The organism is Ruegeria sp. HKCCA4812 (assembly GCF_013034245.1).
Lineage (GTDB): Bacteria > Pseudomonadota > Alphaproteobacteria > Rhodobacterales > Rhodobacteraceae > Ruegeria.
The window spans coordinates 337,338-392,074 of sequence record NZ_WQFQ01000003.1; the positions used below are offsets into that span (position 1 = coordinate 337,338).

The 54,737-nt window shown below is 58.9% G+C and carries 65 protein-coding genes and 1 pseudogene (2 of these 66 cut by a window edge); 29 read left to right on the forward strand and 37 right to left on the reverse strand.

From position 1 onward, the window contains the following. A protein-coding gene (locus GOW04_RS12000) for an alpha/beta hydrolase (RefSeq protein WP_171232687.1) crosses the window boundary here: on the forward strand, positions 1–577 show its 3' portion. The gene continues 26 nt to the left of window position 1, outside the view; only the last 577 of its 603 coding nucleotides appear in the window; the start codon falls outside the window, past its left edge; it ends in the stop codon at positions 575–577. A 1-nt stretch (position 578) separates the two neighbouring features. On the opposite strand, the gene speB is transcribed toward GOW04_RS12000, so the two are convergent. From speB to def (GOW04_RS12030), 6 genes are read right to left on the reverse strand one after another with little or no spacing between them, the layout of a single operon-like run. Continuing rightward, on the reverse strand, positions 579–1,400 hold the full coding sequence (gene speB, locus GOW04_RS12005) for an agmatinase (protein WP_171232688.1): 822 nt from the start codon (positions 1,398–1,400) through the stop codon (positions 579–581). A gap of 59 nt (positions 1,401–1,459) precedes the next feature. Continuing rightward, on the reverse strand, positions 1,460–1,696 hold the full coding sequence (locus GOW04_RS12010) for a GlsB/YeaQ/YmgE family stress response membrane protein (protein ID WP_171120279.1): 237 nt from the start codon (positions 1,694–1,696) through the stop codon (positions 1,460–1,462). 1 nt (position 1,697) lies between these two features. Next, entirely contained in the window at positions 1,698–1,934 is a 237-nt protein-coding gene (locus GOW04_RS12015; RefSeq protein WP_170344822.1) for a hypothetical protein, read from the reverse strand. 6 nt (positions 1,935–1,940) lie between these two features. Beyond that, on the reverse strand, positions 1,941–2,855 hold the full coding sequence (gene fmt / locus GOW04_RS12020; protein WP_171232689.1) for a methionyl-tRNA formyltransferase: 915 nt from the start codon (positions 2,853–2,855) through the stop codon (positions 1,941–1,943). A gap of 2 nt (positions 2,856–2,857) precedes the next feature. Next, complete coding sequence (gene def, locus GOW04_RS12025) at positions 2,858–3,352, reverse strand: peptide deformylase (protein WP_171232690.1); 495 nt, start codon at positions 3,350–3,352, stop codon at positions 2,858–2,860. Next, a complete protein-coding gene (def, locus tag GOW04_RS12030; RefSeq protein ID WP_171232691.1) occupies positions 3,349–3,867 on the reverse strand; it encodes a peptide deformylase in 519 nt (172 codons plus the stop codon). Before def (GOW04_RS12030) ends, def (GOW04_RS12025) begins: the two co-directional genes overlap by 4 nt. 94 nt (positions 3,868–3,961) lie before the next feature. Here def (GOW04_RS12030) and GOW04_RS12035 point away from each other — a divergent pair, with 94 nt between their 5' ends. After that, a complete protein-coding gene (locus GOW04_RS12035) occupies positions 3,962–5,134 on the forward strand; it encodes a MalY/PatB family protein (protein WP_171169189.1) in 1,173 nt (390 codons plus the stop codon). A gap of 165 nt (positions 5,135–5,299) precedes the next feature. Here the strand turns inward: GOW04_RS12035 and GOW04_RS12040 are convergent, their stop codons facing one another. Further along, the gene (locus GOW04_RS12040; RefSeq protein ID WP_171232692.1) at positions 5,300–5,653 is read right to left on the reverse strand and encodes a hypothetical protein; all 354 of its coding nucleotides are present in this window, start codon (positions 5,651–5,653) and stop codon (positions 5,300–5,302) included. A gap of 213 nt (positions 5,654–5,866) precedes the next feature. On the opposite strand from GOW04_RS12040, the gene GOW04_RS12045 reads away from it, so the two are divergent. Continuing rightward, positions 5,867–6,856, forward strand: coding sequence for a glutathione S-transferase family protein (locus tag GOW04_RS12045; RefSeq protein ID WP_171232693.1), 990 nt, complete (start codon positions 5,867–5,869; stop codon positions 6,854–6,856). On the opposite strand, the gene GOW04_RS12050 is transcribed toward GOW04_RS12045, so the two are convergent. Then, positions 6,838–7,200, reverse strand: a complete 363-nt coding sequence (locus tag GOW04_RS12050; RefSeq protein ID WP_117869888.1) for a response regulator transcription factor — start codon at positions 7,198–7,200, stop codon at positions 6,838–6,840. The genes GOW04_RS12045 and GOW04_RS12050 overlap by 19 nt on opposite strands. A 185-nt stretch (positions 7,201–7,385) precedes the next feature. Between GOW04_RS12050 and GOW04_RS12055 the strand changes: the two genes are divergently transcribed. The 4 genes from GOW04_RS12055 to GOW04_RS12070 are packed head-to-tail and all read left to right on the forward strand — an operon-like array spanning position 7,386 to position 11,180. Then, positions 7,386–8,351 (forward strand): threonine-phosphate decarboxylase, encoded by a 966-nt coding sequence (locus tag GOW04_RS12055; protein WP_171232694.1) that lies wholly within the window; start codon positions 7,386–7,388, stop codon positions 8,349–8,351. Then, positions 8,348–9,268, forward strand: coding sequence for an adenosylcobinamide-phosphate synthase CbiB (gene cbiB / locus GOW04_RS12060; protein ID WP_171232695.1), 921 nt, complete (start codon positions 8,348–8,350; stop codon positions 9,266–9,268). Before GOW04_RS12055 ends, cbiB begins: the two co-directional genes overlap by 4 nt. Positions 9,269–9,280: 12 nt before the next feature. Beyond that, positions 9,281–10,444: a lytic murein transglycosylase gene (locus tag GOW04_RS12065; RefSeq protein ID WP_171232696.1), complete on the forward strand. Its 1,164-nt coding sequence runs from the start codon at positions 9,281–9,283 to the stop codon at positions 10,442–10,444. 49 nt (positions 10,445–10,493) lie between these two features. Then, positions 10,494–11,180, forward strand: coding sequence for a hypothetical protein (locus GOW04_RS12070; RefSeq protein WP_171120294.1), 687 nt, complete (start codon positions 10,494–10,496; stop codon positions 11,178–11,180). A 12-nt stretch (positions 11,181–11,192) separates the two neighbouring features. Here the strand turns inward: GOW04_RS12070 and GOW04_RS12075 are convergent, their stop codons facing one another. From GOW04_RS12075 to GOW04_RS12090, 4 genes are all read right to left on the reverse strand, one after another. Further along, positions 11,193–11,543: a hypothetical protein gene (locus GOW04_RS12075; protein WP_171232697.1), complete on the reverse strand. Its 351-nt coding sequence runs from the start codon at positions 11,541–11,543 to the stop codon at positions 11,193–11,195. Between the two features lie 53 nt (positions 11,544–11,596). After that, positions 11,597–15,052 carry an AAA family ATPase gene (locus GOW04_RS12080; protein ID WP_171232698.1) on the reverse strand — a complete coding sequence of 1,152 codons (3,456 nt, stop codon included), beginning with the start codon at positions 15,050–15,052 and terminating at the stop codon, positions 11,597–11,599. A 140-nt stretch (positions 15,053–15,192) separates the two neighbouring features. Then, entirely contained in the window at positions 15,193–15,600 is a 408-nt protein-coding gene (locus GOW04_RS12085) for a hypothetical protein (protein WP_171232699.1), read from the reverse strand. Between the two features lie 44 nt (positions 15,601–15,644). Next, positions 15,645–16,838, reverse strand: coding sequence for a PLP-dependent aminotransferase family protein (locus tag GOW04_RS12090; RefSeq protein WP_171232700.1), 1,194 nt, complete (start codon positions 16,836–16,838; stop codon positions 15,645–15,647). A 150-nt stretch (positions 16,839–16,988) separates the two neighbouring features. Here GOW04_RS12090 and GOW04_RS12095 point away from each other — a divergent pair, with 150 nt between their 5' ends. Further along, positions 16,989–17,759 (forward strand): FCD domain-containing protein, encoded by a 771-nt coding sequence (locus tag GOW04_RS12095; RefSeq protein WP_171232701.1) that lies wholly within the window; start codon positions 16,989–16,991, stop codon positions 17,757–17,759. A gap of 42 nt (positions 17,760–17,801) precedes the next feature. On the opposite strand, the gene GOW04_RS12100 is transcribed toward GOW04_RS12095, so the two are convergent. The 6 genes from GOW04_RS12100 to GOW04_RS12125 all read right to left on the reverse strand — a co-directional run bounded on the left by GOW04_RS12100 (position 17,802) and on the right by GOW04_RS12125 (position 21,407). Beyond that, the gene (locus tag GOW04_RS12100) at positions 17,802–18,635 is read right to left on the reverse strand and encodes a hypothetical protein (protein WP_171232702.1); all 834 of its coding nucleotides are present in this window, start codon (positions 18,633–18,635) and stop codon (positions 17,802–17,804) included. Between the two features lie 201 nt (positions 18,636–18,836). Then, positions 18,837–19,397, reverse strand: coding sequence for a F0F1 ATP synthase subunit B (locus tag GOW04_RS12105; RefSeq protein ID WP_170344804.1), 561 nt, complete (start codon positions 19,395–19,397; stop codon positions 18,837–18,839). Between the two features lie 5 nt (positions 19,398–19,402). Beyond that, complete coding sequence (locus GOW04_RS12110; RefSeq protein WP_171169212.1) at positions 19,403–19,954, reverse strand: F0F1 ATP synthase subunit B'; 552 nt, start codon at positions 19,952–19,954, stop codon at positions 19,403–19,405. Between the two features lie 86 nt (positions 19,955–20,040). Then, positions 20,041–20,265 carry a F0F1 ATP synthase subunit C gene (locus tag GOW04_RS12115; protein WP_005981269.1) on the reverse strand — a complete coding sequence of 75 codons (225 nt, stop codon included), beginning with the start codon at positions 20,263–20,265 and terminating at the stop codon, positions 20,041–20,043. 48 nt (positions 20,266–20,313) lie between these two features. Then, positions 20,314–21,072, reverse strand: coding sequence for a F0F1 ATP synthase subunit A (locus GOW04_RS12120; RefSeq protein WP_152457047.1), 759 nt, complete (start codon positions 21,070–21,072; stop codon positions 20,314–20,316). A gap of 2 nt (positions 21,073–21,074) precedes the next feature. Continuing rightward, a complete protein-coding gene (locus tag GOW04_RS12125; protein ID WP_152457046.1) occupies positions 21,075–21,407 on the reverse strand; it encodes an AtpZ/AtpI family protein in 333 nt (110 codons plus the stop codon). 231 nt (positions 21,408–21,638) lie between these two features. Here GOW04_RS12125 and GOW04_RS12130 point away from each other — a divergent pair, with 231 nt between their 5' ends. Beyond that, positions 21,639–21,974, forward strand: coding sequence for a helix-turn-helix transcriptional regulator (locus tag GOW04_RS12130; protein ID WP_171232765.1), 336 nt, complete (start codon positions 21,639–21,641; stop codon positions 21,972–21,974). Here the strand turns inward: GOW04_RS12130 and GOW04_RS12135 are convergent. From GOW04_RS12135 to GOW04_RS12145, 3 genes are all read right to left on the reverse strand, one after another. After that, positions 21,971–22,384, reverse strand: coding sequence for a universal stress protein (locus GOW04_RS12135; RefSeq protein ID WP_171232703.1), 414 nt, complete (start codon positions 22,382–22,384; stop codon positions 21,971–21,973). The two genes, GOW04_RS12130 and GOW04_RS12135, sit on opposite strands and share 4 nt — an antisense overlap. Before the next feature lie 126 nt (positions 22,385–22,510). Then, entirely contained in the window at positions 22,511–23,425 is a 915-nt protein-coding gene (locus tag GOW04_RS12140; protein WP_152457043.1) for a DMT family transporter, read from the reverse strand. Then, positions 23,422–24,300 carry a LysR family transcriptional regulator gene (locus GOW04_RS12145; protein WP_152457042.1) on the reverse strand — a complete coding sequence of 293 codons (879 nt, stop codon included), beginning with the start codon at positions 24,298–24,300 and terminating at the stop codon, positions 23,422–23,424. Before GOW04_RS12145 ends, GOW04_RS12140 begins: the two co-directional genes overlap by 4 nt. A 120-nt stretch (positions 24,301–24,420) precedes the next feature. Here GOW04_RS12145 and GOW04_RS12150 point away from each other — a divergent pair, with 120 nt between their 5' ends. Then, positions 24,421–25,002, forward strand: coding sequence for an FMN-dependent NADH-azoreductase (locus tag GOW04_RS12150; RefSeq protein ID WP_171232704.1), 582 nt, complete (start codon positions 24,421–24,423; stop codon positions 25,000–25,002). A 70-nt stretch (positions 25,003–25,072) separates the two neighbouring features. Continuing rightward, the gene (locus tag GOW04_RS12155) at positions 25,073–25,810 is read left to right on the forward strand and encodes an aspartate/glutamate racemase family protein (protein WP_171232705.1); all 738 of its coding nucleotides are present in this window, start codon (positions 25,073–25,075) and stop codon (positions 25,808–25,810) included. Here GOW04_RS12155 and GOW04_RS12160 read toward each other — a convergent pair whose 3' ends face one another. Then, positions 25,811–26,341, reverse strand: a complete 531-nt coding sequence (locus tag GOW04_RS12160; protein WP_171232706.1) for a prolyl-tRNA synthetase associated domain-containing protein — start codon at positions 26,339–26,341, stop codon at positions 25,811–25,813. It abuts the gene before it with no gap. A gap of 279 nt (positions 26,342–26,620) precedes the next feature. Here GOW04_RS12160 and GOW04_RS12165 point away from each other — a divergent pair, with 279 nt between their 5' ends. Beyond that, positions 26,621–27,145 (forward strand): hypothetical protein, encoded by a 525-nt coding sequence (locus GOW04_RS12165; RefSeq protein WP_171232707.1) that lies wholly within the window; start codon positions 26,621–26,623, stop codon positions 27,143–27,145. On the opposite strand, the gene GOW04_RS12170 is transcribed toward GOW04_RS12165, so the two are convergent. Then, complete coding sequence (locus GOW04_RS12170) at positions 27,142–28,029, reverse strand: sulfotransferase domain-containing protein (protein ID WP_171232708.1); 888 nt, start codon at positions 28,027–28,029, stop codon at positions 27,142–27,144. The two genes, GOW04_RS12165 and GOW04_RS12170, sit on opposite strands and share 4 nt — an antisense overlap. A gap of 251 nt (positions 28,030–28,280) precedes the next feature. On the opposite strand from GOW04_RS12170, the gene ffh reads away from it, so the two are divergent. From ffh to GOW04_RS12225, 11 genes are all read left to right on the forward strand, one after another. Next, positions 28,281–29,777: a signal recognition particle protein gene (gene ffh / locus GOW04_RS12175; protein ID WP_171120316.1), complete on the forward strand. Its 1,497-nt coding sequence runs from the start codon at positions 28,281–28,283 to the stop codon at positions 29,775–29,777. Then, complete coding sequence (locus tag GOW04_RS12180) at positions 29,774–30,331, forward strand: GNAT family N-acetyltransferase (RefSeq protein WP_171232709.1); 558 nt, start codon at positions 29,774–29,776, stop codon at positions 30,329–30,331. Before ffh ends, GOW04_RS12180 begins: the two co-directional genes overlap by 4 nt. Beyond that, positions 30,328–30,879 carry a GNAT family N-acetyltransferase gene (locus GOW04_RS12185; protein WP_171232710.1) on the forward strand — a complete coding sequence of 184 codons (552 nt, stop codon included), beginning with the start codon at positions 30,328–30,330 and terminating at the stop codon, positions 30,877–30,879. The genes GOW04_RS12180 and GOW04_RS12185 overlap by 4 nt, the downstream gene beginning before the upstream one ends. Further along, positions 30,876–31,415 (forward strand): GNAT family N-acetyltransferase, encoded by a 540-nt coding sequence (locus GOW04_RS12190; protein WP_171169232.1) that lies wholly within the window; start codon positions 30,876–30,878, stop codon positions 31,413–31,415. The genes GOW04_RS12185 and GOW04_RS12190 overlap by 4 nt, the downstream gene beginning before the upstream one ends. Then, positions 31,412–31,708, forward strand: coding sequence for a chorismate mutase (locus GOW04_RS12195; RefSeq protein WP_170344783.1), 297 nt, complete (start codon positions 31,412–31,414; stop codon positions 31,706–31,708). The genes GOW04_RS12190 and GOW04_RS12195 overlap by 4 nt, the downstream gene beginning before the upstream one ends. A 71-nt stretch (positions 31,709–31,779) precedes the next feature. Further along, positions 31,780–32,154: a 30S ribosomal protein S16 gene (gene rpsP / locus GOW04_RS12200; protein ID WP_171232711.1), complete on the forward strand. Its 375-nt coding sequence runs from the start codon at positions 31,780–31,782 to the stop codon at positions 32,152–32,154. A 12-nt stretch (positions 32,155–32,166) separates the two neighbouring features. Further along, entirely contained in the window at positions 32,167–32,802 is a 636-nt protein-coding gene (gene bluB, locus GOW04_RS12205; protein ID WP_171232712.1) for a 5,6-dimethylbenzimidazole synthase, read from the forward strand. 148 nt (positions 32,803–32,950) lie between these two features. Further along, positions 32,951–33,454, forward strand: coding sequence for a ribosome maturation factor RimM (gene rimM, locus GOW04_RS12210; protein ID WP_152457030.1), 504 nt, complete (start codon positions 32,951–32,953; stop codon positions 33,452–33,454). Further along, positions 33,454–34,269, forward strand: a complete 816-nt coding sequence (locus tag GOW04_RS12215) for a hypothetical protein (RefSeq protein WP_171232713.1) — start codon at positions 33,454–33,456, stop codon at positions 34,267–34,269. The genes rimM and GOW04_RS12215 overlap by 1 nt, the downstream gene beginning before the upstream one ends. Beyond that, positions 34,266–35,069, forward strand: coding sequence for a tRNA (guanosine(37)-N1)-methyltransferase TrmD (gene trmD, locus GOW04_RS12220; RefSeq protein ID WP_171232714.1), 804 nt, complete (start codon positions 34,266–34,268; stop codon positions 35,067–35,069). Before GOW04_RS12215 ends, trmD begins: the two co-directional genes overlap by 4 nt. Positions 35,070–35,208: 139 nt before the next feature. Beyond that, positions 35,209–35,634, forward strand: a complete 426-nt coding sequence (locus GOW04_RS12225) for a hypothetical protein (RefSeq protein ID WP_171232715.1) — start codon at positions 35,209–35,211, stop codon at positions 35,632–35,634. On the opposite strand, the gene GOW04_RS12230 is transcribed toward GOW04_RS12225, so the two are convergent. Next, complete coding sequence (locus GOW04_RS12230; protein WP_371814398.1) at positions 35,631–36,434, reverse strand: GH25 family lysozyme; 804 nt, start codon at positions 36,432–36,434, stop codon at positions 35,631–35,633. The two genes, GOW04_RS12225 and GOW04_RS12230, sit on opposite strands and share 4 nt — an antisense overlap. Positions 36,435–36,801: 367 nt before the next feature. Between GOW04_RS12230 and rplS the strand changes: the two genes are divergently transcribed. From rplS to GOW04_RS12245, 3 genes are all read left to right on the forward strand, one after another. After that, on the forward strand, positions 36,802–37,185 hold the full coding sequence (gene rplS / locus GOW04_RS12235; protein ID WP_152457026.1) for a 50S ribosomal protein L19: 384 nt from the start codon (positions 36,802–36,804) through the stop codon (positions 37,183–37,185). Positions 37,186–37,196: 11 nt separating this feature from the next. Then, entirely contained in the window at positions 37,197–37,418 is a 222-nt protein-coding gene (gene rpmE / locus GOW04_RS12240; protein ID WP_050605278.1) for a 50S ribosomal protein L31, read from the forward strand. A 165-nt stretch (positions 37,419–37,583) separates the two neighbouring features. Further along, on the forward strand, positions 37,584–37,811 hold the full coding sequence (locus GOW04_RS12245) for a hypothetical protein (RefSeq protein WP_171232716.1): 228 nt from the start codon (positions 37,584–37,586) through the stop codon (positions 37,809–37,811). Here GOW04_RS12245 and GOW04_RS12250 read toward each other — a convergent pair. Both GOW04_RS12250 and GOW04_RS12255 read right to left on the reverse strand, forming a co-directional pair. After that, positions 37,808–39,415, reverse strand: coding sequence for an MFS transporter (locus GOW04_RS12250; RefSeq protein ID WP_171232717.1), 1,608 nt, complete (start codon positions 39,413–39,415; stop codon positions 37,808–37,810). The two genes, GOW04_RS12245 and GOW04_RS12250, sit on opposite strands and share 4 nt — an antisense overlap. Before the next feature lie 77 nt (positions 39,416–39,492). Continuing rightward, on the reverse strand, positions 39,493–40,380 hold the full coding sequence (locus GOW04_RS12255; RefSeq protein WP_171232718.1) for an AEC family transporter: 888 nt from the start codon (positions 40,378–40,380) through the stop codon (positions 39,493–39,495). A gap of 217 nt (positions 40,381–40,597) precedes the next feature. On the opposite strand from GOW04_RS12255, the gene GOW04_RS12260 reads away from it, so the two are divergent. Continuing rightward, positions 40,598–41,407, forward strand: coding sequence for a division plane positioning ATPase MipZ (locus GOW04_RS12260; protein WP_152457022.1), 810 nt, complete (start codon positions 40,598–40,600; stop codon positions 41,405–41,407). A 33-nt stretch (positions 41,408–41,440) separates the two neighbouring features. Here the strand turns inward: GOW04_RS12260 and GOW04_RS22250 are convergent. The 11 genes and pseudogenes from GOW04_RS22250 to GOW04_RS12315 all read right to left on the reverse strand — a co-directional run. Continuing rightward, positions 41,441–41,677, reverse strand: a pseudogene (locus GOW04_RS22250) (XdhC family protein); the annotation flags it as partial. Positions 41,678–41,794: 117 nt separating this feature from the next. Next, complete coding sequence (locus tag GOW04_RS12270) at positions 41,795–42,247, reverse strand: carbon monoxide dehydrogenase subunit G (RefSeq protein ID WP_171120341.1); 453 nt, start codon at positions 42,245–42,247, stop codon at positions 41,795–41,797. Between the two features lie 103 nt (positions 42,248–42,350). Further along, complete coding sequence (locus tag GOW04_RS12275) at positions 42,351–43,136, reverse strand: XdhC family protein (protein ID WP_171232719.1); 786 nt, start codon at positions 43,134–43,136, stop codon at positions 42,351–42,353. Continuing rightward, a complete protein-coding gene (locus GOW04_RS12280; RefSeq protein WP_171232720.1) occupies positions 43,133–44,320 on the reverse strand; it encodes a VWA domain-containing protein in 1,188 nt (395 codons plus the stop codon). The genes GOW04_RS12275 and GOW04_RS12280 overlap by 4 nt, the downstream gene beginning before the upstream one ends. Beyond that, a complete protein-coding gene (locus tag GOW04_RS12285; protein WP_171232721.1) occupies positions 44,317–45,192 on the reverse strand; it encodes a MoxR family ATPase in 876 nt (291 codons plus the stop codon). Before GOW04_RS12285 ends, GOW04_RS12280 begins: the two co-directional genes overlap by 4 nt. Positions 45,193–45,251: 59 nt before the next feature. Continuing rightward, positions 45,252–47,678 carry an aerobic carbon-monoxide dehydrogenase large subunit gene (locus GOW04_RS12290; RefSeq protein ID WP_171232722.1) on the reverse strand — a complete coding sequence of 809 codons (2,427 nt, stop codon included), beginning with the start codon at positions 47,676–47,678 and terminating at the stop codon, positions 45,252–45,254. Further along, positions 47,675–48,169: a (2Fe-2S)-binding protein gene (locus tag GOW04_RS12295; protein ID WP_152457016.1), complete on the reverse strand. Its 495-nt coding sequence runs from the start codon at positions 48,167–48,169 to the stop codon at positions 47,675–47,677. The genes GOW04_RS12290 and GOW04_RS12295 overlap by 4 nt, the downstream gene beginning before the upstream one ends. 11 nt (positions 48,170–48,180) lie before the next feature. Beyond that, entirely contained in the window at positions 48,181–49,035 is an 855-nt protein-coding gene (locus GOW04_RS12300; protein WP_171232723.1) for a xanthine dehydrogenase family protein subunit M, read from the reverse strand. Positions 49,036–49,183: 148 nt separating this feature from the next. After that, entirely contained in the window at positions 49,184–50,287 is a 1,104-nt protein-coding gene (locus tag GOW04_RS12305) for an MHYT domain-containing protein (protein ID WP_171232724.1), read from the reverse strand. 308 nt (positions 50,288–50,595) lie between these two features. Then, positions 50,596–51,846, reverse strand: a complete 1,251-nt coding sequence (locus tag GOW04_RS12310; RefSeq protein WP_171232725.1) for an adenylate/guanylate cyclase domain-containing protein — start codon at positions 51,844–51,846, stop codon at positions 50,596–50,598. A 60-nt stretch (positions 51,847–51,906) separates the two neighbouring features. Continuing rightward, a complete protein-coding gene (locus GOW04_RS12315) occupies positions 51,907–52,359 on the reverse strand; it encodes a MarR family winged helix-turn-helix transcriptional regulator (protein WP_152457012.1) in 453 nt (150 codons plus the stop codon). Between the two features lie 57 nt (positions 52,360–52,416). Between GOW04_RS12315 and hmgA the strand changes: the two genes are divergently transcribed. Both hmgA and fahA read left to right on the forward strand, forming a co-directional pair. Beyond that, a complete protein-coding gene (gene hmgA / locus GOW04_RS12320) occupies positions 52,417–53,772 on the forward strand; it encodes a homogentisate 1,2-dioxygenase (protein ID WP_171232726.1) in 1,356 nt (451 codons plus the stop codon). 218 nt (positions 53,773–53,990) lie between these two features. After that, positions 53,991–54,737: the 5' portion of a fumarylacetoacetase gene (fahA, locus tag GOW04_RS12325; RefSeq protein ID WP_171232727.1), read on the forward strand. 510 nt of this gene lie beyond the right edge of the window; only the first 747 of its 1,257 coding nucleotides appear in the window; its start codon is at positions 53,991–53,993; its stop codon lies beyond the right edge, outside the window.

The window sequence follows — 54,737 nt, forward strand, 5'->3', positions numbered from 1 at the left end:
AGCCTGCCTGGCCCTGCTCGCCTCATGCGGCGCGTATTACACCCCTGTCAGTTTTGTTGCGCAGGGCGACCAGATCATCGCCTCGGGCACGATTGACGAGACAACGCTGTCTGCCTTTGAGGAAGTGACAGCCCAAAACCCCGAAGCCCGCACTCTGGTTCTGCAATACATTGAAGGATCGGTTGATGATGACGCCAATGTCATCTTCGCCCGCGAAGTGCACAGGGCCGGGTTCGATACCGTTGTTCCATCGAACGGGCTGGTGGCCAGCGGTGGCACCGACTTGTTCCTGGCCGGAAACCGCCGCGTGCTGCAACCGGGGGCCTGTGTCGGTGTCCACAGCTGGGCCGGGTCGGGTCTGGTGGCGACCGACTTGCCCGAGGACGATCCAGAACATGACCGATACCTGGACTATTTCAAGGATATCGGCGTGGACGAGGAGTTTTACTGGTACACCCTGTTCGCAGCCCCGGCCGACAGTATGCACTGGATGACCACTGCCGAGGCGAACCGGTTCGATTTGACCACCAGGGGTGCTCCGGCACTTGGGTCTGCTACGGTGTGCGACGAACGGTAAGTCAGCCGTTCAGCAAGCGCGCGCCGATTTCCTTGACGAATTTCGCGGCCACCATCGCCGTCATGCCATAGGGGTCGCGATGCGGGTTGAGCTCGACGATATCCGCTCCGACCAGCTGACCTTTGAACCGGTGGATCAGGTCGATAACCTCGCGCGTGCTCAGCCCACCGGGTTCATGGTGCGAGACGCCCGGCGCAAAGGCCGGGTCCAGCGCATCCAGATCAAGGGACAGGTAGACCGGGCCATCGAATGAAATTTGCAAGTCGGGGCGCCAGTTGCGCATGTCAATCACCTCGACGCCGAACTTATCGGCCTGTTCGCGCTGATGGGCGTTCATGGTGCGGATGCCAACCTGCACCAGACGCTTGACCGGGCAGGTCTCCATCACCCGGGCAAAGGGGCAGCCATGGCCGAGCGGTCCGATATCCTGCGTGTCGTACAGATCAGGGTGGCTGTCGATATGCAGGATGTTCAGCCCTTCGTACCGATCCGCATGGGCCTTGATCAGCGGATAGGCCACCGAATGGTCGCCGCCCAGAGACAACAGGCGCGCGCCGGTTGCGATCCGTTTCGCCGCTTCAGCCTCGATCTGGTCAATCGGTTCCTGCCCGCGCATTTCGAACACATCCAGATCGCCGGTATCCCTGAATTTGGCGCTTGCACCCAGATCGGTGCCATCCTCGGCCGTCAGGTTGGCGGCACCGGAATGCAGCGCCTCGCGGATGCGTCCGGGGGCGAAGGCCGGCCCTTGCAGGAACGAGGAATGCAGATCCAAAGGAACGCCCATCAGGGCAACATCACCCGGCTTCAAATCATGCGGCATCATCATTCCCCTTTTCGATGAAGGCGATCTGGACGGAGGAAAGACGCCGGGTCAAGGGGTTAACGGCGCAGGTAGGTCTGCCAGATCCAAATCACCAGCAACGCACCCAGAACCGCCCCGACAAAACCAGACAGCCACCCCATAACGGTTACAAGAAACCGCAGCAGCATCCCTCCGATCAGGGCGCCTGCGATACCGATCAGCATGGTCGTCGGGATATCCGCCTCGATCCGCATCAGGCGGGTGGCCAGAAACCCTGCCGCTGCACCGATGATGATCAGGGCGACGATTGGCATGTCACTTCCTCCAGTGGGTCGGCACGATGATCAAGGCACCAACGGAGGAAATCACCGCATCCAGCCCCGGAGGACCAAAGCTGATGCCGAACATGATGCGGACGAAATAGAACAGGAACGCCCCGCCCACACAGATGATGATGGATTGCAAATAGCCGTTATGGGTGAAACCGGTCTGTTCGGACAGATACCCGACGATCCCGGCAATCACGACAGTGCCCATCATCACCATGAACATATGGCTTTACTCCGAAGACATCCGGGTGCCGATCGGGATTGGCCAGCCCCGCAGGAACGTTTCCTTATCCTGCGCGCCTTTGCCCGCCCTTTGCAAGCGCAGCAGCTCTATGGCGCCCTGCCCGCAAGCTACATACAGATCGTCATTCAGAACTTCGCCCGGCGCGCCCTGCCCTTCGGCCAGACGCGAAGCGAGGAGTTTTACCCGGTTGCCGTCGATCTCGGTCCAGGCCCCGGGAAAGGGCGACAGGCCGCGGATCTGCCGATCGACCTCGACCGCGGGGAGCGACCAGTCCACGCGGGCCTCGGACTTGTCGATCTTGGCGGCATAGGTGACACCAATCTCGGGCTGCGGATCAGGGGTCAGGCCGGGCAGCTTTGCCAACGCCTCGACAATCAAAGCCGCGCCCATCGCCGAGAGCCGGTCATGCAGTTCCGCAGTGGTTTCCTCGGGCCCGATATCGGTGGCCTGTCGCAACAGAACGGGGCCGGTATCAAGGCCCGCCTCCATTTGCATGATACAGACGCCGGTTTGCGCATCGCCCGCCATGATCGCGCGGTGGATCGGAGCCGCCCCGCGCCAGCGCGGCAAGAGGCTGGCATGAATGTTCAGGCAGCCATGAGCCGGCGCACCGAGGATGGGCTGGGGCAGGATCAGCCCATAAGCCACAACCACCGCCACATCCGCATTCAGTGCCGCAAAACTGTCCTGCTCCTCGGCCGGTTTCAGCGAGGTTGGGTGACGCACGTCCAGACCCAGCGCCTGGGCACGCGCGTGAACCGGTGTCGGGCGATCCTTCTTGCCCCGCCCCGCCGGGCGCGGGGGCTGGCAATAGACGGCGGCGATCTCATGCCCGGCCTCGACCAGCGCATCCAGAACCGGCACCGAGAAGTCCGGGGTTCCCATGAAAACAACGCGCATCTTTACCCCTGTTTCTTGGCTTTGCGCAGCAGCATGTCGCGTTTGACCTTGCTGAGCCGGTCAAAATACATCCGGCCATTCAGATGGTCGATCTGATGCTGGACACTGGTGGCCTCGATGCCGACAAAATCGCGACGGTCCACCACGCCCTGCTCGTTCAGGAATTTGACAGTCACCGCGCGCGGGCGTTTTACCTTGGCCGACACGCCCGGCAGGTTCGGACTGGCCTCTTCATGTTCACGCAGTTCGATCGAGCTGTGCAGGATTTCCGGGTTCGCCAGACACACGGCCTTGCCCCGCTCGGCCGACCCATCGACCACGGCCAGACGCAACATCACTCCGATCTGCGGCGCGGCCAGACCGACACCGGGCATGGCCTCCATCGTGTCGATCATGTCCTGCCAAATCCGGCGAATGTCATCGGTGATTTCAGTCACCTCATCCGCCTTTGTGCGCAAGCGTTTGTCGGGCCAGGGCAGACAGGTGCGGACGGTCATGCGCGCGCCCGTTCACGTTTGAGCTTTTGCATCTTGCGGGTAATCATCTGCCGTTTCAGCGGTTTTAGGTAATCAATGAACAGCTTGCCGTTCAGATGGTCGATTTCATGCTGCACGCAAGTGGCCCAAAGCCCGTCGAACGTCTCCTGTCGCAGGTTTCCCTTCTCGTCCATCCAGGTGACATCGACCACCTTGGGGCGGGTCACTTCGGCATATTGCTCCGGGATCGACAGGCACCCTTCCTCGTAAACATTGATTTCCTCGGAAGAGGCGATGACCTCGGGGTTGAACATGATCAGCGGGCGCGGGGTCTCGCCTTCTTCCTTGATGCAATCCAGCACGATCAACCGTTCCAGCACACCGATCTGCGGCGCGGCAAGGCCAATCCCGGGCGCGTCATACATGGTTTCCAGCATGTCGTCAGCCAGCGTGCGCAGCTCGTCCGTCAGGTCGGATACGGGCGCGCAGACCTTTTTCAGGCGGGGATCGGGATGGATCAGGATAGTGCGTTTCATGAGGCTGATTTAGGCCATCCCGCCCCGCGCCGCAACGCCCCCCTTGCACCCGCCCGATTTGCGGTTAGCTTTCGGTCGAGAAAATGGAGCAGACATGACTTTCAACGACCTGATCGACCGCCGGGGCACCAACAGTTCAAAATGGGACAAGATGGAGATGCTGTATGGCGTCTCGCCCGAGGACGGCCTGGCCATGTGGACGGCCGATTCCGATTACCAGACGGCACCCTGCGTGATCGAGGCCGTGCGCAAGGCCGCAGATCACGGCGTGTTCGGCTATTCATGGATGCACCCGGACTATCTGGCCTCGGTTCAATGGTGGATGAAAACCCGCCATGATTGGGAAATCGACACGGATTGGATCTTGACGACCCAGGGCTTGGGCAATGCAATCGCCCTGTCGCTGGATGTCTGGACCGATCCCGGTGATGGCATCGTGATCTTCACCCCCGTTTACCATGAGTTTGCCCACAAGGTGAACAAATCGGGCCGCCGGGTCGTGGAGTGCCCTTTGGTGCGGGACGGGGAAAGTTACGGCCTTGATCTGGACGACGCCCAGTCCCGGTTGGACGGATCCGAGAAGATGCTCCTGTGGTGTTCGCCGCAAAACCCGTCGGGTCGTGTCTGGACGCCCGACGAGTTGCAGGCCGTGGCTGCGTTTGCCGAACGGAACGGTTTAATACTGGTGTCGGACGAGATTCACCACGATCTGGTCTATCCCGGCGCCAAATTTGTGCCGATGGACGTGGCAGCCCCGGATGCACGTCCGTGGACCGTGACGCTGACTGCGGCGTCGAAGACCTTCAACATCGCCGGGCAGCGGACCGGCAACATGATCATTCCCGATCCCAAACTGCGCGCGGCCATGAAGCAACGGCTGCAAACATTGGACTACGATCCCGGCGCGTTGGGCGTGGCGATGATCACCGCCGCGTACAGCCCCGAAGGGGCCGAATGGGTAGATGCCCAGATCGCGCATCTGGATGGAAACAGGCGTCTGTTCGATCAGACCATCACCGAGATTCCGGGGCTCTGGTCGATGCCCTTGCAGGCGACCTATCTGGCCTGGGTCGATTTCTCGGGCACCGGCATGGATCACGCTGAATTTGTCCGCCGGTTGCGCGAGGACGCGCGGATCGCGACATCGTCAGGTCCGGGTTTCGGCACTGGAGGAGAAACGTTTGAACGGTTCAACCTCGCCACGCAACGGGCGCGGGTCGAGGATGCTTGCCTGCGGCTGAAACGTGCTTTCGGGGATCTGCAATAAGTACGTGCCGGCCGGGGCTTGCAAACCCTGCCCTCTTTTCACAGGTGCCGGTTGCCTTGGTTGAGGCCGCTTTGGGCCGCGCGTGCCTGCCATTAGGCTGGCACCGCTGGCCTTTGGCATCGACCAAACCCTGGGCCAAATGGGAGTACCAGTTGAAATTCGCCCCTAGTCGTCACGCCCCAGCAGGGCGATCGGCGCATCGGGCGCGCGGTAAAAGTCAAGCGGCGCGCTGTCATGGGCGGCCGTGCTGCGTTTGAATTCATACCGCATCTCACCGCCTTCATCCTCATCCGCGACGATGAGGCATTGATAGAGGTGGTTGGCCCCGTCAAAGATATCAACAAGCCCGCGCAAGCGCGGCGTGGTTTCCGCTTCAACCGTAAAACCGTCTTTCCACAATTTGAGTATTTTGTAGGTATTGTCGCCCATCTCCACCCGTAAACGGCTGGTTTTTTTCAATGTGGCGATTCGGGCCGCGTCCAACTCGGCGCGTATTTCCTTTGAAACATAGGTACTCATTAATCCGTTCCCCCGTGAATGACTTCTATTGTGCGGGATAAGTTGTAAAAATCCAGTGAACCACGTCACAGAAACACGATCCGGCCGAGGTTTGTTGCACAGAAATCCCGAACTCGACTGTGCGCGGATGCAGAGCATTTGCGCGGGCGCTCGCATAGGAAGATGCAAGCCTTGGCCCTATGTTTTTCGAAACGCACATGCGGAGGAAAAGACATGGGCCTGCTGGTCGACGGAAAATGGCAAGATACCTGGTATGATACCAAATCCACGGGTGGTGCATTCAAGCGCAGCGCAGCGCAGTTTCGCAATTGGTTGACCGCTGACGGCAAGGCGGGGCCATCAGGCAAAGGCGGGTTCAAAGCAGAACCCGGGCGCTATCACCTGTACGTCAGCTATGCCTGCCCCTGGGCCCATCGCACGCTGATTTTTCGCGAGTTGAAAGGGCTGAGCGATCTGATCTCGGTGTCGGTCGTGCATCCGGACATGCTGGATCAGGGTTGGACCTTTGAAACAGACGCTCACGGCGCGACAGGAGACGACCTTTATGGGCTGGGTTTTGCGCACCAGATCTATACCAAAGCCGATCCAGCCTATTCGGGTCGCGTGACCGTGCCGATCCTGTGGGACAAGCGGCAGGAAACCATCGTGTCGAACGAAAGCTCGGAAATCATCCGCATGTTCAATTCGGCCTTCGACGGGGTCACCGGCAATACCGATGATCACTGGCCCGAAGCGATGCGCGCTGAAATCGAAGAGGTCAACGCGCGCATCTATTCAGACGTCAACAACGGCGTCTACAAGTCCGGCTTTGCCACCTCGCAAGCGGCCTATGACGCCGCCGTGGGCCCGTTGTTCGACACGCTGGACTGGCTAGAAGATCGTCTGGCCCGGAACCGTTACCTGATGGGGGATCGGATCACCGAGGCTGACTGGCGGCTGTTTACGACGCTGATCCGCTTTGATCCGGTCTATCATCTGCACTTCAAATGCAACAAGCGGCGCCTGATCGATTACCCGAACCTATGGGCCTATACGCGTGAACTGTACCAATGGCCCGGCGTGGCGCCCACCGTGAACATGAACCATATCGTGCGCCACTACCACTACAGCCATGACGGCATCAATCCGCACCGGATCATTCCGGTGAACCCGGTGCTGGATTACACAGAACCGCACCGCCGCGATCAGCGCCCTGCTGCGTAATGCTCGACCATCGCCGCCAGATCCTCTGGCGGTGTTTCGCTTTGCACATAAGCACAGGCGTTCGGGCTGTGGGCAAATATCGATCCATCCGAGAAGAAAGTGGTGTTGGTCACAAAGATCACCCGCGCCTGGGGGCGGCGATAGCTTGCAAAATCGGCCACGGCCAATGCACTTCCGGTTTCCAGGACCAGATCCAGCACGATGATTTCGAAATCCGTGCCGTACAGCGCCAGAATGGCGGCTTCCTGCGTCTCGACCAGCGTGACCTCGGCGCCCTGCCGTTCCAGATGCCTTTTCCAGACCCGACCAAGGTCGGGATTACTCTCAACAATCAGAACTTTCATTTGCAACAACCTCGGCACTTGGTATGGTGAGTGGTGCCGACCCCCGTGGTCCGTGATCTCGTTATTTCCTTAACAAAGTGTTAACAGCAGCCCCACAGGCCCGTGAACAGGCGGATTTGCTTGTGTAAGAGGCGAAAATCCGCTTGAAGCGGGCCAAAAGCGGTAATTTCTCGCAGAGAGAGCAGATGAACACTTTGGACGAAGATCTGGATCCACGCGCGGTTCGTGACCATGGCGGCGGGTTGGACAAGGCGATTGTCAAATATGGCGGGCAACGCACCGACTGGATCGATCTGTCCACTGGCATCAATCCTCATGCCTACCCCGTGTCCGGCCTGACGGCCGGGGATTGGGCCGAATTGCCGGATCACGGGGCGTTCGAACGGCTCAGCGATGCCGCGCGCCGGTTCTGGAACGTGCCGCAGCGTGCCGCGATCCTACCCGCGCCCGGAGCGTCGGCGATCATCGCGCGTCTGCCGGCGCTGACTGCAATGGGTACGGTACAGATCACGCCACCCACCTATAACGAACACGCCGCCGCCTTTTCGGCGCAGGGGTGGAAGATACGGCAAGACGCGCCCAGCGACGCCCGCGTGATCGTACATCCGAACAACCCGGACGGGCGTATCTGGCAGGAAAGCGACGTATCGGCACCACTTACCGTGATTGACGAAAGCTTTTGCGACGTCATGCCGGACAAGTCCTTGATCCATCTGGCAGACCGCCCCGGCGTGATCGTGCTGAAGAGTTTTGGCAAATTCTGGGGGCTGGCCGGGGTAAGGCTGGGGTTTGCCATCGGACGGCCGGATATGATCAGTCGGTTGAACGATCTGACCGGCCCTTGGTCGGTATCAGGCCCGGCCTTGCGGGTCGGCACACAGGCTTTGATGGACAACCGCTGGGCGGACGCCACGTGTGCGCGTTTGGCTGACGAGGCCTCCAGGCTGGATGCGCTGGTCACGAGAAAAGGGGCCAAGGTGATCGGCGGCACCAGCTTGTTCCGACTCTATCAGGTCGACAACGCCGCCCATTGGCAAGGTCGTCTGGCACGGTCCCACATCTGGAGCCGCATCTTCCCCTATTCTGAAACCTATCTGCGCCTTGGGCTCCCGCCCAAGGATGGATGGAACAGGTTGGAGGCCGCCCTGTGAGCCCTGGCCTGATGCTGGTCTGTGCCATGTGTCTGGACGCAGCACTGGGGGAACCCGACTGGCTCTGGTCGCGCGTCAGGCATCCGGCGGTGATCATCGGCAACCTGATCGGCTGGCTGGATACACGCCTGAACCACGGGGCCCAGCGCCGTTCAAAAGGGGTAGGTGTGCTTGTCCTGCTGGTTTGCGGCGCAGGGGCGCTTGGCTGGGGTTTGTCCCTGTTGGGGCCGGTGATTGAAATCCTAGTCTGCGCGATCCTGTTGGCGCAAAAATCGTTGGTCACCCATGTGCGCGCCGTGGGCGAAGGGCTGATGGCCTCGCTGTCAGAGGGGCGGGCACGGGTGGCCATGATCGTCTCGCGCGATACACGGGACATGACCGAGGCACAAGTGGCACGCTCGGCCATCGAAAGCGCCGCTGAGAACCTCAGCGACGGCGTCATCGCGCCTGCTTTCTGGTTTCTGATTGCCGGGTTGCCGGGGCTGCTGGTCTATAAGGCGGTGAACACGGCCGACAGCATGATCGGATATCGCAACGAAACGTACCGCGCGTTTGGCTGGGCTTCGGCACGGTTCGACGACCTGCTGAACCTGATCCCAGCCCGCCTGACCTGCGTGATGATCGTGGCGCTGTCGGGCCAGTGGTCGCGCTGGCGCGAAATCTTGGCAGATGCGCACCGTCACATCTCGCCCAATGCGGGCTGGCCCGAGGCCGCCATGGCCCGCGCGCTGAACGTCGCCCTAGCCGGGCCGCGCAGCTATGACGGCAAGGTGCGGGATCTGGCATGGGTCAATGGCAACGCTCAGCGCGAGATCGGAGCTTTGGACATTTTCCGCGCATGTCGCATGTTGTGGCGTGTTTGGGGGCTTGCGCTTGGGCTCGTGTCGGTGTCGGTTGGGATCGACCTGATTTACTGACGGACATTTGTCATGCGTTTTCTTTCCGGCCTGATCGCCGCCACCTTGTTTGCCCAACCTGCCCTGGCCCAATGTGGTGGTGGCTTCAATTCCTTTGTCAAAGGGCTAAAGGCCGAGGCCGTGCAGCAAGGCTTTGACAAATCCACCGTGAACGCATTTTTCAAAGGCGTGCAGCAGGACAGCGCCGTGCTGAAGGCCGATCGGGCGCAGGGGGTGTTTCAGAAACCCTTTATCGAGTTTTCCCAGCGGCTGATCTCGGCCAATCGGATCGAACGCGGGCAGGCGATGTCGCGCAAATATGACGCGGTGTTTGACCGGATCGAAAAGCAATACGGCATCTCACGCGGGGTGTTGCTGGCCTTCTGGGCGTTCGAGACCGACTACGGATCCTTTCAGGGCGACTTCAACACCCGCAATGCACTGGTGACTTTGGCCCATGACTGCCGTCGCCCCGACCTGTTCCGCCCTCAAATCTTCGCGGCCATCGAACTTTATCAGAATGGTGATTTCGACCCGGCCCGCACAACGGGCGCGTGGGCCGGGGAAATCGGTATGGTCCAGATGCTGCCGCGGGACATTCTGGAAAACGGTGTCGATGGTGACGGCGACGGGCATGTCCGCCTGAAAACCTCGGCCCCCGATGCGCTGATGTCCGGGGCCAAGATGCTGTCGCATCTGGGCTGGCGCGCAGGCGAACCGTGGCTGCAAGAGGTCGCGGTGCCCGCGCAGATGGACTGGTCTCTGTCCGGCCCCGGCAAGCCCCGGTCGGTGGCCGATTGGCAGGCCATGGGCGTTCAGGCACGCAGCGGGTCGCTGGCAAACCTGCCTGCCTCGCTGATCCTGCCCCAGGGGCACAAGGGCCCGGCCTTTCTGGCCTATCCGAATTTCGACGTCTATTTCGAATGGAACCAGAGCTTTGTCTATGTATTGACTGCCGCCTATTTCGGGACACGTCTGGAAGGGGCACAAATTTATGATGCTGGCAACCCCACGCCGGGCCTGAGCGGCGCGCAGATGAAGCAATTGCAAACCAAGCTGCAAGCCAAAGGATATGATGTGGGCAAGATCGACGGGATTCTGGGTGCCGGTACCCGCGCCGCAGTGCGGGCCGAACAGGTGAGATTGGGATTGCCTGCGGATGCATGGCCGACGGTGGAGTTGCTAGGACAATTATAGTGTCTTACTAAGTCTTGCATTTAGCAGAAGTCTTCAACTTGCGGTCATGATGCCAAAGCTCTCCAGCAATCGCTCAAAATTTCGACGCGCTACCGTGATTTCAATTGTATTGCTTCTTATTGTCCCTTTCATCTTGCCATTGCGCAAGATCGACAAACCAGAACAAGGCAACTCTGACAGGCCCTCAACTGAGACAGTTTGTGGAGAAGGCTATTTACCATTGATTTCAAGAGAGACAGCTGTGTGCTTTGTGGTCTCCCCCGCTTGGTCAGACGATAAGATTGCCTGGCTATCCGAGGATGCAACCTCAGTCTATTGGCGACACCAAGATCTAGAAGCACTAGAAATTCATGTGCCCGAAGGGACGCTTGGCATATCATTGCGAGCCATATTGAATCCAAACTACTCCCCACTCAAAAACCCGCAAACCGTGTCTCGTCTTTATTCACAAGTAGATTTTATCGGCCAAGAAGACGACGATAAAGCTTTGCTATGTCGTGAATCGCTGAACCCGCTGGCCGCTGAGTTAGGTGGAAAAGGCTGCGACTTACTTCTATACGTTTCTGACGATATATTCGCAGAGATCAGACTTGTAACCATCAATCATCATGGCTCAGTCTATGATTGGCCTGACGTTGATCCTAAGAATATTAAAGCTTGGCGGCGGAACATACTTATCGTTCAAAGTGCCGTTTCCGAACTTGTCCGTCCTCTCGCGGCGAAGAAAGAACACTAATCATGGTACGCACTACTCCGGCCGCACCGGATAGCGGTCGCCCTTCTCGTCTATCAGGATCAGTCGCCCCCCGCTACGCACGTACAGATCACAGCGGCTGAACCCATTGCGGTACGCGATGCACACGCTGCCATCATCGGCAATCGCGTAAGTTCCAAAGGCAGATTCTCCGCTTGCGTATGTGTAGGAATAGGCGCCCCCGGCCGAGAATTTGGCCTGTCCGTCGTCGTAAAAGGTCAGTGTCTGCCCCGCCAAAGCATCAAGCTCTGCGGCTGTAAGGGGCGTATCCCCGGTTTTGACGGGCCAGTCGGCTGCAAATACAGGGCCGGCGGCGATGAGGGCGGGGATCAGGAAGTGCGTCATGCGCTCACGTTAGCGCGATAAAGCCGCAACCGTCATAAACTTCCAGTGAGCGGTCAGGCGACCATCTGTTCGGCCTTCTTCAGATCGACCGAAACCAGTTGGCTGACTCCCTGTTCCTGCATTGTGACACCGAAAAGGCGATCCATGCGCGCCATCGTCACCGCATGGTGGGTGATGATCAGGAACCGCGTGTCAGTCTGGCGGCACATCTCGTCCAGCAGATCACAGAAACGCGTCACGTTTGCATCATCCAAAGGCGCATCAACCTCGTCCAGCACGCAGATCGGAGCTGGATTGGCAAGGAAGACGCCGAAAATCAGCGCGGTCGCCGTCAGGGTCTGTTCTCCGCCCGACAGCAGGCTGAGAGTCGACAGTTTCTTGCCAGGCGGCTGGCACATGATCTCAAGGCCCGCATCCAGCGGGTCGTCACTTTCGACCATCACAAGATTGGCCTCGCCGCCCCCAAAGAGATGCTTGAACAACATGGCAAAGTTCGAATTCACCTGTTCAAACGCGGTCAGCAACCGCTCGCGCCCTTCGCGGTTGAGGCTGGCGATCCCGCTGCGCAGCGCCTTGATTGCCTCTTCCAGATCGGCTTTTTCACCGCTGAGCGTGTCGAACTCTTCTTGAACCTCCTTGCTGTCCTCTTCGGCGCGCAGGTTCACCGCACCCATTGCGTCGCGTTGGCGTTTGTGGCGGTTCACTTCGGATTCCAGAACATCCGCAGCAGGCATCTGGTCGGGGTTTACATCCAACTGATTCAGTAACTGGTTCGGGGTCAGCTGCTGATCTTCGGCAATCCGTTCGGCCGCCGCGACAACACTTTCCTTGGCCGCGTCACAGCGCGCCTCGGCCGCGGCACGGCTTTCGCGCGCTTCTGATGCCAGACGCTCGGCTTCCCGTTCGGCCAGAACGATTTCACGGTGCATAGCCTCGGCTTCGGCCAATTTGTCGGCGGCTTCGGCGCGCCGTGCTTCGGCGGCTTCGATCTGTTCGTTCAGCTCCTCACGCGCCTCGGCGATTTCGCCGGGCACGGCCATGGCCTCGGTCAGCTCTTCTTCCGAGCTTTCCTTGCGCTCGGCAAGTTCGGAAATCCGCTTTTCAGCCGTTTCCAAACGGTGGCGCCACCCGCTGAGATCTTTCGCGACCTCCTGGCTGCGACGCGTTCGGGCGTCCCCCTCGCGGCGCAGCTCGTCATGGGTCGAACGGTGGGTCAGCATGGTGATCCGCGCCGCCTCGACCGTCTGCTTGATGTCTTCGACCTGTGCGCGAGCACTGTCGAGATCACCCAGACCCGCCAAAGCCGCTTCGGCCTCGCGCAGTTGCGCGCGGGCGGCCGTGGCGTCGTCCTTGTGGCGGTCAACGGCGAGGGTCAGAGTTTCCAGCTTGCCCTGGGCCAGATTGCGGTCGGCCTCGGCCCGCGACAGTCCGCGCGCGGTTTCGGCCATGCGCTGATCAGCAGCACGGCGGGCCTCACGCGCGCGCCGGTCGGCCTCGGTCACGTCCGCCAATTGCTGAGACAGCGCCTCATGCGCGGCACGGGCGCCGTCAGCCTGTGCTTCGGCACGGGCAAGGTCCTGTTTCAGTGCTTCCAGCCTGTTGAGCTGCTCCAACCGCAGAGCAGCAGCACTTGGCGCGTCTTCGGCCCAGGCACGGAACCCGTCCCAGCGCCAAAGGTCGCCCGAGCGGGACACCAGACGCTGGCCGGGTTTCAGCGATGCCTGCAACCGTGCGCCCTGATCCGCATCCACCAACCCGATTTGCGCAATGCGTCGGCTGAGACGATCGGGGCCCGATACATGAAGCGCCAGAGGCTCGGCCCCTTCAGGCAATGGCTGGTCGCTGTCATATCCAGCCATCTGCACCCAGCCGGATGGCCCGTCACCCTCGACCAGCGGCGCGCGAAGATCGTCGGCCAGAGCAGCGCCCAAAGCCTTTTCATAACCGGGTTCGACGCGCAGCAGGTCCAGCACCTGACCGCCTTCCGCCGTGTCGCGTTCCACCAGCTTGGCCAGCGCGGTGGTTTCGGCCCGGATCGCCCCCAGCTCGCCTTCCGCTTCGGAACGTCGCGCCCGGGCTTCGGCTTCGCGCCCTTGTGTTTCGTTGCGCAGTTCATCCGCCGCGGCAAGCGCCTCTTCGGCGGCTTCGACTGCTTCTCGGGCTTCTTCTTCGCCCGATTGGGCGTCTTCAAACGCCTCGCTGGCGCGGATCAGGGCGGTTTTCGCCTCGTCCACGGCCTGCCGGGCTTTTTCCTCTTCACCCTCGGATCGGGCCAGCGTCTTGCGGCTGTCTTCGACCAGACGCTGGGCGGACTGGTGCCGGGCGACAAGACGGGCCATATCTTCGGTTTGCTGCGACAGGTAGTCTTCGCGTTCCTGTAGGATCGAGGCTGCCTCGCGGGCGATTTCCGCCGCTTCGGCCACTTTCTCATCGTGACCTTCTGCCGCCTTGGCCAGTTCGCGCGCTTCCCATTCCAGCCGTTCAATCATTTGTCCCGCATCGCGGTTCAATCCGGCTTCGCGTTCGATATCGTTGGCCAGCTGCTGGATTCGGTTGGTCAGCGTCTCAATCGTTTGACGGGCGCGGGTTTCCTGATCGGACAATTGGTCGCGCTGCACCTGCTGGCGTTGCAGCACGGCGGCGGCAATGGCCTCCTCCTCGCGCAGCGGCGGCAGGGTTTCCTCGATCTCGGCACGTTTTGCGGCGGCAGCGCGGGCTTCAGCCTCGGCACGGGAGGCTTCGGTGATCCGCTCACGCAGTTTTTCTTCGGCCTGCTGGCGGGCCATGTCGGCCTCTTTCCAGCGTCGATACAGCAGCATCCCCTCGGCCTGACGCAGCTGTTCGCCAATTTCACGATAGCGGGCCGCCTGACGGGCCTGACGCGCAAGCTGGGCCAGTTGTCCGCCCAACTGCTCCAGCACGTCATCGACGCGGGTCAGGTTGGCTTCGGTGCCTTTCAGCTTGAGCTCGGCCTCATGGCGACGCTGATACAGGCCCGAGATCCCGGCGGCCTCTTCCAGAATGCGGCGCCGGGCGCGCGGCTTGGCGTTGATCAACTCGGCAATGCGGTTCTGTCCGACCAACGCGGGCGAATGCGCACCGGTCGAAGCATCGGCAAACAACATCTGCACATCACGCGCACGAACGTCTTTGCCGTTCGTCTTGTAGGCGCTGCCCACATCGCGGGTGATGCGGCGAACGATTTCCAGTTGATCGCTGTCGTTGAACCCCGACGGCGCCAGACGTTCCGAGTTGTCCATGGTCAGGACAACTTCGGCAAAGTTGCGCGCGGGCCGCGTGGCGGCCCCGGCAAAGATCACGTCTTCCATCGCGCCACCGCGCATGGATTTGGGGCGGTTTTCGCCCATCACCCAACGCAAAGCTTCCAGAAGGTTGGATTTGCCGCAACCATTCGGGCCCACCACACCGGTCAACCCGTCCGCGATGATCAAATCGGTCGGATCAACAAAGCTTTTGAAGCCGGTCAGTTTGAGCTTGCTGAAACGCAATGGCTGCGTGCCCCATGATTCCTGTGCATTGGAAGTCTGCGCAAGGGATGGGGTCTGAGTCAACGGAGTTGCGCAGGATATGGGATATCACCCCAAGTTATCCACAACATCTTGCCAAAATACGCAAGAACGCGCGCATCTCAATACGGCGTGCATTCAAAGACCTGATACCCGTTTTCCCCACCGACGTTTTCATAAAGACCAAAGTCGATGCATTCGTAATGGGGGGTCGAGACGGCCGTCAGCAAAAGCCGCTCACCCACATCACGGTCACACCCCAAAACCCCAACGGTCACGGCTGCGTCCCCCAGCACGTCCAGAATCGGACATCCCGAAACCTGCGCCATCGCCAAAGCGGCGCGATCCCGGACCGGGCCCAGCCGAGGGGCGTATTGCGCGTTGATCCGCACAGCCTCGGCCAGGTCGCCGCGCACACGTACATCGAAGACACTGCCATTCACAGCCACGCGCGTGGCGGGAACGTCACGGAAATGCGGAGTACCGGCGGCGCAGGCGGCCAGCAACAGAGGTGCGAGAAACCGGATCATGCCGCAGAGTTGCAGCATTTTGGTTAACAGAACCTTTCCGGACGTCAGGCCCGCAGCACCTCTCCCAGTCGGCGAATGCCTTCGCGTATTGTCGCCTCGTCAGAATTCGAAAAACTGAGACGGATCGTGTTTGCCCCGCTGCCATCCGGGAAAAACGCCTGCCCCGGAACAAAAGCTACTTTGACGGTGTCCAGCGCACGCGCCAGCAGGTCAGAGCCAACCGTCCCCTCGGGCAACGTGACCCAGATGAACATCCCCCCTTCGGGACGTGTCCAATCCACCCCGTCAGGCATATGCTGGTCCATGGCGTTCAGCATCACATCACGACGGGCGCGATAGACATTTCGTACTTTCGGAATATGGGTGTCGAAACAGGCCTGCGCCACCTGATGCACAGCCATCTGGTTGATGGTCGCGGAATGAAGGTCGGCTGCCTGTTTCAACAGCACCATCTGGGAAATGACTGGCTTGGACGCAACGACCCATCCCATACGCAAACCCGGCGACAGCGTTTTCGAGAAACTGCCGCAATAGATCGTCCGACAGTCCTCGATTGACCCTTTGCGGGCCTGCTCCAATGACAGTATGGGGGGGATCGGATCCCCGTCATAGCGCAGAGCCTGATAGGCTCCGTCCTCTATCAACGCGCAATCCAGTTCCTCGGCCAGATCCAGCAGAGCCTCTCTGCCCTGCAAGTCCACGGTTTCTCCTGTCGGGTTCGCAAAATCCGCCGACAGATAGGCAAATTTCACTGCGCCTGCGCCCGCTGCGGCCTTGTATTCCTTGGCCCCCTGATTGCCATTGGGCCGGTCAAAGCGTGGCTCGTAGGCGTTGAATGCAGCCAGCGCGCCCAGATAAGTGGGCCACCCGACCAGGGCCGTGTCACCGGGGGACAGGAACAGCTTGCCCAGATAGTCCAGCGCCTGCTGTGACCCCGAGGTGATCAGGATGTTGTCGATGTCACAGGCCACTCCGATTTCGCGCATGTGCTGCGCCAGCCACTGCCGCAATGGGACATAGCCTTCGCTGACCGAATATTGCAGCGCCTGCGCTTGCAAATCCGGCCCCAGGGCCTGCTGAAACGCCTGTGCAAACGCATCGGCGGGAAACAGTGCGGGATCAGGAATCCCACCGGCAAAGGAAATGATGCCGGGTTGGTCAAGCAGCTTCAGCAATTCGCGAATCTCTGACGCTTTCATTCGCGAGGCCCGGGTGGCAAACAAAGGGTGTTGGGACATGAGGCTCCTCCGATCTCAATTCGGTGCAGCCTAAGCTCTCCACTATTAAAGTCAATATTGCTGACCTAATTATTCAATGGATGCGACCGGGGATTCTTGAACAGCACCGGCGTCCATGGTCAAATGAATTGACCAATTTCGGAAGATGAGATGCCATTTCACAAAGTTCAGACGGAAAAGCTGTCGCTCGCAGTCGTTCGCCAGATCGAGCTTTTGATCCTGCGGGGCATCCTACGCCCCGGCGAGCGCCTGCCATCCGAGCGGGAGTTGGCAGAGCGCATGGGCGTTTCGCGCCCGTCCCTGCGAGATGCGATTTCCGACCTTCAGGAACAGGGGCTTTTGACCGCGAAGGCCGGATCCGGGATCTATGTGGCCGAGGTTCTGGGCTCTGCCTTTTCCCCGGCACTGATCCGTCTGTTCGGCAGCCATGAAGAAGCCGTATTCGATTACCTGTCCTTTCGCCGTGACATGGAAGGGTTGGCGGCGGAACGGGCCGCGCGCCTGGGGTCAGACAGCGACCTGAAGGTCGTTCAGGCGATCTTTGACAAGATGCAGGCGGCCCATAACCGAAACGCTGCGAATGACGAGGCGCAGCTGGACGCCGAGTTCCACATGGCCATCATCGAAGCCAGCCACAATGTGGTGATGCTGCACATGATGCGGTCGATGTATGACCTTCTGGTGCAGGGGGTGTTCTACAACCGTCAGACCATGTTCCGTCAGCGCGCCACCCGCGAGGCCATCCTGGATCAGCACCGCGCCATCAATGCGACGCTGCAAGAGCGTGATCCTCTGGCCGCCCGAAATGCAATCGAACGCCATTTGGATTTTGTGGAACGCTGCATGGCGGACCAGCAAAGGGCCGATCGGAACGAAGCTATTGCGCAACAAAGGCTGCAACACGAAACCGGGCGGGGCTGAGCGCGGTCCGGATTTTGCAGACTTGGCAGGGCAAGGCCGGGACTAGGCAGCGCCTGACGCGGCTGGCAGCAGATGTCGGGGGAACGGCGCGCCGCTGCCTTCTCCCAGACGGTTCTCCGCGGCCAGTGTCGTCAGCGCCGGGTCGATGAACAGCCTTGCGCCGCGATCTCTCAGACGTTTGTGCAGCATTACATGTTCGCACACCTGTTGGCCTTTTTCGTCCCGGCAAGTATAGCGCAACCCTCGCAGCGCGCGGGATTTATACAACCCGGCACCGCCGAATGCGCTGTCGACCGGGATCAGGGGCGTATCGGCAGGAATGTGAAACTGGCGGTCAAAAACAGCGGACTTCATGACAGACCGGCGCCAATTGCGACGCCCGAACAGCGGCCGGCGCGTGCTTTGAATGCGTTGCCACACGTCTTCATCACACCAACCCGAACAACGCAAAGCGTAGATATCGTCATATGCTGGTTTTGGGTTGGCGAAAACACCCTCCCACAACGGGGCGACCCGCTGCGCTGCTGTCAGAACCGCCTGAGCATCCAGGCAGGTATTCGGCCCATCTAGATCCAACACCAGCGTCAACTCAAGGTCCTTGTCCTGATCCTCGAGTTTTTTGAGAACTGCATTTCTGGCCGCCGTGATACGCTCGACCCGGTTTGGCAATTCTGACGCAAGACCATCCAGTCGCAGGATATCGACATGCCTTTTTTGACCCGCATAGTCGGACAACACCTGATCCGTACCGTCCGTGTTGTCGTTCGTGGCAATGGTGACGGTGAACCGGTGCAACTGCGCAGACAGGTTTTCGATCCTGTTGATCGTGTCGATCAACGCCGACCCGCCATTTCGGACGACGCCGACAATATTCATCGAAACTGCGTTGCCTGACACCGCCTGTCTTTCCCTGTTGTTTTCACGCCCCCATCAGGGCGCTCCTATCAACCTGATCCCCGGCAGGTCGTAGGATTCGGAGTGTTTGAAACAACAGAAACAGAAGCATGGCAAAAACAAAAGACCCGACAGCCAAAAGCTCTCGGGTCGTCTGTATCACGTGTCTGTCGGGGTCACCCGTCAGTGCAGCTTGGCATCCACATCTGCAATCGATGCATCGATCAGCTTGTTGGCCTGCGCGGCGGTCATTTGCTTTGCCAGAACCGAGCTGGCCGCCGAAACCGCAACCGATACGGCCTGATCACGCACTTCCTTCAGTGCAGACGCTTCGGCCGAAGCGATCTGGTCCTGAGCTGCGGCCAGACGACGCTCGATCGACTTTTCCAAGTCAGCTTTCGCCTGTTCTGCCGCCAAGGCCGCGTCTTCCTTCGCTGCCGCGACAATCGCATCGGCCTGCCCCTGAACTTCACGCTGCTTGCGCTCGTACGAGGCCAGCAAACTGCGGGCTTCTTCATGCAGAGCACGGGCTTCGTCCAGTTCGGACTTGATGCCTTCGGCACGGTTGTCCAGCGCGCCACCGATCATACCGGGGACCTTGAAGTAGAACAGGACCGCGATGAAGACGATGAAGCCCAGAAGGACAACAAAGTCGGTATTGCCAAGCGAAAAGAACGGGCCGCTTGCAGCCAGCGCGGGGCTGGCGGCACCAACGGTCAGGATAAGGGCAAGAGTGTTCCGCATGTCACTTATCCTTTCGTCTGTGCGTCTACTGCACTGTCGATGGCTTTGGCATCTGCCTCGCCGCCCAGTGCGGTGACCAGTTCAGCCGCCGTATCCTTGGCAACCACTTGAATGCTTTCCAGCGCACCGGCACGGATTTCGGCGATTGCCTTTTCCGATTCAGCCGCCTTGGCAGCGATTTCCGCATCCGCCTTGGCAATCGCGTCATCCAGTCCAGCCTGAATTTCAGCGCGTGCTTCGGCAGCGATACGCTGCGCTTCGGCACGGGCATCGGCCAGCGCCTTGTTATAGGCCTCTTCGGCCTCGACCGCCTTGGCCTTCAGATCTTCGGCCGCAGCCAGGTCATTTGTAATGGTCCCCTGACGTTCAGCCAGGATTGCCGCGATGCGCGGCAAAGCCACGCGGGACAGGACCAGAAAGATGACGACCAGCGTAATGACCAGCCAGAAAATCTGGTTGGGGAACCAATCGAAGCAGAGCTGTGGCATCCCGATGGCAGAGCCATAGGAGTCGACGCACGAGCCGGCTACCTCTTTTGTAAGGGGTTCAGTCGCCATGATATCCTCCGTCGGAAACTTGTCTTTACAACAGGTGGGCCGCTATGGCTTGGACCCACCTGCGCGTAAGGATCAGGTTCCGCAGATTATACGGCGAACATCAGCAGCAGCGAGACCAGGAATGCGAAGATCCCCAGGGCTTCTGCGAATGCGATACCGATGAAGAGGGTTGCGGTCTGCGAAGCAGCCGCCGAAGGGTTGCGAAGGGCGCCGGCCAGGAAGTTGCCTGCTACGTTGCCCACCCCGATTGCGGCTGCGCCGGAACCGATTGCTGCCAGGCCTGCGCCGATGTGTGCGAGATCGCCTTCCATGATGTATCTCCTTACGAATTGGAAGTTTCGATGTTGGGGTATCGGACCTTAGTGCGAAGGATGCAGCGCATCTTTCAGATAAACACAGGTCAGAATGGTGAATACGTAGGCCTGAATGAAGGCCACCAGGACCTCAAGACCATACATAGCGGTGATCGCCAGAACCGACACGGGCGAGATCACAGCAATCGCGGCGAAGCCTGCGAAAACCTTGATAACCGCGTGGCCCGCCATGACGTTGCCGGCAAGACGAATGGAGTGGCTGACCGGGCGTACGAAGTACGAGATCAGCTCGATGATCGCCAGGATTGGGCGCAGTGCCAGAGGCGCGCTGGAGACCCAGAACAGACCCAGGAATGCGGCGCCGTTCTTCACGAAACCCAGCACGGTCACGGTCAGGAACACGGCCAGCGCCAGCGGGATGGTCACGGCGAAATGCGACGTGGTGGTGAACGAGGTCGGGATCAGCCCCAGGAAGTTTGCGCAGACGATGAACATGAACAGGGTCATGACATAGGGGAAGTATTTCACGCCTTCCTTGCCGCAGATGTCTTCCAGCATCTTGTAGATGAAACCATAAGCCAGCTCGGCCACCGACTGCATACGGGTCGGAACGATGGCGCGTTTCGAAGTGGGCAGTACCAGCAGAGCGATTATGGCCAGCACCGCAAAGAACAACCACAGGGTCACGTTGGTGACGGTGAACATGCCTACTGCACCGTCGCCGAACAGCGGCTTGACGATGAACTGATCCATCGGGTGGAATACCAGGCTGCTGCCTTCTGCTGCGGTGGTCTCGGTTGCCACGTTCAGTCCCTCTCGTCCTTCTCGGCAGCCGTTGCCGCCGTTTGTTTCTCTTGAACCTCTTTCGCGCTGCGGAGCATAACCTTCACGCCCGCGACAAGGCCCAGCAGTGTGAACAGCACCAGAAAGATCGGGATCGTCCCGAGCAGGCTGTCCAGCCCGTATCCGATGCCAAATCCGATCCCCAGACCGGATACCATTTCGATGACCATCCGCCAGGCAAGCTCGCCCCCGGACACGTCAGCGTCCGCACGAGGTTTTGGCGCTTTGGCCTTTTTCGCCGCTTCGATCTTGGCCTCAAGCTGCGCCATACGCTGCTTTTGGTCATCATCGGTCACGGGCGTTTCCCTCGTACAATCTTGGGCATGGTGCTAAGGCGCGAAGCGCGCAGAGTCAACGACCTTGAACGCCCTCATTGACGCAGCCTAAACCTTTGAAAATTTTATGATTTTCAGAAGTCACAGGGCGTGTCATTGGTTTCGAGGGCCACCGTTGTGCCGCCAAAGCCCAGAATCCGCATATTCAACCAAATGGTTGACCAATCCCGGCAGCTATGGTTGAGCGGACGCATGTCCAACGATCTCGACACCGTCTTTGCAGCCCTCGCCGACCCCACCCGCCGCGCCATTCTGGCGCTGCTGCTGGAGGATGACATGGCGGTGACGGATGTGGCCGAACCGTTCGAGATGTCGTTGGCGGCGATCTCCAAACACCTGGTCATACTGACCAAGGCCGGTCTGATCAGTCAGGAAAAACGCGGGCGGGTAAAATGGTGCAAGCTGGAACCCGACGCCTTGCGCGCCGCTTCGGTCTGGATGCAGGGGTTCGGACAATTCGAGCCCGTCAATCTGGACGCGTTCGAACGGTTTCTGGAAGCTGAACTGCCAAAGTCGGGCGAGGCCTAGCGCACCACAAAAACAGACATGCTGGCGTGTTTCGCCAGATAACCGGCGTGGCTGGAAAAAATATAGTCGGTGATCCGGGGCGCGTGGGTGCCGACAATGACCAGATCTGCGCCGATCTCCTCGGCCGCGCGGGTCAGATCGCTGTCCACCTCAGCGGCAACGTCGACCGAGTGGATTTTGCGCATCGAAACGTCTGATCCACTTTCTGCGGCCAACTGTTCGGTGAACCCCGCCAATTCCTTGTCGATCTCGGCCTCGGTTTCCGAGGATTCACCCATATGGGCCCCGGTGACGCTGACCAGAGTGATTTTGGCGCCCTGCCACTTTGCAACCTGCCCGGCAACATCGGCTGCTTTGCGAACTTCGGGCGGTAGATGCCGGTCAACCGGCAACATGATATGTTTGAACATGATCTCCTCCATTTGCCTGCCAAAGAGGTTATGGAAGGGCCCACAGGGGTGCCTTGATCTGGCTCAACAAATTCCACCGCTGGAATACATCTTGGATCTGCCGGGTTTTTCCAGCGAAGAAGTGGCTTATTCCATGGCGCGGCGCACTGGCACCGAGGGCGGAACTTCCTCTTTCAACAACATCAGCAGGGCGATGATTGTCAGCGCCACACCACCCAGGATCAAACCGGTTGGCACGCCTTTGCCCAGTGCAATCTCCCACAGAATGACCCAGCTGGGAACCAGGTAGGTATAGGCCATGACCTTGGCCGACGGCAGCCGCAAGGAAGAAAATTGCACCAGCACGAAGCTGGCTGCCGTTGCAAAGAACGAAATATAGAACAGGCCGATCCAGACAATAGCCGGAAGCCCGGCCCAATCGGTTGCCATCAGGTCTGACCAGCCGAACACGACCAACAACAGACACCCGGCGACCAGCGTACCGAAGGTGAACACCACGGCGGGCTCTCCTCGGTTCAGCTTGCGTATCATGGGCGTATAGATCGCATGGGCGACGCAGCCCCAGAAATAGATGATTTCGCCGCCCCCGATTTCAAAGGCGCGGAACATCTGCCAATCGGCCCGAAAAATCACCCAAAGCGCCCCCACGGCGCCAATGGTCAGGGCCAGCGCCATGCGCGGAGTCGTGATTTGGCGCAACAAGACCCACCCCGCCATGGCAGAGACAACTGGTGTCAGGGTGAACACCGCTGCCGCACTGACAGGTGGGGCGGTTTGCAACCCATAGAACATCAGGACGAAATAGGTGGCGAACAAAGCCCCGAGCACCAGATAGCGCCAAGGGGCCTGCGCGGCGCTGCGCGGCAGGCCGGTTGTCGCCAGGGCGGCCAAACCAATCACGGCAGCGGCAATCGCAAAGCGAACCGCATTCAGGGCGGCTGGCGCGATTTCGTTGGCGATCATGGACCCCAGCGAAAAGCTGCCTGCCACAAGGGCTGAAAAGGCAAGCATGGCCAGATGGCCACGCATCTGCGGGCTCATGGCTGCCAGCCTTTGGCTTCTTCTTTCAAAAAGCTCAGGAACGCCTGTACCTTGGTGGTGCGGTGCAAGTCCACGTGGGTCACCAGCCACAGATTGCCGAACCATTCCGGCAGCGGATCAATCACCTCGACCAGATTGTCGTGGCGGGCAGCCTCCCAACGGGCCATGAAGCCGATGCCGGCACCGGCCAGAACGGCCTCGCGCATGCAGAAGTTGTTGGTACAGCGGAAGGTGATGCGATCGGCGGGTACTGTCGCGCGCAGCCAGCGGGTGAACGGCGCGCGGCTGGTCTCATCATCGGAACTTACGAAGTGATGGCGTGCAAAATCTTCGATTCCGGATGGCTTGCCGAACCGTTCGATGTACGAGGCGCTGGCATAAAGACCAACTTCCTCTTGTCGGAAAGGCTGGACGACATTGTCGGGTTGATCGGGGGCCGATCCGGCGCGGATCGCCACATGCGCCTCACCGTATTCCAACCGGAACAGCCGGTCGCCCGTCAGGTATCGCACGATCAAGTCCGGATGCATCTTTTGAAACGCGGTGAGCGTCGGCACCACCAACGGGGCAAGAGACCCCAGGGATGTCACGACCAATTCACCCGAGACATCGTCTCCGCGTCCCTTCATCCGGCCGACAAGCTGGTTGAACTGATCTTCGGTCGCCTGTGCCACGCGCAACAGATCGTCGCCTGCTTCGGTCGGCGTGTACCCGCGGGCATGGCGCTGGAACAGTTTGACACCCAATCGCGCCTCGATCGCATCAATGTGACGGATCACGGTGGCGTGGTGAACGCCCAGAACCTCTGCCGCGCCGCTGACCGTCCCCATACGTGCCACCTGATAGGCGGTTCTTACTTCATCCCAATTATCCATGGCAATGTCGTCACTGTGCAATTTCCAACAATAACTGTTGATGTATCCGAGTTTTGTTCATCAACGCAACAATCATATTGGGCGCAGGACAAGATTCCCCTGACCAAAAGGAGCAAAACAATGACCAAAACGATCCTTCACATCGACTCATCCGCCCGCCGCGTGAACTCGACCACGCGCGATCTGTCTGACCGTGTGGTCAAGCAACTGGGTGCAGACCGCATCATCCGCCGCGATCTGGCCACCCCCCTGCCCCTGCTGACAGAAGACTGGATCGCCGCCAATTTCACCCCCGCCGAGCAGCGCGACGATCTACAGCGCGACCGGCTGGCCCTGTCGGACGAACTGGTTTCCGAACTGCAAGAGGCCGACACCATCGTCATCGGCCTGCCGATCTACAACTTTTCGGTGCCTGCCGCATTCAAGGCCTGGGTCGACCTCGTGGCGCGCGCGGGCCTGACCTTTTCCTACACGGAAAACGGACCCAAAGGCCTGCTGGAAGGAAAACGTGCCATTCTGGCCATCGCATCAGGCGGTGTTCCTGTCGGATCCGAAGCTGATTTCGCCACCAATTACGCGCGCTACGTTCTGGGTTTCATCGGCATTCATGACGTCGACGTCATCGCCGCGGATCAGATGGCCGTGAACCCGGATGCGGCGCTGGAAAGTGCCCACAAGGCGGTTGCGGAGCTTGCGGCCTGATCGCCTCTGGCCAACGAGCGTGGAAACGTCCAGTCTGCATGCGAGCAAACAGGCAGACTGGATGGGCCACATGAAGAAAATCGGCATTCTGGGCGGTGTGGGCTGGGCCTCGACCGTCGATTACTACCGGGCGATTGCCGAAGGGGCCGGGCGTTATCACGCGGAACGCGGCCATGGTTCGCCTTTGCCGATCCCACCAATGACCATCGAATCCGTTACGCAGGCCAGAACGCGCGCCCTGCGCGGTGTCGCCGGTGATGAGGCAAGCTGGGCGGATTTTGACGCGGTGTTCCGCGACGCCCTGCTGACTCTCGAACGCGCCGGGTGCGATTTTGGCATTATCGCGTCCAACACCCCCCATGCGCGGCTTCACGCGATACGGCAGGGTGTCTCGATGCCGATCCTCAGCATCTTTGACGCAACCGCCGAGGCGACGGCAGGTACCGGCGCATCGCGGGCTCTGGTCCTTGGAACAACCGTGACGATGCAGGCCACCGACTATGCGGATCGACTGGCCGCCGAAGGCATTGCCGCGAATGAACGGTTGCCCGAACCCGAGGTTTCCCAGATGCAGGCCATGATCGACAGTGATTTCTACGGTGGTGCGTCTGACATCGCCCGCGCCAGACTGCTGGCGTTTTGCGACAAGCACGCCAGCCCCGGAACCGCGATCCTGCTGGCCTGTACCGAGCTTCCACTGGCTTTTCCTAACCACCTGGACGATCCGGTGTTCGAAGCTGACGGGCATCTGTTCGTCAACCCGTCAGCCGCGCATGTCGCCGCCGCATTGAAAGAGGCGCTGACGTAATCAGGGCAACCACGTGACCGCGCAGCCGATGCGATCGAAAAAGGCCATCATGTCGGCCCGCGTCAGGGCCACGGTGCGGTCGTTGACAAGGGGGTGCATGTAAATCACCTCAGCCTGCTGCGCCGCCGCATCCATGAAGAACCTGACATCATTCTGAACACCGTTGATCATCGCCAGCGGACTGACGGCGCCGGGACGTATGCCGAGATTCTGAAACAGCCGGTCCGCCGAGCCGAAGGACAGGTTGCCTATGCCCAACTCGGCCCCCAAAGCCTTGAGATCAATCTCGCGACTTTGTTCCAAGGTCACCAGATAGTTGCGCTTTTTCTTGTCGCGCAGATACAGGTTCTTGACCCGCAGCGCGTTCTCTCCGGGTGTCATGAACTGGTCTTCGACCGCCTTTGCATCCTCGACCGTACGCAATGGCACATGGGTATGCAGGCGATAGGTCAGCTCCCAATCTTCCATCTGCGCAAGCAATGCGTCCGAACTCAGCGGCAAAGTGTCCTGATGGGTGGATGAAGCGTCCATGAAGCCCTCGCTTTTTGGGGATTGCTCATCGCGCAACAAAGCTTGGAATTCAAGCGCGAGACATACAATTGCGTGGGTGATACCCGCCCGAATGAAAATCGCGCGCATCACAGGCGCAGTCAGCGTCTGGCGTGCCGAACCTGGCCTTGACCCCGCCAACCACACTGCCCGAGATCAAGGACGGTGCTGCGCTGGCCCTGCGCGTTTCAGCCTGATTTCACGAAAGACCGTGATGAAACAAACTGGAACAGGGTGTTGGAACGGTGCTAGCGTACCGCCATGAAAGTGACCCGAGACACCCCAAACCAACTGATCATCGCCAATACGCCCTGGTTCATCGGTATCACGCTGGTCATTTTCATTCTGGCCTTTGTCGGCCCCGGTATCTTTCTGATGAGCACGGGCGGCGAAGGCATCTGGTTCGGCCTGATCTTCGCCCTCGGCGGAGGCGGTCTTGGGTTTGGTGCGTTTTGTGTTTTCGTAAGACGGGTTCAGATCATTCTGGATCGGCACAAAGACAGTATCCTGATCCGCCGCCAATCGGTTTTTGGTTATGAAGCGGTCGAACACACACTGTCCAACCTGTCCCACGCAGAAATCGAAAGCACGACATCCCGTGGCAAAAACGGCACCTCGACGCTGTATCGCCCGGTCCTTGTTCTTGAGAAAGGCATGAGCGCGGGTCGCCATCCCATTGTCGAAGCGTTTTCCAGCGGCTCCGGCTCTCACCGGTTGGCAGAGGCGGTGAATGACTGGCTTCCATCGAAACCAGGCCAAGACCGTCGCGCAGTCGGGACAAACTAAGACGCCAGGCCGCGTTCCAGCCACAAGCGCTCTTCGGCTGAGACCAGCCGGGACATGCAGGCGTCATATCGCGCCATGTCCTGCTCGGTCAGTTTGCCTTCCCACTTGTTGCTTGTGCCCGAAGAGAAGAACTGCGCAAAGTCGTGAAACCCACTGGTGAATCCGGGGGTTTGCTCCAGACGTATGGCGTTGTTTTTCATTGATCCGAAACTGCCGGCCTCGGCTATGTCTTTGACCAGGTCCGGGTCAATTTCGATGTCCATGATCCGTGCAAGCCGTGCGACCTGTCCCGGAAGATCCCGGCTGAGCTCGGCATAGTGCAGAAAATGGATGTTGGGCAGGTCGCGATACATCCAAAAGGAGTGGAAGTGATGAATGATCGATCTGAGGGTCAGGTCATCTGTGCCCTTGGATGACGCGGGCCGGTTCAAAAACATGTCGAAAGCTTCCGACAGATCGTCGGGGAACAGGTAATCAAGCCAGTCATGTTTCATATTCTCGACATGGCGGCGCATTGAAAAATGCACGTCAACCGGATGGCGGTGAACAACCAGATATTGCGCATTTGGCGAGAACACGATGCCATCAAGCGGGGTATGTGTCTTGATACAGCGCCGATGTCTTTGCGCGCTCAGTTCATCCGCCTGCGCGACCCGATCGCGAAAACTGCAATCAAGCCACGGTGAGACCCTGTTGTCGTACACACTGGGGTCGGCCGTTTCGGTGATGAGCATGCGCACCAGTGTTTGCGTCCAAGTGGTGCCGCATTTGGGCGGTGTGCACACAAAGACGTCGCTGGGCCGGATCTCGAATCCGGACCATATATCGGTGTTGGTCACTTCGCCGACATAGTCGGTCGTCTTTCGCGGCAGACCATTCTTCATCGCCCCCTCCCTCAGCTTCAATCACGCAGAATAGCCCGCAATGTGACACTCACATAGCTTATCTTGACTCACACGGCCCAGAGGCGTAGATGACGCCCCAACATCCGGAAGCCTTTCGATCTTCCGGTCCCTTGAGTCGTTCAGGGATCGCCCTCCACCAGCGAGTTTCGCCCGTGGGGGCGTTTGTGCATTGACCCGTCTGCCCTTATCTAAGGGGCGCCAAACCAGAACCGGCTAAGGAGGCCGCAGGCATGTTTGAAAATCTATCCGAACGCCTCTCTGGCGTCTTCGACCGGTTGACCAAACAGGGTGCCCTGTCCGAAGAAGACGTCAAAACCGCCCTGCGTGAGGTCCGCGTTGCCCTGCTTGAGGCCGACGTCTCGCTGCCGGTTGCAAGGGAATTCGTCAAGAAAGTTCAAAGCCAGGCCACCGGTCAGGCAGTCACCAAGTCGATCACCCCCGGCCAGCAGGTCGTTAAGATCGTGCATGACGCTTTGGTTGACACCCTGCGTGGCGAGGAAGACCCCGGTGCGCTGAAGATCGACAACCCGCCCGCGCCGATCCTGATGGTCGGCTTGCAGGGTTCGGGTAAGACGACGACCACCGGCAAGCTGGCGAAACGTCTGAAAGAGAAAGAGGGCAAGAAGGTCCTGATGGCCTCGCTGGACGTCTACCGCCCGGCGGCGATGGATCAGCTGGCGGTTCTGGGCACCCAGATCGGGGTGGACACCCTGCCGATCGTTCCCGGCCAGAAACCTGTCGATATTGCCAAGCGCGCCAAACAGCAGGCGACGCTGGGTGGTTACGACGTGTACATGCTCGACACCGCGGGTCGTCTGCACATCGACGAAGTCCTGATGGACGAGGTCGAACAGGTCCGCAACGCCGTTGACCCGCGCGAGACGCTGCTGGTGGTCGACGGCCTGACCGGTCAGGTCGCCGTCGAGGTGGCCGAGGAGTTCGACGCCAAGGTCGGCATCTCGGGCGTGGTCCTGACCCGGATGGACGGCGACGGGCGCGGTGGTGCGGCCCTGTCGATGCGCGCCGTGACCGGCAAGCCGATCCGCTTTGTCGGTCTGGGCGAGAAGATGGATGCGCTCGAAACATTCGAGCCGGACCGGATCGCCGGTCGTATTCTGGGCATGGGCGACATCGTTGCCCTGGTCGAAAAGGCCCAGGAAACGATGGAGATGGAACAGACCGAGCGCATGATGAAGCGCATGGTCAAGGGTCAGTTCAACATGAACGACCTGAAAATGCAGCTGGAACAGATGATCCAGATGGGCGGCATGCAGGGCATGATGGGCATGATGCCGGGCATGGGCAAGATGGCCAAGCAGATGGATCAGGCCGGTCTGGACGACAGGATCCTGCGCCAGCAGATCGCCATGATCCAGTCGATGACCAAGCGCGAACGCGCCAACCCGCAGATCCTTCAGGCCAGCCGCAAGAAACGCATCGCGGCGGGGTCCGGGATGGAGGTCAGCGACCTCAACAAGCTGCTCAAGATGCACCGGCAGATGTCGGACATGATGAAGAAGATGGGCAAGATGGGCAAAGGCAAGATGCTGAAACAGGCCATGAAAGGCATGTTCGGCAAAGGCGGCCCCAGCCCCGAGGAGATGGCCGCAGGCATGGATCCCAAGGCGCTGGAACAGGCAGCCAAGGCCATGGGCGGCAAGATGCCCGGTCTGGGCGGCGGCATGGGTCTGCCACCGGGCCTGAGCGGGTTCGGAAAGAAAAAGTGACCCCCGCACGCTGCACCCAGCCCCCGTCCGGAAAGGCGGCGATGGCAGCAGCGCAATATCGCGCAGCCCTGCCGGTCATTCAGACCCGGCGGCTGGTCCTGCGCGTGCCCACACTGGAAGACCTGCCGGTGTGGACGTCGATCTGCAAGGACAGCTTTGGTGACACAGCGCAAGCCGCGTGGACCGAGTTTTCCTATTATACCGCGGGCTGGCTTCTGCATGGTCACGGCCTGTTCACGGTCACGCTCAAGGGTGATGATCGGGCAATTGGCTTCGTCGTTCTGGGTTTGGAATGGGACGATCACGAACCGGAACTTGGCTATATGTTCGGCGCTGAACACCGGATGCAGGGCTATGCCACCGAAGCTTGCGCCGCCGTGCGTGATTTCGGATTTGACCTGCTGGGATCGGGGCAGTTCGTAAGCTATGTTTCGCAATCCAACACCCGTTCGAACGCGCTTGCCCAACGACTGGGCGCAGCGCGCGATGCCGATGCAGAAAGCGCCTTTGGGCCAACCCAGCATGTCTGGCGCTACCGCGAGGTGCAGGCATGACATTCGCGATGCCGATCCCGACGCTGGAGACCGAACGCCTGATCCTGCGCGCACCGTCCGAGGCTGATGTCAACGCGGACACTGCCTTCTTTGCAAGCGATGCGGCCAAGTTCGTCGGCGGCCCTCTGCGCAGGGATGAGGTTTGGCGGGTGGTCGCCTCGCTGCTGGGGCACTGGGCCTTGCGCGGCTATGGGTATTGGAGCGTCGATGAAAAAGACACCGGCACCTATGTCGGGCGGATCGGGCTTTGGTTTCCCGAAGGCTGGCCGGAACCCGAAGTTGGCTGGACCCTGTTGAACCACGCCACCGGCAAGGGCTATGCGACCGAGGCCGCGCTGACTGCACGCGCCTACGCCTATGATGTATTGGGCTGGGAAACCGCGATCTCACTGATCGACCTGGACAATCACGCCAGCAAGGCCGTGGCCAAGCGTCTGGGCGCGCAGTTCGAGTATCACTATGACCACCCCAAGTTCGGAAAATCCGAAATCTGGCGGCACCCGGCGCCCTCGGATCTGGTGAATGGCGGAATGGAGGCATACGCATGACCTCTTTCACCATTCCCACAATTGAAACCGAACGCCTGATCCTGCGCGCGCCGCATCTGGATGACCTGCCCGCGATGACCGCATTCTTCGCGACCGAGCGCAGCCATATGGTGGGCGGTCCCAGGGATGCGCGCGAATGCTGGAGCTCATTGTCGAACCGGCTGGGTCATTGGGCGCTGCGGGGTTATGGCCTGTGGCACCTGACCGAAAAGGCCCGCGGCACATTCGTTGGCTGGGCCGGAATGATCTACGTGCCGGGCTGGGCCGAACCGGAACTGGGTTGGACCCTGATGGAAGAAGCCGAAGGCAAGGGGCTGGCCTTTGAAGCTGCATCGGCTGCGCGTGATCATGCCGCCCGGCATCAGGGCCTGAACGGCGTGATCTCGTACATCGCCCATGCAAATGATCGTTCGCGCGCTTTGGCTGAACGGCTTGGGGCAACGCTGGAGCTTGAGAATGCCGAACTTCTGGGCAAACACGCTCAGATCTGGCGCCATCCGCAGATTGACTTGACCACCGAAAGGACCGGCCAATGACCAACCCCGTGACACAGGCTGCCACGCTGTTGAAAGAGCATCGCGAAAGCATCGACAGGCTGGACGCGATCCTTGTCTATACGCTCGGCGAGCGGTTCAAGCACACGCAGGCCGTTGGCAAGCTCAAGGCCGAACACGACCTTCCCCCGTCCGATCCCTCGCGCGAAGCTGCGCAGATCGCACGGTTAGAAGACCTGGCGAATGAGGCCGATCTGGACCCCGATTTCGCCAAGGCTTTCCTGAATTTCATCATTCAGGAAGTCATCCGACACCACCGGAAGCATCAAGAGTGAAACTCCGGTTCAACAAACACCAGAACTAACCGGCACCCACGCCGGATACGCCATTCAAAGGAGATACCACCATGGCAATGAAAATTCGTCTCGCCCGCGGCGGCTCGAAAAAACGTCCTTTCTATCGCATCGTTGCGGCTGACAGCCGTATGCCGCGCGATGGCCGTTTCATCGAGAAACTGGGCACCTACAACCCGCTGCTGCCGAAAGACAGCGAAGAGCGCGTGAAAATGAACATGGAGCGCATCCAGTACTGGCTGGATCAGGGCGCACAGCCCACCGACCGTATCGCACGTATGCTGGAAGCGGCCGGTGCCCGTGACAAGGCCGAGCGCAACAACCCCAACAAGGGAACTCCGGGCAAGAAAGCCCAGGAGCGCGCCGAAGAGAAAGCCGCCAAGGCCGCTGAAGCAGCCGAAGCCGCTGCTGCTCCGGCAGAAGAATAAGCAGGCGTACGCGTGCGGGATCACCCCTTTACAGACGATTTTCGCACGCAGTTCGACCTGTTGTTGCGGCTCCGGCGGGATGTGCGCCGGTTCCGCACCGATGCGATTGACGAGGCAGTGCTGGCGCGCTGCCTCGACGCATTTCGACTGGCCCCTTCGGTGGGGCTCAGCGAACCCTGGCGCGTGCTCCGCGTCGAAAGCGAAGCGGCAAGGGCCGCAGCGCTGAAGAATTTTCGCACCGCCAATGACCACGCTTTGACGGGCTACTCGGGGGACAAGGCGCAGCTATACAGCAGGCTGAAGCTTTCCGGGATGCAGGAAGCGCCTGTGCAACTGGCCGTCTTCTGCGACGACAGCACCGAAAAAGGGCTGGGGCTGGGCGCCGGCACGATGCCCGAGATGCGGCGCTACTCTGTCGTGTCCGCGATCACTTTGTTCTGGCTTGCACTTCGGGTGGAAGGGCTGGGGCTGGGCTGGGTTTCCATTCTGGACCCCGACCAGATGAAGCGCGATCTGAGTGTTCCTGAAACCTGGCGCCTGATCGGCTATTTCTGTGTCGGCCGGCCGGAACAGATGTCGGATACACCTGAACTGGAACAGGTCGGCTGGGAAACCCGGGCACAGGGCCTGACGATCGAAACACGGTAAGGCCTTATGTTCGGATTGATACGACTTCCCATTCTGCTGTTGATCGCCTTTATTGTGGGCGTGTTCTTCGAGCGCAACAACCAGCGCGAAGCCTGCAACGGGCTTGGCGAATGGAGAAACGGGATATGTTTGACGACTGGGGCAGCCAATGAGTGATCTGATCTGCGTCGGCAGCATCGCGGGGGCTTACGGTGTGCGAGGCGAGGTGAGGCTGAAAAGCTTTTGCGCCGTTCCCGAAGATATCGAGACCTATTCGCCGCTGACCGATGAAGCGGGCAAAGAGCGTTATCCGGTGGTATTGACGCGCACCATCAAGAACGGATTCGCGGCCCGCCTTGGTGGCGTTGAAACCAAGGAACAGGCGGATGCCCTGAATGGGTTGCGCCTTTACGCAAGGCGCGATCAGCTGCCGTCGCTGCCCGATGATGAATTCTACCACAACGATCTGATCGGGCTGGATGTCTATGACACCGGAGGCACCCTGCTGGGCAAGGTCAAATCGGTGCAGAACCACGGCGCCGCGGACTTGTTGGAATTGCACGGGCCGGGCCTGAAAACCACGGTTTTGCTGCCTTTCACGATGCAAGTTGTACCCACGGTGGATCTGGAACAAGGCCGTATCGTGGCCGACCCGCCCGAAGGCCTGATCTGATGCGGCGGGTCCTGCTGCATCTGGGCCTGCACAAAACAGGCATGACCGCAGCACAGTCCTTCCTCCATGAAAACCGGAAACTGATCTGGCCCCGCTTCGCATTGGTTCTGCCCTACAAGACGCGCAACAGCGGCTTGAGCGAGAGCGCCACGCGTCACTCGCTTTACCGGCTGGATTCCACATTGGCGGGTTTTGGAAGCCACCTGCACGCGTTTCTGGACGATCTGGATTTCGGCGCACGCCGGGGGCTGATCCTGAGCGAAGAGAATTTCGCAGGCTTGCGCCCCAGCAGAAACAAGCGTGAAGGTTACGGTGCCGCACCGGAATTGGCGGAAACTCTGGTCAGCGTCGTGCGGCGTCGGTTCCTGGGTCATGAAACCGACATCACGATCTACATATCCTTGCGCGCCCGCGATCAATGGCTGCGGAGCCTGTGGGCACACGACTTGCAGAAATCACGCACGGTGCAGGACTTGGACGCCTTTTCCTCCGACCTTGCCCATTTGCCATCGCTTCAGGAAACCGCTGATGCCGTCCGGAATCGGCTGCCATCCGTCACGGTCAGAACAGAGTGGATGGAGGCGTTGCAGAACCACCGCCTTGGTGCAGGTGCGCCCTTGGCCGAATTTCTGAACCTGCCACCCGAGCTTTCGTCACGGCTTGTCGGGCCTGCACATGGCACGCCAGCATTTTCAGACGATGTGCTACAGGAAATCCTGGCGCTGAACCGATCCTCGCTGGACGACGCCGCCATGATCACCCAGAAGAAAGCACTGATTCAATCCGCACAGAACGAACTGGCCCGCCAGACATGACAGAGAAACCCAGCAGATCCCATGGCCGCAAGGCGATCCGTCCTTCCCTGAAACCACGCGAGCTGATGACGCCGAGCCCTGATCTGCACGGGGTCTGGAAAGCCAAGATCATCACTTTGTTCCCGTCCGCCTTCCCCGGTGTTCTGGGCGAAAGCCTGACAGGCAAAGCCTTACAGGAAGGGCTTTGGCAACTGGAAACAGTGGATCTGCGACAGTTCGGTTTAGGCAAACATCGCAACGTTGATGACACCCCGGCCGGGGGTGGCGCGGGCATGGTTCTGCGGGCCGATGTTCTGGGTGACGCGATCGAACATGCGATGGCAGGCGTTCAAGGGAACTGGCCGCTGATCTACCTCAGCCCGCGCGGGCGTCGCATGGACCAGCGCATGATGCAGAATCTTGCTCGTTGTGACGGCATGACCCTTCTGTGCGGTCGTTTTGAAGGCGTGGACGAGCGCGTTTTGGAACATTATGGCGTACAAGAGGTGTCGTTGGGTGATTTCGTCATGACCGGCGGCGAAATCGCGGCACAAGCCCTGATCGATGCCACGGTACGGCTGATTCCCGGAGTGCTTGGAAATCAGGCTTCGACCGAAGAAGAAAGTTTTGCCTCGGGTTTGCTGGAGCACCCCCAGTATACCCGCCCCGCAGATTGGAAAGGGCGCCCGATCCCCGAGGTACTGATGTCGGGCCATCATGGCCGGATCGCGGAATGGCGGCAAAAAATGGCACAAGACATCACGCGCTTACGGCGTCCTGATATCTGGGCAGAATACGTCAAAGCCAGATCAGAATCCTAGGGCTAGACCCGCTCGTTGTGGCCGGGATGCCTCAGTTTCGATGTTTGTCAGAATGCCATTTGAAGTTGAACGCACCTGAACTTATTCACTTCCATGCCCCATTAGTTTTTGGGTAATAAGAAGTGAAATAGAAGGCATTATGAAAACGCTATTGCTTGGCACGTTACTGGTTGCCTCCGCCTGTACCACCAAACCGCTTGGGATGTCGGTTCCGACGCAAGCCGGTCACAATCTGCACTCTGCGAAGGTTGCCGTTGATTCCTGCTCTCAGGAAGCTGACGAGGGCGGCAACAGCGCCGTAATCGGCGGTTATGCAACCAATATCCTGCTTTGGGGCATCATCATCGGGCCTGCGGTCACCGCGCCATTTCAGGACGAGCTGCGCCATCAGGGCGAAATCGATCAGGTTGATCGCTGCCTGCGCGCACGCGGTTTCGAGCGGCGCGAACTGACCGCGGGTGAATCGTTCTGGGTGCGAAACGCCTTTGGTGATGAACGCGAACGGCGGCTGGACCACTTGGTCGGGGGCGGCACTATCGAAACCTACGGAACGTCACAAAACTAGCGGCGCGCTTTCCAGCTGGCCCAAGTTTCTGGGGTGCCGTTGAACGTGTTGATGTCCACCCTGCCCTGAACCCCCGGCACCAGCCCGGTGCCGGTGTATTGCCAAAACCGCCAGACCGTGCGGGGATAGACCTGACGCGGATGGCCTGCGACGGATCGCAACCAGAACTCGGTTTTGGGCAAACGCCCGATATCCGTATCCGCAAAGAAATCCACTGTCGTATAAACGATGGGGCGCCGGCCATAATGCCGTTCGAGAATGTCCAGAAAGCGCTGCGCTTCGGCGCGGACGGTTCTGCCATCGGGCCGCAACGTGCAGGTCTTGGAATACGGCGTCCACTCCATGTCAAGAACATGCGGCAGATCTGCCCCTTTCGGGACGTTCTGAATGAACCAACGCGCCTGTTCCCGGGCCGATCGGCAGAAATAATAGTAATGATAAGCCCCCCACGGCACGCCCGCTGCCTGAGCACCGCGCCTGTGGTCGTCGAATAATGGATCCGCCACATCGCCGCCTTCGGTTGCTTTCAGAAACGCAAAGCTTACGCCCGAAGCTTTGGCTGTGCGCCAGTCTATCGGTCCCTGCCAGCGCGAGACGTCAAGCCCGTGGATCGGATACAATCCGGGGTGACGGCCTTCCCACTCATGCGGATCGGCGTCCCCAAAATCAGGATAGATTACGGACGGCGCTGTCCTGTCCACACCCGGCGTGGGTTCCACGACCTGCGGTTTCGGGCCGCCGCGCCCGCACGACATAAGCAAAGCGGCTGCAATCGTCAGCATAAGTACAATTCGCATCATGGGGTCCTGTCTGAAATTTCTGCTCTTTCAATTTCCTTCAGAATGCCTGATCTGACCGCTGTGGCAACGGTGGGATTTTCGAAAGGCGGATTCCCACTGCTTCGCCATACGATTTGTTCTTGATCCCGGCACTCAATACCCTTAAACGACCGCAATCCGGTGCCGCATTCTGCGACTCCGGTGTTTTGGTTTGATTTTCGGCTTAAAGCCCGGCTTTCTTCGGCGGGGATGTGTCGGATCAAACCAGACCAAAGGAACATTCGATCTGACCTCTGGCGGGCTGCATGCAGGACCCGGTGAAGACCAAGAGCTCTCAGGCCGTGCCCAAACTTCGTGGGCCAACCACGAGCATATAGGAGTACCTGCGATGGATCTTATCGCACAGCTTGAGGCGGAACAGATTGCCGCCCTGGGGAAAGACATCCCCGACTTCAAGGCCGGTGACACCATTCGTGTCGGCTATAAGGTGACCGAAGGGTCGCGCACCCGTGTGCAGAACTACGAAGGCGTCTGCATCGCGCGCAACAACGGCAATGGCATTGCCGGTTCGTTCACCGTTCGCAAGATTTCGTTCGGCGAAGGCGTGGAGCGTGTGTTCCCGCTGTATTCGACCAACATCGACAGCATCACCGTTGTCCGCCGTGGCCGCGTTCGTCGCGCCAAACTGTACTATCTGCGCACCCGCCGCGGTAAATCCGCACGTATCGCAGAGGTCACGAACTACAAGCCCAAGGCTGGCGCCGAAGCGTAAGGAACGGAAAGATGAAAAAAGACATCCATCCCGATTATCACGTCATCGACGTCAAAATGACCGATGGCACAGTGGTTCAGATGAAATCCACCTGGGGCGCCGAAGGCGACCAGCTGGCTCTGGAAATCGACCCCTCCGTGCACCCTGCATGGACTGGTGGTTCGTCGCGCCTGATGGACGCCGGCGGCCGCGTGTCGAAGTTCAAAAAGAAATACGAAGGTCTGGGCTTCTAAGTCTGACTTGTTTCGATTTCGAAAGGCCGTCCCATGGGGGCGGCCTTTTTTCTGGAAGCTTCCATGTGTCTTATGGACGCGAAACCGGACAAGGTGCGTTTTTGCAAAGACCCAGTGATGTTACACTCCGTATGAAAAACCCTCAGCTTCCACGGAGACCCGGACATGCCCCAGTACAACGACATGATCGAGCTTTCAGTCGATGATATGGATCTGATTGAAACGGCGTTGCGCGACTCGATCGCTTCGTTGTCACATGCTGCTTCGGATGAACCAGAGAATAGCAGGACCGACCGGGAAGACACGTTGCGGCGTATTCACGAACTTCTGGGCAAGCTACACGATCAGAAGGTCTTTTTTCGCCCTCAGAAAGGGGTCTACCTCGGCGGTTAGGGGCTTGGTCGTCGCGGATTGCGGGTCAATTCCGCCGCACTGTGTACAGGGGGAACCGGCCCGCGCAACAACATCAGCGCCAGCGTCATTCCGGCCAGCGCCGCAATCGCGGCAACCAACATGGCATTGTCAAAAGCGTTGTCCTGCACATCCCGCAGGGCCTTCGCCAATGTATCTCCCGCAGACGAATCCATCCCCGAGATCAATTGCTGTATCTGGTTCGGCGTTCCATGTGCCAGCGCATGGGCCAGATCCTCGCGCTGGGTTGACCCGGCAGGCAACGCGTCGATCACCTCGGACAGACCTCGGCGTCTGGTGATCGCTTCAGCCAGACCGCCCACCACGGCACCAAGGGTTGCTCCGAAATAGAGACAGGCGTTGATGACCCCCGAACCCTGCCCCACATGCTGCTCGGGCAGCAGGCGCAGGCCCAGACGTGGCAACAGCGAAAAGCAGATGCCCAATCCGACACCGACGATCAGCAGCTTCCACCAGATTTCGGAAAACTGCGTTGTGTTCGTTGTTGTCATCAGCAGCAGGAACCCGCAGGCCATCGCCCCCAGGCCAATGGCGATCGGCCATTGAAAGCTGTAGGGGGCAAGAAAGCGGGGTGCGGTGACCGAGATCACAAACATGCTGAGGCTGAGCGGCATGATCGCCAGACCCGCATCGATGGACGAATACCCAAAGGCATCGGGCGATTGGACGAATGTATTGAAATAGACGAAGAAGCAGAACAGCGTGAAGCCAGTAAAGAACATCCCCGCCGCAGCCATCAGATAACGCGGATGGCGAAAGTATCGCAGCTCGATCAAAGGGTCGTCGCTGCGGCGGGATACGATGACAAGGGCAATTGTCGACACAGCCGCCACGACCAGCGGCACCAGTGTCAAAGGCGAAGCCCACCCGCCGCTTTCCCCGTTGCTGAGCGCAAAGGACAATGGCCCGAGGAAAAACAGAATGGCAACGGCCCCCGCATAATCGAACTTTGCCCCGGCAAGACGGGTATCGGGAACGTATTTCCGTTTGCTGACATGCAGCCCGATGGCAAAGGCCACAGCCAACAGAACCAGGTCGGCTGCAAAGACGGCGCGCCAGCTGACATAATGGCCGAAAGCGCCACCGACGATGGGCCCGACACCGATCGCCAGACCGACAATCGCCCCCCAGATGCCGGTAACGCTGGCGCGCTGCTCTTCGGGCGTGGCCGCCGTCAACAATGACAGGGACGTGCCGAACAAAGCAGCGGCGCCCGCGCCTTGCGCGCCGCGCCCGATAAGCAGCATCGCCCCGTCCTGCGCCAACAGCGCAAAGGAAGACCCGATTGCAAAGACGATCATGCCGAAAAAGAACACGCCCATCTTGCCGGTAATGTCACCCAGCCGGCTGACGATGCAGACAAGCGTGGCGCTGGTCACGGAATACGTGGCCATCACCCATTGCAAACCTGACGGGGTCAAATCGAATTCGGCCCTGAGATTGGGCAATATGGTGGTCACAGCAGTTGTGTTGAACCCCACGACCATCATGCAGATGGCCGTCATGGCCAGCACCACACGGGCGCGGGACTGCGGAGATACACTGACCGAGCTCTCATCGCCCATAAAACACCCACTGACCAAGAAGTTTGAATACAAACATCATCAGTTTAACGATTTCTGGCCCTGCGCATAGGGTTGCATCAGATCCAGTATGACAGCGCAACGGGCAGCACCAGCAAAGTGCTGAGCGTCGAGACAAGAATGAACCCCGCCACATCCGGCCCGTATTCCGGAACATGCTGGTCGATAAACAGATAAGTCGCCACGGATGAAGGCATCAGGCAACACAGGATCAGCGCACCCCGCTCGGTTCCCGTGAAACCAAACAACCAGATCAGAACACTGGCAATTGCAACCGCCATCGCCAGATGCAGGGCCGTCAGCAGAACCGCGCGACCCAGGCTTTTCACACGCAGCGTCGCGAGCGTATGCCCCAGGGTCAGCAGCATGAGCGGGATCGACAATCCACCCAAGATGTCAAAGGACTTTGCGACCGGTTGCGGCAGGCTTTGCCCCGTTGCCATCAGGATCAGGGCGAGGCCCACGGCATAGATAATCGGGGACGTCGCCAGTTTCCTGGGCGAGAATTCTCCGGCCGGGATCCACATGCCGACGGTAAAGATGCTGATCAGCACAACCACCACGAACGCCATGGTATAGGCCATACCTGCATCGCCCAGCGCCAGCAAAGTGATTGGCAGGCCGATGTTGCCGACATTGCCGTGCATCAACGGCGTCAGAAATGCCCTCACCGGCAAGCGAAGAACCTTTAGCACGACATACCCCAACACCCCGAAACCGGCCACCGCAAGGGCAGCGGCCGTCATCATGTCAAGAAACGTGCCCACGGCCAGTTTGGTGTTCGACAGATGAGAAATGATCAATGTCGGATAGCCGACTTTTGAGACGATCCCACCAACGACCTTGTTGTCGAAAGGCGCCTGAATCACGGCAAGAACATAGCCAATTCCAGCGCAGATCAGGACAGGCAGAACCACGTTCAAAACGTTCAGGAACAGGTGCTCCAAGCAAAAATCTCCTTGCCGAAACCGTTTGTCGACAGTGAATCAGTGCCATTGCAATGGCAAGCGCTCTGTGTAACCCGTGCGCAGCGTTGGGTTTTCCCGAATAGAGTCTGATATTGCCCGAAAGCGCCGCTTGAGGTTCTTTCCTTCGCCGCCGACACAACATATAGTGGCTGACAACAACGTGTAGTGAAGCACGGCGGGACTTGGGAATACAAGCATGGCACATATCATTGTGGTCGGGAACGAAAAGGGTGGCGCAGGCAAATCGACCGTGTCGATGCATGTGGCGACCGCGCTGGCCCGATTGGGACACAAGGTCAGCACGTTGGATCTGGACCTGCGTCAGCGCAGTCTGGGACGATACTTCGAGAACCGCAACAATTTCCTCAAAAGCTCGGACCTGACTCTGCCCAGCCCGCGCCATCACGACCTGCCCGAGATCGATGCCGCAACGTTGAAACCGGGCGAGAACATCTATGACCATCGCCTGTCTGCTGCCGTATCCCAGCTGGAAAGCGACAGCGACTTTATTCTGATCGACTGCCCGGGGTCTCACACCCGTCTGAGTCAGGTGGCGCATTCGCTGGCCGACACGCTGATCACCCCGTTGAACGACAGTTTCATTGACTTCGACCTTTTGGCGCGGATCGACTCGAAGGGAGAGAAGATCCTTGGCCCGTCCGTCTATTCCGAAATGGTCTGGAACGCTCGTCAACTGCGGGCACAGGCGGGGCTGAAGCCGATCGACTGGGTCGTTGTCCGCAACCGGGTCGGTACGCAGCGCATGGTCAACAAGGAAAAGATGCAGCGCGCGATCGAAATGCTGTCCCAGCGCATCGGCTTCCGCGTCGCCTCGGGCTTTTCCGAGCGGGTTATCTTCCGCGAGCTGTTCCCGCGTGGCCTGACACTGTTGGACCTCAAGGATATCGGGGTCAAACAGCTGAACATCTCGAACATCGCAGCCCGGCAGGAACTGCGTGACATGATGAAAGAGCTGAATCTGCCGGGTGTGGAGATTGACTTCTGATCAGCTGTCCCGGCGGCCGCTATGCGGACTTTTTTAGGCAGTATGAATGTTCTTTGGTTCTGGACTTACATTCAGAAACAGCTGCAAAGACTTCCCGCATGGAAGCTTGAGAGCAAAGAAAGAAGACCCTGCAACGTTTCGGATCGTTTTGGCCGTGCCGCCGGTTTCAAGCACCGAGACCACCTGTAGTCGGATGTCCCGGTCAATGCAGCCATTGGACATATAGCCGACCATCCTCCCGCTTGAAGAGACAACGGCGCGCGAACCTACTTCGCGCGCCGTTCAGCCCTTGATACTGATCGATGTGATCAGAACAAACAGCTTACCAACGTTTAGCTGGTCAACTGCATGGCCAAGGACATCAACCCGGTGTTCAGGACGTGTGGATCAAGAAACGGGTTCTTCCGACATGACTTCTGCAAAGGATTTGAAGAATTTGGCGGCGAGTTTCTTTGCTGTACTCTGGATGAGACGGCTCCCAAGTTGCGCCAGCTTGCCGCCGATCACGGCCTTGGCTTCGTAGCGCAGAATGGTCTGAGACCCATTTTCAGTCAGTGTGACGTCGGCTCCGCCTTTTGCATGTCCAGCCGGGCCACCATTGCCTTGGCCATCCAGCGAAAACGTCTCTGGCGCGCCATCGGTTTTGAGCACCACATCTCCGCTGAATTTCGCTTTCACGGGGCCAACTTTGAGTACAACTTTGGCTTCAAGTTCGGTGTCGGATTTCTTGATCAGTTCTTCGCACCCGGGAATACAACGTTTAAGTATCTCGGGGTCGTTCAAAGCTGCGTAAACCACATCCCTAGGGGCATCGATGATAATTTCGTCGGCCAGTTCCATGGCGGTTCCTTTCTTTGTTCAGCAACAGGGGTATTTAATCGTGGCAAGCACCTCAGCCTGCTCTGTAGATGGCTTGAAACCACGAGTTAAGATTTTGAAAAGCTTACGCATTTGGGTTCCTTTCTACGGAATTCCTGCGCACGGTGATCAGTTCCGCCAGGATGGAAAGCGCAATTTCTTCAGGTGTGACAGCACCAATGTCCAAACCAGCTGGGGCTGAAACCATCGCGAGTGTGACCTCGGGCACACCAGCTTCGGAGAGCTTTTCAGACAGGGCCGCGAATTTCTTCTTACTGCCCACAAAGGCGACATAGTTTGCTTCACAAGCAAGCGCGTCGCGCAAGGCGTCAAGATCACCCTGCCCTTGCGTCGCCACGACGATCGCACTCATCTTTCCAAGTGCATTCTCCTCATCCACGGCACGTGAGATTGACCAGTGAAAATGCGGTGCGATTTGTGCCAAAGCCTCTGCGACCGGCGAGTTTCCGAGTATTGTCAACTCTGGCATCGGAAGACAGGGCTCAATAAAAATGTCGATGGTGCCACGAGAGGGACAACCGTTGCGCGCATAGAATACGCCCTCCACCATTGCTCCGGCACTGACGCCGATATCGTTCAAAAAGTCTTCCGGCGCGACCGACACAAGCTTGGGTGCGCCGGTTTCGAGGGCTTCCAAGGTGGCTCGCCTCACAGCGCCACGGGTGCAGCCGCCACCAAGAAACCCGTGCAATATGGTGCCATCCGCACCAATGATTGCCTTTGCGCCGGGTTTTGCCGCGGTGGTTCCGGCAGTGCGCACGATTGTTGCAAAGGCAAAAGGTTGTTCCTTGGCGCGCAGGTATTGGGCTGTCTCTGCCAGGTCAGATGAAAACAACTCAGCGGGGGTCATAGCGATACCAACTCCTTCTCCAGCGCGGCGAGGTCCGCCAGTGTGTTGGCGGCGGAAAAGAGGTCCAAATGAGGCAAGGCTGCCGTCATGCCCGCTGCGACGGGCGCATAGTCGCGCCAGCCTTTGAGCGGGTTCAGCCAAAGAATGCGGCAGCCGCGTTTGCGCAGCTTGGTCAGCGCCGCGTCAATGTGGTCAGGGGAAGAGGTGTCATAGCCATCCGAGAGGATCATCACGACTGAACGCCCATCGACAAAACGGCGCGCGTAGGTAGATGCAAATCGATCCAGGCTTTCCCCGATTTTGGAACCTCCGCCGAACCCATCCGCCATCAAGGACATCCGACCGATGGCGCGCATCGTGTCCTTATCGCGTAAAGCCTCGGTTATCCGCACGAGGCGTGTGTGAAACAGGTATGCGTCGGCGGTTGGATCACCGCGCATCAGGCCGGCCAAAAAGGCCAGGAATACTTGCGCATAGACGGTCATAGAGCCGGAAACATCGCATAGTGCTACGATTTTGCGGCTACGATCAGGGCGTTTGCGCTTGATGAGTCGGATCGGTTCGCCCCCTGTCGCCAGGCTGCGCCGGATTGTTTTGCGGAAATGCAGTCGATCGCCCTTGCGGGCAGCGATGCGGCGGCGGGAGCGGCGGTCGCGTAGCGCTTGTCCGAGGCGGCGAGCAACTTCTTCGGCCTCGGCAATCTCTTCTGCCCGTACCAGATCACGTAGATCGCGCCGGGACAGGTTGCGCATTTCGGTGGCGATCAGCTTACCGTCGCCATCACTTTCGGCATCACCGTCACCTCCGTCTGGCGCTGTCGCATCGCCAGCGCCTCCAACGTCTTCTCCTTTGGCATCTCGTGACGAACGTACGCTGTCGTCGCCCTTGGGATGGGTCGACATTTTCGGCATGACCTTTGTTCGCACGCGACCGGCATCCATCCAGAAACTGTCAAACAACAAATCAAACCTCTGCGCATCGTCCTTGCATCCCGTGCAGACGGCCTTGAGTGCGCAACGCGCCTCTTCAGGGTTGGCTGCCTCAACACAGGTCAACGCCGTCAGAGCTGCTTCGGTTTCCTGCACGCCAAGGCGCAGGCCATTCTCCCGCAAATGGGCCATGAACCCTGCCATGCGCGCCGTGGCGCCGGGATCGCGGCCAGCAAAGCGGGTCACGCGGGTCATGCGGCCTTCCCCGCGATGCGTTGTGCCACTTCGCTGGTTATATGTGCGCGATCGCTCTGCGTTTTTAGAAGTGTCGTAAGTGTGGCTTGGAGGGCTGCCGGGTTTTCCGTCAGATCAGCAATCCCTAACCCCATGAGCGCGGCGGCAAAATCCAGTGTCTCCGCGATTCCGGGCACCTTCTCAAGCTCTTCCTTGCGCAGCGTCTGGACGAACCCGATCACCTGATCGGCCAGCTGCGCTTCAATCCCAGCACACCGGGCTTTTAGGATCGCGAGTTCCGTTTTCCGGTCGGGATAATCGACGTAACTGAAAAGGCAGCGACGCCTCAGCGCGTCCGACAAGTCGCGGGTGCCATTCGAGGTCAGTATAACTGTTGGCACGGCGGTGGCTTTGATGGTGCCAAGCTCCGGAACGGTGATTTGGTAATCAGCGAGGATCTCGAGCAGGAAAGCTTCGAACTCTTCGTCTGCGCGGTCGATTTCATCGATCAATAAAACCGGAGAAACGTCTTGCGTGATCGCCGACAGCAAGGGGCGCTCCAACAAATACTCACGCGAGAATATCCGATCCTCGACCGCCTTGCCGGTCTCGCCTGCTTCAGAGGACGCACGGATCGCCAGTAGTTGTCGTTGGTAATTCCACTCGTAGATCGCCTGAGAGGCGTCCAGACCTTCATAGCATTGCAGGCGGATCAACTGCGTGTTCTGGGCCGCAGCCAGTACTCGGGCAACTTCGGTTTTTCCTACGCCCGCCGCGCCTTCCAGCAGTAGAGGGCGGCGCAATGACAAAGCCAAATGCAGCGACACCGCCAGATCGTCTGAGGCGACGTAGTTCTGTTCTACAAGTGCAGATTGGAGATCGGTCCAGGTCATCAGAGCCTCAAGTGGTTTATGAGGCGCGCGCAGCCATCCCTGCCGCACGCGCCGGAAGCTTAGCCGTGAAGGCCCAGTTCGTTTGCTGTCTTCCAGATCCGCCAGTGATCGTGCGGCATATGGGTGTGACGCAGGCCAAAGGCACGGAAGGCATCATTCACCGCGTTGGAGAAACAGGGCACGCCGCCCACATGAGGGCTTTCGCCGACACCCTTGGCACCTATTGGGTGGTGCGGGCTGGGGGTAACGGTGTGATCGGTTTCGTAATTCGGCACTTCCCATGCGGTCGGCAGGAAGAAATCCATCAATGTGCCGGTCTTGACGTTGCCCATCTCGTCATAGGCGATCTCTTGCCCCAGAGCGACAGCCAGCGCCTCGGTCAAACCACCGTGCACCTGGCCCTCGATGATCATCGGGTTTATGCGCGTGCCGCAGTCATCCAGCGCATAGAAGCGGCGAATGTCGGTCACACCGGTGTCCACATCGATGTCCATCACGCAGACGTAGGCGCCAAAGGGATAGGTCATGTTCGGCGGGTCATAGTAGCTGACCGCCTCCAGACCCGGCTCGATGCCCGGAATGGCCTGATTGTAGGCGGCAAAGGCGATTTCCTTCATCGTCTTGAACTTTTCAGGCGCGCCCTTGACCACGAAACGATCCACGTCGAATTCGACATCATCGTCATGCACTTCCAGCAGGTAGGCCGCGATCATCTGTGCCTTGGCGCGGATCTTGCGCCCTGCCATCGCGGTCGCGGCACCCGCTACAGGCGTCGAGCGCGAGCCGTATGTTCCAAGACCGTAGGGCGCGGTATCCGTATCACCCTCTTCGATGGTAATACTATCTGCCGGCAGGCCGATCTCGGTTGCGAGGATCTGTGCAAAGGTCGTGGCATGGCCCTGGCCTTGCGAGATGGTGCCAAGGCGTGCGATCGCTGAGCCGGTCGGGTGAATGCGGATTTCACAGCTGTCGAACATGCCAAGACCAAGGATATCGCAATTCTTGACGGGTCCAGCACCGACAATTTCGGTGAAATGCGTCAGGCCGATGCCCATAAGCTTTCGGGTTTTGCCCGCCTTGAAATCCTCGATCCGTTGAGCTTGTTCTGCACGCAGCCCTTCGTAATCGACGGCATTTAGCGCCTTATCCCAAGCAGTGTGATAGTCGCCGGAATCATACTCCCACCCAAGCGCGGACTGATAGGGAAACTGCTCTTTCTTGATGAAGTTGATCCGGCGCAGCTCGGCCGCGTCCATGTTCAACTCTATCGCCAGAACCTCGATCATGCGTTCAATGAAGTAAGCGGCTTCGGTTACACGGAAGGAGCAGCGATAACTGACCCCGCCCGGCGCCTTGTTGGTGTAAACGCCGTCCACTGCCAAATACGCAGTCGGAATGTCGTAAGACCCGGTACAGATGTTCATAAACCCAGCCGGGAACTTGGTCGGGTCGGCACAGGCGTCAAAGCCGCCGTGGTCTGCGGTCGTGTGGCACCAGAGACCGGTGATTTTACCCTCTTTGGTGGCGCTGATCTTACCTTTCATCCAGTAGTCACGGGCAAAAGCGGTGGTCATCAGGTTTTCCATACGGTCCTCGACCCATTTCACCGGAACACCGGTGACAATCGAGGCCACGACCGAGCACACATAGCCGGGGTAAGCCCCAACCTTGTTGCCAAAGCCGCCACCGATGTCGGGCGAGATCACGCGGATATTGTGCTCTTCAATCCCCGAGATCAGGCTAACCACTGTGCGGATAGCGTGAGGCGCCTGGAACGTGCCGTGCAGCGTGAGCTTGCCGTTGACCTTGTCCATCGAAGCCACGCAGCCACAAGTTTCGAGCGGACATGGGTGCGTGCGATGGTAATACACCATCTCTTCAGCGACCACGTCAGCCTCCCCCATTACCTGCTCGGTCGCATCCTTCTCGCCAACCTCCCAGGTAAAGATGTGGTTAGGGTGTTTGCGTGGGCCGTGGGCCCCATCTGGAATCGCTCCACCTTCGCCCATCAGGTCTTCGCGAAGAACCACGTCGGATTCCAATGCCGCGTGGGGATCGGTCAAAACGGGGAGTTCTTCATACTCCACTTCGACCAGCTCGACTGCATCGGCTGCAATATAACGGTCCTTTGCCACAACAAATGCCACTTCCTGACCTTGGAAGAGCACCTTGCCGTCAGCCAGAACCATCTGTTTGTCGCCAGCCAGCGTCGGCATCCAGTGCAGACCAAGAGGGGCGAGGTCTTCGGCGGTCAGTACGGCAATCACACCGTCCAGCGCCAAAGCGGCCTCGGCATTGATCGACACGATCTTGGCGTGGGCATAGGGCGAACGCACGAAATCACCATGCAGCATGCCGGGCAGTTTGATGTCGTCAACGTAATTGCCTTTGCCTTGGGTAAACCTGGCATCTTCAACGCGCTTGCGTTTGCAACCCATTCCTCCCAGTGCGTCGGCGCGTTCTTCGCGGGTCAGTTCCTTGTTCATTGTGCCGCCTCCTTCGCAGAGTTCATCTCGGCCGCGGCGGCGAGGATAGATTTGACGATGTTCTGATACCCGGTACAGCGGCAGAGGTTACCCGCCATGCCAAAGCGCACCTCTTCCTCGGTTGGGTTCGGGTTTTCTTCCAAAAGCTTGGATGCGCGGGTGATCATACCCGGTGTGCAGAAGCCGCATTGAAGACCGTGGTGTTCTTTAAAAGCTTCCTGCAGCACGTGCAGGCTGTCCGGGTTACCAAGCCCTTCGATCGTGGTGATTTCGGCACCGTCAGCCTGTGCTACGAACACGGTACAGGACTTCACCGATTTGCCGTTCATGGTCACAGTGCAAGCGCCGCAATGCGAGGTCTCGCAACCAATGTGCGGACCGGTCTTGCGCAGTCGTTCGCGCAGGGTGTGGATCAGCAGTTCGCGCGGTTCAGCCAAGAACTCTTGCTCCTCGCCATTCACTGTTAGAGTGAAGTGTTTCTTCTTTGACATGATCTCTCTCCTCAGGCTCTGGCCCAGGCGTTTTCGATCGCACGGCGCAAGATAATCGCCGCTGCGTGACGTTTGAATTCAATGGGACCGCGGTTGTCCTGTGTGGGGTCAATGTCGCCCAACATCGCGTCCACCGCCGCTTTGATTGCCGCATCATCCAGGGACGTGCCGACAAGCGCAGCGCCAGCTTTTTCAGAATGAACCGGTGTATCGCTCAGATTGGTCATCGCGATGGAAGCCGAGGTGCAAGTCCCATTTTCTTTAGTTAAAAGGACCGCAGCAGCCGCAGTGGCGTAGTCGCCGATTTTGCGCTTTTGCTTTTCGTAGGCGTACCCGCCCTTTGGTGCATTGAACTCCACCGCTGTCAGGATCTCTTCATCCTCACGGTCAGTCATATAAGCCGCTTCGTAGAAATCACGGGCCGCGACTTTGCGTTGGCCATCCGGCCCGACCAAAGTGAAAGTCGCGTCCAGGCACTGCATCAAGCCCGGCATGTCATTACCCGGGTCGCCGTTTGCAACGTTGCCGCCAACCGTGCCCATGTAACGCACTTGCGGGTCTGCGATCTGCAAAGAAGCCTCGCGCATGATCGGAGCAGCCAACGCCAATTGAGCGTTGTCGATGATGTCATGTTGCGTCGTCATCGCGCCGATGCGGATGCTATCCCCCTCAATGGAGATGCCGCTCAAACCCTCCACATCCTGCAAGTCGATCAGATGTGGCACTTCGGCCATGCGGAGCTTCATCATGGGTATCAGACTGTGCCCCCCTGCGAGGACCCGTGCGTCATCTCCGTGCTCCACAAGTACGGACAGGGCGCCCGCCAAATCCTTAGGTCTATAATATTCAAAGGCAGCTGGAATCATTGCCTCTCCTCCCTGCAGCAACTGTTCTGGCTGTTAGAGAAGCTCGCGCGACGTCGGGTTGTTGACCCGGGAAAACACTTTGTTTTCGCTAATTTTGCACGAAATGCGCTTCAGGACGCACGAGTTGCGCTGCCTGAATTACCACGCGTTACCCAAAGGCGGTCAGTGCTGCTTTCAGGTTTGATCGGCTGACCGGCACCGGGGGAAGATCGGCCTCACCAAAGGTGCATTGTCCCTTGTCTTTGGTCCGTTCAAACCGCGCGACTTTTTTGGGGTTCACGATATAGCTGCGATGCACGCGCAAAAAGCCAGTTGGCTCCAGCCGTTTGACCGCTTCAGTGATCGGCCAGACGCAAAAGTATTTTTCTGTGCGGGTGTAGACCTGCGTGTAGTGACCATCCGCCCTGACAAATGCAACGTCAGGCGCGGCAATAAAGACCTTGCCTCCGTCTCTTTCACAGGGGATGCGAATGGGTGGGGTCTGATCTGGTGAAGGCTCGTCTTGGGCCACGCCTGTCATCGGGATCTCTGTGGCTTGCATAGGCACAAGATAAGTTGTGCCGACCCACAAAAATGCGCCGAAGATAACAAAGCTCGACAGGATCACCCCAACGGCCATCACTTCGTTGCTGATGACGGGCCCAAACTCTCGGATATCTTTCAAGGCTACAAAATTGGTTCCTGCCATGGCCAGGAAATGCACTGAAAAGACAGCTACGCCAAAACATAGCGTGCCGATCGCGATGGTCCTGTTGGAACGCTCATTATAGGCAATGCCGATCGCCAGAATGCACAGGACAATAGCCAATACCGACGACCCGAGCACCCCTTGAAGGGTATAAACGGGTTTGCAAAGCTGCATGCCAGCCATTCCCACATAGTGCATCGCCAAGATGCCCGCGCCTACGATTGCTCCGGCAGCAATGATGACCCCCCTGGAGCGCTCAGTGAAATGCAAAAGGACAAGCGCCAAGGCGACCATAAGGATCGCAATAAGCGCAGACGCGAGCGTGATTGCGGCATCATAGTAAAACAGGATGGGCAACCTTAGGCCAAGCATAGCCACGAAGTGCATTGACCAGATCCCTCCACCCAAAGCAACGGCACCCAACGCGATGGCCAACCTGCGTTGTGAAAGCGACTTTTCGGACAAATCCCTCGTCAAAGACAATCCCGTGGCCCCAGCAACTAGCGCCACAACGAACGATGTAACCACCAACCAAGGGTTATGTCCGAAGTCCAGAAATTCCATGGGCCGGACAATGCCGCAGCGGATTTCTTAATTCAATCTTTGCCTGTACCTAGCAGAGGTACATCCGGCAGAAACAATTCCTGCACAGCCATTGCAAGCAAGGACCAGAGTCTGTCTCAGCGTTTATTGCTCGTTGGGCAGGACTGCTGTGAGATGAGTCATCGACAGCTTTGGGCTCTAACCAGCTTAATGTTCATATTCACACTATAGTCGAACATCCGGTCCAAACCGCCGCTCAATCCCGGCGGGTTAAAGGCGTTCCATCAAGCCTTTCAGTTTCGGAACCGCTGGAAGGAATAGCCGCAAATTCAATCGGATTCTGATGGCCCGCCGGGACTGTATACCGTAAACAACTCTTTCGGCTCATTCACGCCGCGCAGCATGTAGCGGCCGACCGAGACAAGCTCCTGCGCGCAGGGCTGTGCAGCGCGGGCGACATCGTCCGAGATAAGGATCCTTTGACCCAAAGACCGGTGCATTCCCGCAATGCGGGCGGCCTGGTTGACAGCCGGGCCGATCACAGTGAAGTCCAGCCGGGTCTCGGACCCGATATTACCATAGAGAATCTCGCCCGAATGTAGGGCCAGCGTATAATTGGCCACCGGCAGACCTTGCGCGCGGCGCCTTGCGTTCAGTTCATCCATGCGGGACTGCAACAAAGGCACAGCATCAAGCGCGGCACGGGCGTCTTCGTCGATCTCTCCGACATCGAACATTGCCATCAGGCCGTCACCCATGAATTTCAGGATGTTGCCGCCCTTGTCATGCACCACACCCACGGCGACAGCCAGATAGTCGTTCAGCATGTCGATGATCTCATGCCCTGGCAGGTCTTCGGACAGCGTGGTGAAGCCTTCGAGGTCGAAATTCCAGATCACAGCATCGATTTGCTGCAAAGACCCGCGCCGAATTTCACCCGACAGAACCCGGCGACCGGCATCCCGCCCCAGATAAACCCGCATCAAATCCTTGGCCAGATCCTGGTTCTTGGCGGATTTGAGCGCCAGCCCCAGATGCGGCAGTACAGTTTGTATTTTGTTCAGATCGCTGTCTTCGAATCCGTTCGGTGCGTCGCTGGTCCAGGACATCAGAACACCATCGCTGACCTTCTTCGTGCCGTCGGGGCGCAGTTGACTGGCCCCTTCATATGACAAGCCGGTGGCATAATAGTCTGTCGCTCCGATTTCACGCAGATCATTCAACAAAGGAAAGCGGCTGGGTTCATTATGGTCGACCAGTTTGACCCGGATTTCATCCAGATCATCGTTCAGCAGCACATAGAGTGGGCTTTGCTGCCAAACTTCGCTGGGCGTTTCCGTGTATTCAAACTTCTCAGATTCACCGCCCGCGCCGTTGTACCAGCTGTAACCGGTACCACCGTAAACCGGATGCAGGGTCGACTGCGCCGCATGAAAGCGCATCAACGGAATACCCATTTCCACCAATCGGGCACAAAACCCTTCCAACAGCTCTTCTTGCCCGGCGCCCTCTAGCCCCTTGTTGACCAGCCAATCAATCAGGGAATGTGAGAAAACTGAAGCGGAATCTGGCAATGTCATTTTGTTGTCCGTATCAAGTATGATCCCCATTTGGGGGCAGGCCGCGTCAATTGCCATAGGTCAGTCCAAACCAGCCAACCTTTGCAGCATTTGTCGCAACAACGCGGCCTCTTCCGGTTTGAACAGGCCTGACAGTTTCGCATCGTAATTGGCAGCAACGCCGCGCAGGTCACGATACACAGATTGCCCTGCTGGTGTTAGTGTCAACCATTCCGCCCGCCGATCCGCTTCGTCCCGTGTGCGTTTCAGGTATCGACGCTGTTCCAGCTTGGCGACCGCACGGCTGATTTTGGTTTTGTGCATTCTGGCGCGCTCACCGATTTCCTTGGCGGTCATCTCGCCAAACAAACCCAGATGGAACAATACCCGCCATTCGGTTCTGAGCATCCCATAACGGCCCTTGTAAACTGCCTGAAACTCAAGCGAAGCCCGTTCGGCCGCCTGATTCAGCAGGAAGGGCAGAAAATTTTGCAGATAAAAGTCATCATTTTTTTCGGATTCATCGTGTGTCATGCTTGTTAGTTACAAAATCAACTATTAACCGACAAGCAGCAAACGGAGGAAAACGCAATGAATCGTCCGACTGATCCGCATACGCTGACACAGGCTGCGACGCCTGTCGGAACTCATGCAGGCTATATGCCAGGCTTTGGGAACGACTTTGAAACCGAGGCCCTGCCCGAGGCCCTGCCGCAAGGGATGAACAGCCCGCAACGGTGCAACTATGGTCTTTACGGAGAGCAGCTGAGTGGCACGGCCTTTACCGCCAACCCACCCGAGCGCACCTGGTGCTATCGTATTCGCCCATCCGTAAAGCATTCACATCGTTATGAAAAAATTGACCTGCCCTACTGGAAATCGGCCCCCTGCATTGATCCGGATGTGATCAGCCTTGGCCAGTACCGCTGGGATCCCATCCCGCATTCCGACGAAGGTCTGAACTGGATGACGGGTATGCGGACCATGACGACCGCAGGTGACGTGAACACGCAGGTCGGCATGGCAAGCCACATCTATCTGGTCACGGAATCCATGGTGGATGACTATTTCTTCTCGGCTGATTCCGAATTGCTGGTTGTGCCACAGGAAGGGCGCCTGCGATTTGCGACAGAACTGGGAATCATCGACTTGGAACCCAAGGAAATCGCGATCATTCCACGCGGTTTGCTGTACCGGGTCGAGGTTCTGGAAGGCCCTGCGCGCGGCTTTGTCTGCGAGAATTACGGTCAGAAGTTTGAACTGCCGGGGCGCGGACCAATCGGTGCCAACTGCATGGCCAACCCGCGCGACTTCAAGGCACCGGTGGCCGCTTATGAGGATCGTGAAACCCCTTCTACCGTGACAATCAAATGGTGCGGGCAATTCCACACAACCAAGATCGGCCACAGCCCACTGGATGTCGTGGCATGGCACGGCAACTATGCGCCCTATAAATACGACCTGCGCAACTATTGCCCCGTCGGCGCGATCCTGTTTGACCACCCCGACCCGTCGATCTTTACAGTTCTGACGGCTCCGTCCGGCCAGCCCGGTACGGCCAATATCGACTTTGTCCTGTTCCGTGAACGCTGGATGGTGATGGAAGACACGTTCCGCCCGCCGTGGTACCACAAGAACATCATGTCCGAGCTGATGGGCAACATCTACGGCCAGTACGACGCGAAACCGCAGGGCTTTGTTCCCGGCGGCACAAGCCTACACAACATGATGATCCCACACGGCCCCGACAGGGAGGCCTTCGACAAGGCGTCATACTCAAACCTGGGGCCGGACAAGCTGGACCAGACAATGTCGTTCATGTTCGAAACCCGCTTCCCGCAGCACCTGACCTCGTTTGCCGCCACCGAAGCGCCGTTGCAGGATGACTATATCGATTGCTGGACATCGCTTGAGAAGAAGTTCGACGGAACGCCGGGCAAGAAATGAGCCACCCATCGGTTCAGTTTCATTGCCGTCGTCCTGCCCGCGCTGAACATGCCGGAGTTGAACCGGTTGCCGAGCCAACGTGCCTCGGCAACCGGTGTGCAGTGACGCCTCGTGCATATGACATGCCACAACCGCGGCGGCTTCGTGCTATTGCTATCTCCGTTCCAAAGCCAGAATCCTTCCGAACCTCTGAGAACATAACAAAATAGGGGCAAGACATGCCTTTGATGACTTCATGGGTGGCGTCGGCCAATGACGCGACACATCCGTTCCCACTGAACAACCTGCCTTATGGTGTCTTCTCGACCGAAGGTGATGATCCGCGTTGCGGCGTGGCCATCGGTGACATGATCCTTGACGTCACCGCCGCCGAAGCCGAGGGGTTGATCACCCTGAGCGATGAGCCGCTGTTCGACATGCCGTTCTGGAACCCTCTCATGGAGGAAGGCCCAGCCGTCTGGGCGGCCCTGCGTGAGCGGCTGATCAGCCTGCTGGCCGAGGGTTCAGATGAACAAGCCAAGGTCGAACCGCTGCTTGTCAAACAAGAAGATGCGGAAATGCATCTGCCCTTTGCGGTCAGCGAATACACCGATTTCTACGCAGGCCGAAACCATGCCTTCAACGTGGGCACCATGTTCCGGGGGCCGGAAAACGCCCTGCCGCCGAACTGGCTGCACATTCCCATTGGTTACAACGGCCGCGCATCTTCGGTCGTGGTCTCGGGCACGGATATTCGCCGCCCCTGGGGTCAGTTGAAAGCCCCCGATCAGGACTTGCCCGCCTTCCTGCCCAGTCGCCGTTTTGACATCGAGCTTGAGATGGGCGCGATTGTCGGAACGCCCTCGGATGGTCCGATCACCGTGCAGGAAGCGGATGACAATATCTTCGGTTACGTGCTTCTGAATGACTGGTCTGCGCGCGACATTCAGGCATGGGAATATCAGCCGCTGGGCCCGTTTCAGGCA

Coding starts and splice junctions, on each gene's coding strand:
- speB (WP_171232688.1), bottom strand. CDS start 1,400: ATGCCGCATGATTTGAAGCCGGGTGATGTTGCCCTGATGGGCGTTCCT.
- GOW04_RS12010 (WP_171120279.1), bottom strand. CDS start 1,696: ATGCCAATCGTCGCCCTGATCATCATCGGTGCAGCGGCAGGGTTTCTG.
- GOW04_RS12015 (WP_170344822.1), bottom strand. CDS start 1,934: ATGTTCATGGTGATGATGGGCACTGTCGTGATTGCCGGGATCGTCGGG.
- fmt (WP_171232689.1), bottom strand. CDS start 2,855: ATGCGCGTTGTTTTCATGGGAACCCCGGACTTCTCGGTGCCGGTTCTG.
- def (WP_171232690.1), bottom strand. CDS start 3,352: ATGACCGTCCGCACCTGTCTGCCCTGGCCCGACAAACGCTTGCGCACA.
- def (WP_171232691.1), bottom strand. CDS start 3,867: ATGAAACGCACTATCCTGATCCATCCCGATCCCCGCCTGAAAAAGGTC.
- GOW04_RS12035 (WP_171169189.1), top strand. CDS start 3,962: ATGACTTTCAACGACCTGATCGACCGCCGGGGCACCAACAGTTCAAAA.
- GOW04_RS12040 (WP_171232692.1), bottom strand. CDS start 5,653: ATGAGTACCTATGTTTCAAAGGAAATACGCGCCGAGTTGGACGCGGCC.
- GOW04_RS12045 (WP_171232693.1), top strand. CDS start 5,867: ATGGGCCTGCTGGTCGACGGAAAATGGCAAGATACCTGGTATGATACC.
- GOW04_RS12050 (WP_117869888.1), bottom strand. CDS start 7,200: ATGAAAGTTCTGATTGTTGAGAGTAATCCCGACCTTGGTCGGGTCTGG.
- GOW04_RS12055 (WP_171232694.1), top strand. CDS start 7,386: ATGAACACTTTGGACGAAGATCTGGATCCACGCGCGGTTCGTGACCAT.
- GOW04_RS12065 (WP_171232696.1), top strand. CDS start 9,281: ATGCGTTTTCTTTCCGGCCTGATCGCCGCCACCTTGTTTGCCCAACCT.
- GOW04_RS12070 (WP_171120294.1), top strand. CDS start 10,494: ATGCCAAAGCTCTCCAGCAATCGCTCAAAATTTCGACGCGCTACCGTG.
- GOW04_RS12075 (WP_171232697.1), bottom strand. CDS start 11,543: ATGACGCACTTCCTGATCCCCGCCCTCATCGCCGCCGGCCCTGTATTT.
- GOW04_RS12085 (WP_171232699.1), bottom strand. CDS start 15,600: ATGATCCGGTTTCTCGCACCTCTGTTGCTGGCCGCCTGCGCCGCCGGT.
- GOW04_RS12090 (WP_171232700.1), bottom strand. CDS start 16,838: ATGTCCCAACACCCTTTGTTTGCCACCCGGGCCTCGCGAATGAAAGCG.
- GOW04_RS12095 (WP_171232701.1), top strand. CDS start 16,989: ATGCCATTTCACAAAGTTCAGACGGAAAAGCTGTCGCTCGCAGTCGTT.
- GOW04_RS12100 (WP_171232702.1), bottom strand. CDS start 18,635: ATGAATATTGTCGGCGTCGTCCGAAATGGCGGGTCGGCGTTGATCGAC.
- GOW04_RS12105 (WP_170344804.1), bottom strand. CDS start 19,397: ATGCGGAACACTCTTGCCCTTATCCTGACCGTTGGTGCCGCCAGCCCC.
- GOW04_RS12110 (WP_171169212.1), bottom strand. CDS start 19,954: ATGGCGACTGAACCCCTTACAAAAGAGGTAGCCGGCTCGTGCGTCGAC.
- GOW04_RS12115 (WP_005981269.1), bottom strand. CDS start 20,265: ATGGAAGGCGATCTCGCACACATCGGCGCAGGCCTGGCAGCAATCGGT.
- GOW04_RS12130 (WP_171232765.1), top strand. CDS start 21,639: ATGTCCAACGATCTCGACACCGTCTTTGCAGCCCTCGCCGACCCCACC.
- GOW04_RS12135 (WP_171232703.1), bottom strand. CDS start 22,384: ATGTTCAAACATATCATGTTGCCGGTTGACCGGCATCTACCGCCCGAA.
- GOW04_RS12140 (WP_152457043.1), bottom strand. CDS start 23,425: ATGAGCCCGCAGATGCGTGGCCATCTGGCCATGCTTGCCTTTTCAGCC.
- GOW04_RS12145 (WP_152457042.1), bottom strand. CDS start 24,300: ATGGATAATTGGGATGAAGTAAGAACCGCCTATCAGGTGGCACGTATG.
- GOW04_RS12150 (WP_171232704.1), top strand. CDS start 24,421: ATGACCAAAACGATCCTTCACATCGACTCATCCGCCCGCCGCGTGAAC.
- GOW04_RS12155 (WP_171232705.1), top strand. CDS start 25,073: ATGAAGAAAATCGGCATTCTGGGCGGTGTGGGCTGGGCCTCGACCGTC.
- GOW04_RS12160 (WP_171232706.1), bottom strand. CDS start 26,341: ATGGACGCTTCATCCACCCATCAGGACACTTTGCCGCTGAGTTCGGAC.
- GOW04_RS12165 (WP_171232707.1), top strand. CDS start 26,621: ATGAAAGTGACCCGAGACACCCCAAACCAACTGATCATCGCCAATACG.
- GOW04_RS12170 (WP_171232708.1), bottom strand. CDS start 28,029: ATGAAGAATGGTCTGCCGCGAAAGACGACCGACTATGTCGGCGAAGTG.
- ffh (WP_171120316.1), top strand. CDS start 28,281: ATGTTTGAAAATCTATCCGAACGCCTCTCTGGCGTCTTCGACCGGTTG.
- GOW04_RS12185 (WP_171232710.1), top strand. CDS start 30,328: ATGACATTCGCGATGCCGATCCCGACGCTGGAGACCGAACGCCTGATC.
- GOW04_RS12190 (WP_171169232.1), top strand. CDS start 30,876: ATGACCTCTTTCACCATTCCCACAATTGAAACCGAACGCCTGATCCTG.
- GOW04_RS12195 (WP_170344783.1), top strand. CDS start 31,412: ATGACCAACCCCGTGACACAGGCTGCCACGCTGTTGAAAGAGCATCGC.
- rpsP (WP_171232711.1), top strand. CDS start 31,780: ATGGCAATGAAAATTCGTCTCGCCCGCGGCGGCTCGAAAAAACGTCCT.
- rimM (WP_152457030.1), top strand. CDS start 32,951: ATGAGTGATCTGATCTGCGTCGGCAGCATCGCGGGGGCTTACGGTGTG.
- GOW04_RS12215 (WP_171232713.1), top strand. CDS start 33,454: ATGCGGCGGGTCCTGCTGCATCTGGGCCTGCACAAAACAGGCATGACC.
- trmD (WP_171232714.1), top strand. CDS start 34,266: ATGACAGAGAAACCCAGCAGATCCCATGGCCGCAAGGCGATCCGTCCT.
- GOW04_RS12225 (WP_171232715.1), top strand. CDS start 35,209: ATGAAAACGCTATTGCTTGGCACGTTACTGGTTGCCTCCGCCTGTACC.
- GOW04_RS12230 (WP_371814398.1), bottom strand. CDS start 36,434: ATGATGCGAATTGTACTTATGCTGACGATTGCAGCCGCTTTGCTTATG.
- rplS (WP_152457026.1), top strand. CDS start 36,802: ATGGATCTTATCGCACAGCTTGAGGCGGAACAGATTGCCGCCCTGGGG.
- rpmE (WP_050605278.1), top strand. CDS start 37,197: ATGAAAAAAGACATCCATCCCGATTATCACGTCATCGACGTCAAAATG.
- GOW04_RS12245 (WP_171232716.1), top strand. CDS start 37,584: ATGCCCCAGTACAACGACATGATCGAGCTTTCAGTCGATGATATGGAT.
- GOW04_RS12250 (WP_171232717.1), bottom strand. CDS start 39,415: ATGGGCGATGAGAGCTCGGTCAGTGTATCTCCGCAGTCCCGCGCCCGT.
- GOW04_RS12260 (WP_152457022.1), top strand. CDS start 40,598: ATGGCACATATCATTGTGGTCGGGAACGAAAAGGGTGGCGCAGGCAAA.
- GOW04_RS12270 (WP_171120341.1), bottom strand. CDS start 42,247: ATGGAACTGGCCGACGAAATTATCATCGATGCCCCTAGGGATGTGGTT.
- GOW04_RS12275 (WP_171232719.1), bottom strand. CDS start 43,136: ATGACCCCCGCTGAGTTGTTTTCATCTGACCTGGCAGAGACAGCCCAA.
- GOW04_RS12280 (WP_171232720.1), bottom strand. CDS start 44,320: ATGACCCGCGTGACCCGCTTTGCTGGCCGCGATCCCGGCGCCACGGCG.
- GOW04_RS12285 (WP_171232721.1), bottom strand. CDS start 45,192: ATGACCTGGACCGATCTCCAATCTGCACTTGTAGAACAGAACTACGTC.
- GOW04_RS12290 (WP_171232722.1), bottom strand. CDS start 47,678: ATGAACAAGGAACTGACCCGCGAAGAACGCGCCGACGCACTGGGAGGA.
- GOW04_RS12295 (WP_152457016.1), bottom strand. CDS start 48,169: ATGTCAAAGAAGAAACACTTCACTCTAACAGTGAATGGCGAGGAGCAA.
- GOW04_RS12300 (WP_171232723.1), bottom strand. CDS start 49,035: ATGATTCCAGCTGCCTTTGAATATTATAGACCTAAGGATTTGGCGGGC.
- GOW04_RS12305 (WP_171232724.1), bottom strand. CDS start 50,287: ATGGAATTTCTGGACTTCGGACATAACCCTTGGTTGGTGGTTACATCG.
- GOW04_RS12310 (WP_171232725.1), bottom strand. CDS start 51,846: ATGACATTGCCAGATTCCGCTTCAGTTTTCTCACATTCCCTGATTGAT.
- GOW04_RS12315 (WP_152457012.1), bottom strand. CDS start 52,359: ATGACACACGATGAATCCGAAAAAAATGATGACTTTTATCTGCAAAAT.
- hmgA (WP_171232726.1), top strand. CDS start 52,417: ATGAATCGTCCGACTGATCCGCATACGCTGACACAGGCTGCGACGCCT.